The organism is Gilliamella sp. Choc4-2, assembly GCF_001690355.1.
GTDB classification, from domain to species: Bacteria; Pseudomonadota; Gammaproteobacteria; order Enterobacterales; family Orbaceae; genus Gilliamella; species Gilliamella apicola_A.
In genome coordinates this window covers 1-57,671 of record NZ_LZHG01000044.1, presented here as the reverse complement: position 1 = coordinate 57,671, position 57,671 = coordinate 1, and the positions used below count along the sequence as shown (strand labels likewise).

Annotated in this window: 41 protein-coding genes and 1 pseudogene; 27 read left to right on the top strand and 15 right to left on the bottom strand. The window is 31.9% G+C overall.

The annotated features are described in order from the left end of the window. The first annotated feature begins 90 nt into the window (after positions 1-90). The 11 genes from A9G34_RS06500 (at position 91) to tsaB (ending at position 14,846) form a co-directional block, all read left to right on the top strand. Positions 91-1,170 (top strand): glycosyltransferase family 2 protein, encoded by a 1,080-nt coding sequence (locus tag A9G34_RS06500; protein ID WP_051824999.1) that lies wholly within the window; start codon positions 91-93, stop codon positions 1,168-1,170. 162 nt (positions 1,171-1,332) lie between these two features. Further along, positions 1,333-2,364, top strand: a complete 1,032-nt coding sequence (locus A9G34_RS06495) for a hypothetical protein (RefSeq protein ID WP_065569243.1) — start codon at positions 1,333-1,335, stop codon at positions 2,362-2,364. A 338-nt stretch (positions 2,365-2,702) separates the two neighbouring features. Then, positions 2,703-4,439, top strand: a complete 1,737-nt coding sequence (gene msbA / locus A9G34_RS06490) for a lipid A export permease/ATP-binding protein MsbA (RefSeq protein WP_065569242.1) — start codon at positions 2,703-2,705, stop codon at positions 4,437-4,439. Positions 4,440-4,462: 23 nt separating this feature from the next. Continuing rightward, positions 4,463-6,232 carry a lipid A ABC transporter ATP-binding protein/permease MsbA gene (msbA, locus tag A9G34_RS06485; protein ID WP_065569241.1) on the top strand — a complete coding sequence of 590 codons (1,770 nt, stop codon included), beginning with the start codon at positions 4,463-4,465 and terminating at the stop codon, positions 6,230-6,232. Positions 6,233-6,383: 151 nt separating this feature from the next. Next, the gene (locus A9G34_RS06480) at positions 6,384-7,460 is read left to right on the top strand and encodes a glycosyltransferase family 10 domain-containing protein (RefSeq protein WP_065569240.1); all 1,077 of its coding nucleotides are present in this window, start codon (positions 6,384-6,386) and stop codon (positions 7,458-7,460) included. An 89-nt stretch (positions 7,461-7,549) separates the two neighbouring features. Further along, positions 7,550-8,524: a glycosyltransferase family 8 protein gene (locus A9G34_RS06475; protein ID WP_065569239.1), complete on the top strand. Its 975-nt coding sequence runs from the start codon at positions 7,550-7,552 to the stop codon at positions 8,522-8,524. Positions 8,525-8,665: 141 nt separating this feature from the next. Then, positions 8,666-9,655 carry a glycosyltransferase family 2 protein gene (locus A9G34_RS06470; protein ID WP_034943353.1) on the top strand — a complete coding sequence of 330 codons (990 nt, stop codon included), beginning with the start codon at positions 8,666-8,668 and terminating at the stop codon, positions 9,653-9,655. A 60-nt stretch (positions 9,656-9,715) separates the two neighbouring features. Next, on the top strand, positions 9,716-10,684 hold the full coding sequence (locus A9G34_RS06465; RefSeq protein ID WP_065569238.1) for a glycosyltransferase family 8 protein: 969 nt from the start codon (positions 9,716-9,718) through the stop codon (positions 10,682-10,684). A 12-nt stretch (positions 10,685-10,696) separates the two neighbouring features. After that, a complete protein-coding gene (locus A9G34_RS06460; protein WP_034943349.1) occupies positions 10,697-11,890 on the top strand; it encodes a glycosyltransferase family 9 protein in 1,194 nt (397 codons plus the stop codon). Between the two features lie 337 nt (positions 11,891-12,227). Beyond that, positions 12,228-14,132 (top strand): ATP-dependent DNA helicase, encoded by a 1,905-nt coding sequence (locus A9G34_RS06455; RefSeq protein ID WP_065569237.1) that lies wholly within the window; start codon positions 12,228-12,230, stop codon positions 14,130-14,132. Positions 14,133-14,162: 30 nt separating this feature from the next. Further along, a complete protein-coding gene (gene tsaB / locus A9G34_RS06450) occupies positions 14,163-14,846 on the top strand; it encodes a tRNA (adenosine(37)-N6)-threonylcarbamoyltransferase complex dimerization subunit type 1 TsaB (protein WP_065569236.1) in 684 nt (227 codons plus the stop codon). A 71-nt stretch (positions 14,847-14,917) separates the two neighbouring features. Here the strand turns inward: tsaB and A9G34_RS06445 are convergent, their stop codons facing one another. After that, a complete protein-coding gene (locus tag A9G34_RS06445; RefSeq protein ID WP_034943342.1) occupies positions 14,918-15,184 on the bottom strand; it encodes a GrxA family glutaredoxin in 267 nt (88 codons plus the stop codon). Positions 15,185-15,457: 273 nt separating this feature from the next. Between A9G34_RS06445 and A9G34_RS06440 the strand changes: the two genes are divergently transcribed. The 4 genes from A9G34_RS06440 (at position 15,458) to A9G34_RS06425 (ending at position 18,370) form a co-directional block, all read left to right on the top strand. Continuing rightward, on the top strand, positions 15,458-16,147 hold the full coding sequence (locus tag A9G34_RS06440) for a DUF2884 family protein (protein ID WP_065569235.1): 690 nt from the start codon (positions 15,458-15,460) through the stop codon (positions 16,145-16,147). Positions 16,148-16,209: 62 nt separating this feature from the next. Further along, positions 16,210-17,061, top strand: a complete 852-nt coding sequence (gene folD / locus A9G34_RS06435) for a bifunctional methylenetetrahydrofolate dehydrogenase/methenyltetrahydrofolate cyclohydrolase FolD (protein WP_065569234.1) — start codon at positions 16,210-16,212, stop codon at positions 17,059-17,061. Positions 17,062-17,133: 72 nt separating this feature from the next. After that, a complete protein-coding gene (gene ppiB / locus A9G34_RS06430; RefSeq protein WP_034943336.1) occupies positions 17,134-17,625 on the top strand; it encodes a peptidylprolyl isomerase B in 492 nt (163 codons plus the stop codon). Beyond that, on the top strand, positions 17,594-18,370 hold the full coding sequence (locus A9G34_RS06425; protein ID WP_065569233.1) for a UDP-2,3-diacylglucosamine diphosphatase: 777 nt from the start codon (positions 17,594-17,596) through the stop codon (positions 18,368-18,370). The genes ppiB and A9G34_RS06425 overlap by 32 nt, the downstream gene beginning before the upstream one ends. Here the strand turns inward: A9G34_RS06425 and A9G34_RS06420 are convergent. Genes A9G34_RS06420 through modA form a run of 3 tightly spaced genes read right to left on the bottom strand, consistent with a single transcriptional unit; the run spans position 18,349 to position 20,490 of the window. After that, on the bottom strand, positions 18,349-19,029 hold the full coding sequence (locus tag A9G34_RS06420; RefSeq protein ID WP_034943332.1) for an ATP-binding cassette domain-containing protein: 681 nt from the start codon (positions 19,027-19,029) through the stop codon (positions 18,349-18,351). The genes A9G34_RS06425 and A9G34_RS06420 overlap by 22 nt on opposite strands. A gap of 3 nt (positions 19,030-19,032) precedes the next feature. Beyond that, the gene (gene modB, locus A9G34_RS06415; RefSeq protein WP_034943329.1) at positions 19,033-19,725 is read right to left on the bottom strand and encodes a molybdate ABC transporter permease subunit; all 693 of its coding nucleotides are present in this window, start codon (positions 19,723-19,725) and stop codon (positions 19,033-19,035) included. A gap of 9 nt (positions 19,726-19,734) precedes the next feature. Further along, complete coding sequence (gene modA / locus A9G34_RS06410) at positions 19,735-20,490, bottom strand: molybdate ABC transporter substrate-binding protein (RefSeq protein WP_065569232.1); 756 nt, start codon at positions 20,488-20,490, stop codon at positions 19,735-19,737. A 548-nt stretch (positions 20,491-21,038) separates the two neighbouring features. Between modA and modF the strand changes: the two genes are divergently transcribed. The 7 genes from modF (at position 21,039) to amtB (ending at position 30,533) form a co-directional block, all read left to right on the top strand. Further along, positions 21,039-22,499, top strand: coding sequence for a molybdate ABC transporter ATP-binding protein ModF (gene modF, locus A9G34_RS06405; protein WP_065569231.1), 1,461 nt, complete (start codon positions 21,039-21,041; stop codon positions 22,497-22,499). 397 nt (positions 22,500-22,896) lie between these two features. Continuing rightward, a complete protein-coding gene (uvrB, locus tag A9G34_RS06400) occupies positions 22,897-24,900 on the top strand; it encodes an excinuclease ABC subunit UvrB (RefSeq protein ID WP_065569230.1) in 2,004 nt (667 codons plus the stop codon). Between the two features lie 609 nt (positions 24,901-25,509). Next, the gene (gene purE, locus A9G34_RS06395) at positions 25,510-26,010 is read left to right on the top strand and encodes a 5-(carboxyamino)imidazole ribonucleotide mutase (protein WP_081295285.1); all 501 of its coding nucleotides are present in this window, start codon (positions 25,510-25,512) and stop codon (positions 26,008-26,010) included. Between the two features lie 2 nt (positions 26,011-26,012). Beyond that, entirely contained in the window at positions 26,013-27,083 is a 1,071-nt protein-coding gene (purK, locus tag A9G34_RS06390; protein ID WP_034943318.1) for a 5-(carboxyamino)imidazole ribonucleotide synthase, read from the top strand. Positions 27,084-27,108: 25 nt separating this feature from the next. After that, positions 27,109-28,599 carry a dGTPase gene (gene dgt / locus A9G34_RS06385; protein WP_034943315.1) on the top strand — a complete coding sequence of 497 codons (1,491 nt, stop codon included), beginning with the start codon at positions 27,109-27,111 and terminating at the stop codon, positions 28,597-28,599. 291 nt (positions 28,600-28,890) lie between these two features. Beyond that, positions 28,891-29,229, top strand: a complete 339-nt coding sequence (gene glnK / locus A9G34_RS06380; protein WP_034943312.1) for a P-II family nitrogen regulator — start codon at positions 28,891-28,893, stop codon at positions 29,227-29,229. Between the two features lie 20 nt (positions 29,230-29,249). Next, positions 29,250-30,533: an ammonium transporter AmtB gene (amtB, locus tag A9G34_RS06375; RefSeq protein WP_065569228.1), complete on the top strand. Its 1,284-nt coding sequence runs from the start codon at positions 29,250-29,252 to the stop codon at positions 30,531-30,533. Positions 30,534-30,660: 127 nt separating this feature from the next. Here amtB and A9G34_RS06370 read toward each other — a convergent pair whose 3' ends face one another. The 3 genes from A9G34_RS06370 to dsdX form a co-directional block, all read right to left on the bottom strand. Then, positions 30,661-31,140 carry a hypothetical protein gene (locus A9G34_RS06370; RefSeq protein WP_034943308.1) on the bottom strand — a complete coding sequence of 160 codons (480 nt, stop codon included), beginning with the start codon at positions 31,138-31,140 and terminating at the stop codon, positions 30,661-30,663. A gap of 229 nt (positions 31,141-31,369) precedes the next feature. Next, the gene (locus A9G34_RS06365) at positions 31,370-32,701 is read right to left on the bottom strand and encodes a D-serine ammonia-lyase (RefSeq protein WP_065569227.1); all 1,332 of its coding nucleotides are present in this window, start codon (positions 32,699-32,701) and stop codon (positions 31,370-31,372) included. A 21-nt stretch (positions 32,702-32,722) separates the two neighbouring features. Beyond that, positions 32,723-34,060 carry a D-serine transporter DsdX gene (gene dsdX, locus A9G34_RS06360; RefSeq protein WP_065569226.1) on the bottom strand — a complete coding sequence of 446 codons (1,338 nt, stop codon included), beginning with the start codon at positions 34,058-34,060 and terminating at the stop codon, positions 32,723-32,725. A gap of 235 nt (positions 34,061-34,295) precedes the next feature. On the opposite strand from dsdX, the gene dsdC reads away from it, so the two are divergent. Then, positions 34,296-35,231, top strand: coding sequence for a DNA-binding transcriptional regulator DsdC (gene dsdC, locus A9G34_RS06355; RefSeq protein WP_065569225.1), 936 nt, complete (start codon positions 34,296-34,298; stop codon positions 35,229-35,231). 128 nt (positions 35,232-35,359) lie between these two features. Here dsdC and A9G34_RS06350 read toward each other — a convergent pair whose 3' ends face one another. Beyond that, positions 35,360-36,265, bottom strand: a complete 906-nt coding sequence (locus A9G34_RS06350) for an EamA family transporter (protein WP_034943300.1) — start codon at positions 36,263-36,265, stop codon at positions 35,360-35,362. A 767-nt stretch (positions 36,266-37,032) separates the two neighbouring features. Then, positions 37,033-37,839, bottom strand: a complete 807-nt coding sequence (gene fdhD, locus A9G34_RS06345; protein ID WP_034943298.1) for a formate dehydrogenase accessory sulfurtransferase FdhD — start codon at positions 37,837-37,839, stop codon at positions 37,033-37,035. Positions 37,840-38,031: 192 nt separating this feature from the next. On the opposite strand from fdhD, the gene A9G34_RS06340 reads away from it, so the two are divergent. Beyond that, complete coding sequence (locus A9G34_RS06340; RefSeq protein WP_034943296.1) at positions 38,032-38,562, top strand: DedA family protein; 531 nt, start codon at positions 38,032-38,034, stop codon at positions 38,560-38,562. On the opposite strand, the gene mscM is transcribed toward A9G34_RS06340, so the two are convergent. Next, positions 38,559-41,171 (bottom strand): miniconductance mechanosensitive channel MscM, encoded by a 2,613-nt coding sequence (mscM, locus tag A9G34_RS06335; protein WP_065569224.1) that lies wholly within the window; start codon positions 41,169-41,171, stop codon positions 38,559-38,561. The two genes, A9G34_RS06340 and mscM, sit on opposite strands and share 4 nt — an antisense overlap. Positions 41,172-41,187: 16 nt before the next feature. After that, positions 41,188-42,024 (bottom strand): annotated as a pseudogene (gene asd, locus A9G34_RS06330) (archaetidylserine decarboxylase); the annotation flags it as partial. A gap of 786 nt (positions 42,025-42,810) precedes the next feature. Here asd and A9G34_RS06325 point away from each other — a divergent pair. Beyond that, complete coding sequence (locus A9G34_RS06325) at positions 42,811-45,408, top strand: autotransporter family protein (RefSeq protein ID WP_065569222.1); 2,598 nt, start codon at positions 42,811-42,813, stop codon at positions 45,406-45,408. A gap of 1,439 nt (positions 45,409-46,847) precedes the next feature. On the opposite strand, the gene A9G34_RS06320 is transcribed toward A9G34_RS06325, so the two are convergent. Both A9G34_RS06320 and A9G34_RS06315 read right to left on the bottom strand, forming a co-directional pair. After that, entirely contained in the window at positions 46,848-50,321 is a 3,474-nt protein-coding gene (locus A9G34_RS06320) for an autotransporter outer membrane beta-barrel domain-containing protein (protein ID WP_065569221.1), read from the bottom strand. A 378-nt stretch (positions 50,322-50,699) separates the two neighbouring features. Continuing rightward, positions 50,700-52,115, bottom strand: a complete 1,416-nt coding sequence (locus A9G34_RS06315) for a sodium:proton antiporter (RefSeq protein ID WP_034943293.1) — start codon at positions 52,113-52,115, stop codon at positions 50,700-50,702. 369 nt (positions 52,116-52,484) lie between these two features. On the opposite strand from A9G34_RS06315, the gene dld reads away from it, so the two are divergent. After that, positions 52,485-54,176 carry a D-lactate dehydrogenase gene (gene dld / locus A9G34_RS06310; RefSeq protein WP_065569258.1) on the top strand — a complete coding sequence of 564 codons (1,692 nt, stop codon included), beginning with the start codon at positions 52,485-52,487 and terminating at the stop codon, positions 54,174-54,176. Between the two features lie 98 nt (positions 54,177-54,274). Here dld and mutS read toward each other — a convergent pair whose 3' ends face one another. After that, positions 54,275-56,833 (bottom strand): DNA mismatch repair protein MutS, encoded by a 2,559-nt coding sequence (gene mutS / locus A9G34_RS06305; protein ID WP_065569220.1) that lies wholly within the window; start codon positions 56,831-56,833, stop codon positions 54,275-54,277. 217 nt (positions 56,834-57,050) lie between these two features. On the opposite strand from mutS, the gene A9G34_RS10600 reads away from it, so the two are divergent. Beyond that, on the top strand, positions 57,051-57,194 hold the full coding sequence (locus A9G34_RS10600; RefSeq protein ID WP_141670363.1) for an integrase: 144 nt from the start codon (positions 57,051-57,053) through the stop codon (positions 57,192-57,194). 157 nt (positions 57,195-57,351) lie between these two features. Here A9G34_RS10600 and A9G34_RS06300 read toward each other — a convergent pair. Further along, the coding region (locus A9G34_RS06300) for an integrase core domain-containing protein (RefSeq protein WP_141670325.1) at positions 57,352-57,671 on the bottom strand (320 nt) is incomplete at its 5' end.

Here is a 57,671-nt window from a genome sequence, read left to right as displayed (position 1 = left end):
ATTAAAATAAGAAATTTCTTGGTTTTATCGTATAATAAAAAATTTACGTTAGAAAAAATTTTTCTCTATCAGTTATATTGTGAGGAATAGATGTTACCTGATATATCAATTATTATACCTGTATACAACTGTGATAAATTTATTAAAAAGTGCATTGATAGTTTATTAAATCAAACTTTTAAAAACATTGAAATTATATGCGTTAATGATGGTTCTAAAGATAATTCTTTAACTATATTGAATAGTTTTTCACAAAAAGATAAACGCATAATTGTTATTGATCAAGAAAATAGTGGGCCTGCAGAAGCAAGAAACAAAGGATTAAAAAAATCTTGTGGTGAATTCATTATGTTTTGTGATAGTGATGATTGGTACGAGCCAACAATGTGTGAAAAAATGTTGGAAACTATTCAATCTAAAAGTGTTGATTTAGCCATATGTAATTGTAATGTTGTCAAAGATGAACAAAAATATGATTTGCGTGATAATGATATTGATTATCATAAGCTAACTTATTATGGTCTTCATTCATTAACTTTTCCTTTTAAAACTAGAGTTAATAGTGTTCTTTGGAATAAAATTTTTAAAAGAAGTATTATTGAAAAATATAATATAGCCTTTCCTTCAGGTTATTATCATGATGATATGGCATTTGTATTGCAATATCTTTGTTGTGCAAAAACGATTTATGCTATTGATGTTCATCTTTATAATTATTTACTTCGAAGTGATTCTATAATGCATAAAACATATTTTTCAGCTAAAGATAGGAAAAAGATGTTTGATGCAATAGATGTAATGAAATATTTATTATTAAGGCTTTCAGATAATAATTTATTAAATGATAATAAGACTTATTTTATTGTAATATTATCAGGATTAATAAAATGGGTAATAGGGATGTGTAACAGTAAGGAAGAAATTATTTTCTTTTTAAATTATTGTAATGAAACCATATTATTTGATTTGGATCTTGATTGTTTTCCTGATATTGAAAATAAAGTTCCTCTACTGAATATAAAGGATAAATACTACCAGCCTTTTTATCAAGAAGATAATAAAAAGAAAAAAAAGAAACCCGTCAAAAAATTTATCAAAAAAGTATTAACTTTTAGTTTTTCTTATTTTCTTTTTCCTTATTATATTTATAAAACTTATAAAAAAATGTAATTATTTTCGAATAATAATTTCGGCTAGTTAATATTCTAAATATTATTCAAAAATAAGATGTATATAAAACACATAATTTACTAGTATGTTGTAATTATAAGTAAATTTCATTAGTATAATTTTAATGATTTATTTATATAATTTTAGGAAAATAAAAATTTTATGATTTATAAGAAAGTAAAAAATGGTGATACTCGTTATTATCAACTTTTTGGATTAAATTGTGTTAAAGTCGTAAATTCAAAAAGCTTAATGTGCGTTTATTTTTTTGGTTTTAAAATTTTGAAAAGAGTGAAATTAAACTATATTAAGTCTCTTACAGAAAAATTAGCAAATGAAGTTAGTATTATTCGAACTGAGAATGCAGCTAGGTATGAAAAGTTAGAAGGCTATATCAGTGAGCATATAAGTAAGATCACTTATAATATAGATAATAAATTCAATATATTTATGAATGAATTTGATGGACGCATTAATAATATTAATAGCCTATCTAAAAATATTGATAATCAATTTAATGGGTTATCTTTGAATATTAACAATATTAATGCTTATTCAAAAGCTCATATGGAAAGTTTTGCTGGTTTTAAAAATAAATTTACAGGTCAAGATATAGTCATTTTATGCACTGGTCCCACGCTTGCAAAATATCAGCCAATTGAAAATACAATCAATATTGGTGTAAATAGGGCTTTCAGACGTGGTGATATTAGCCTTGATTTTATTTTTATTCAAGATATCACTGGTCTTAAAAACGATATTGATGCAATAAATAATTATAATCCTGAAACATGTCAAAAATTTTATGGAAGCAGCATAACTTTTGGTGCTTCCATACCGGAAAAAGATTTAATTAAAGCCAATGCTAAGCGATATTATGTTGGCAGTTTCTTTACCGATTTTTTCCCTGATATTACATCTTCAGTTTTTCCAGAATATGGATCCGTTGTATTTTCTGCATTAGCATTTGCTCTTTATACTCATCCAAAGCGAATTTATTTAGTTGGGTGCGATGTATGCCAAAATGGCTACTTTGATAACGATGATCAAAATGCATTTTCTTCTAATATTGATTCTCTTTTAAATGGATGGCACGTATTTAAAAAGTTCAAAGATCAGTTTTATCCTGATATAGAAATAGTTTCTATTAATCCAATAGGATTGAAAGGAGTTTTTGAAGATGTTTATCAATAGAGTTTTAATTTTTAATGCTATAAAAAGTATTTAATAATTATTTCTATTAGAAATCATATAGTTATAAGATGTAAATAATTAACATAGAAATTAATTATATACTAGTATATATACTTTGAATGTTTTATTTTTTCTGCAATTATTTCAGCGCATTGTAAATGATTTCTAATTTTGGGATAGGTAAAAACTCAAATATAATTAATAGCTAGTATTAAATAATGTTCTGAAAATTGATTACATTATGTAATGTAAAAAAAAGGTAATAGTTCGATAATTTAATCAATACCGTTTTTTTTATAGTATAATCTTTCCAATTTACTTATATAAAATTTTAAATTATGTCCAAAAAATATAATTCCTTGACTGCACTTATAAAACTTTGGCCATTTGTAAAGCCATACAAAAAGGCTTTGTTTGTTGCAATTTTGGGTCTTTTATTAAATGCAATTACAGATTCAACTTTAATATCGTTGACCAAACCGTTGCTTGATAATGGTCTAATGGATAAAAACTATGGGCTTTTAATTACTATTGCTATTGCTATTATTGGGTTAATAGCATTAAGAGGCTTATCCAATTATGGATCAACCTATTGTTTATCTTGGTTGTCAGGTAAAGTTATCACTAAATTTAGACAAATGATTTTCAACCATTTAATGAAAAGTCCAGTTAGTTATCATGAAAAACAGTCTATTGGTGATTTAGTATCAATTATTACGTTTAACACTCAAATGTTATCGAAAGCTTCTTCTGATGCATTAATTATTCTTGTGCGCGAAATAACATACGCTGTTGGTTTATGTATAGTGATGTTTTATGGTAATTGGAAATTAGCATTAGTATTAATTATTCTTGTACCTTTAATTATTCTGGTTGCTCAATTTATTGCAAAAAGATTTAGAGAAACACTTACTTCGATGCAAAAAGGTATGGGGGAGATTACTGCCGCAGCTGATGAAATGCTAAAAGGGCATAAGGAAGTTTTAGTTTTTAATGCAAAAGAGTATGAACGATCTAATTTCAATGAAATTACTGACACTTTTCGACGTGGTTTACTTAAAATCGAATTTGTTTCCCGATTATCTACGCCGATTATACAGTTGATTGCAACATGTGGTTTAGGATTAATATTATATCTCGTTGCAAGCCAGAGTTTAGATATCACACCAGGTTCTTTTACTGTGGTTTTTTCTGCTATGGTTGCGGTGATGCGTCCACTACGGGAATTAACCAGTTTACATGTGGAATTACAAAAAGGTGCTGTGGCATGTGAATCATTATTTGAATTGCTTGACTCACCATTAGAAGAAGATAGTGGAACGATTGTTGCTAATCATATTCGAGGTGATATTGAGTTCAAAAATGTAACATATCAGTATCCAACGGCTCATTCACCAGCTCTTAATAATATTAATTTAAAAATTAAAGCAGGACAAACGTTAGCTTTAGTTGGGCGCTCAGGAGCAGGTAAATCAACTATTGCAAGCTTAATTCCTAGATTTTATGACTTAGAACAAGGTGAAATATGTTTAGATTCTATAAATGTCAAAGACTATACTTTAAAGTCATTAAGAAATCAAATTGGTTATGTGTCTCAGCAAGTACATTTATTTAATGGAACTATTGCAGATAATATTGTTTACGGTGAAAAAGGTCAGCATAGTCTAGAAGAGATTATTAATGCGGCTAAACTTGCTAATGCAATGGAATTTATTGATAAATTAGAGCATGGTATTGATACTGAAATTGGTGATAATGGTATTTTATTATCTGGAGGTCAGCGGCAACGTATTGCTATTGCAAGAGTATTATTACGAAATAACCCAATTTTAATTTTGGATGAAGCAACCTCAGCTCTCGACAACGAGTCAGAAAAGCTGGTCCAAGAAGCCATTGAAAGATTACAAAAAGGTAGAACTTCGATTATCATTGCTCATCGTTTATCGACGATTGAAAAAGCTGATCGTATTTTAGTTATTGATAGCGGTAGAATTGTAGAAGATGGCAATCACCAATCACTTATCGAACAAAATGGTATTTATGCATTAATGCATAAAATGCAATTTAACTCTTAAAATAGTTGATTTAGTAAAAAAATATGACTCAAAATAACCATAAAAATATTAATGATATAGATCGAGATTCATCAACATGGCAAACTTTTTTGAAGTTATGGCCATATATTGCACAACATAAATTTATTTTATTTATATCAGTAATTTTGTTAATTATTAGTGCATTTGCTGATACTTCATTGATTGGCATATTGCGCCCATTGCTTGATCGTGGGTTTTCAATGAATGATCAAGAGTTTTTATATATGGCACCCTTTTTCATCTTTGGTTTAGTACTGATGCGAGGTATTGCAAATTATGGTTATTCTGTATTTTTAGCCTTAGTTTCAGGTAAAATTGTTATGCGGATTCGACAAAGGTTATTTGCTCACTTTGTTGATGCTCCTGTTAGCTTCTACGATCAATCTTCAACAGGAAGGTTATTATCTAGAATTACTTATGATACAGAACAAGTCGCTGCTTCATCGTCAGATGCCTTAATTACAATAATACGTGAATCAGCTTTTGTATGTGGGCTTTTCTACACAATGTTTTATAACAGCTGGCAGTTATCGTTGTCTTTAATTATTGTTACTCCTATTGTTGTTAGCTTAATTACCTTTATTTCTGTAAAGTTTAGAAAATTAGCCAAAAATATGCAAAACTCCATGGGTAATGTTACCATGTCGGTCGAGCAAATGCTTAAAGGGCATCGAGAAATAATTGTATTTGGAGCCCAAGATGAAGAGTCAAAAAATTTTGAAAAAGTAAGTAATAAATTTCGTCGTGATGGTATGCGTTTAGTGTCTATATCAGCATTGTCTACACCAATTATACAATCAGTTATTTCCTTCGCAATAGCATTTGTCTTGCTTACTGCAAGTGATCCTGAACTAAATATAACACCAGGTGAATTTACTGTTGTTTTTTCATCATTAGTTGCATTAATGCAACCAATCAAAAGTTTAACGAGTGTTAATGCTAATTTTCAAAAAGGTATGGCTGCTTGTCAGACACTCTTTGCTATTTTAGAACAACCAGTAGAATCAGATAAAGGCACTGTAAATATCGAAAGAGTCAAGGGCGATATTAAGTTTAATCATGTATCTTTTGGTTATGAAACACGGCAAGATTTGGCTTTACAAGATATTAGTTTTTCAGTCCCAGCTGGAAAAACTGTAGCATTGGTTGGGCGATCAGGTTCAGGAAAAACGACAATAGCTAGTTTATTAGCGCGTTTTTATGATATTTCTGAAGGTGAAATATTCATTGACGGTTACAATATACAGGATTTAACGTTAAATTCTTTGCGTAATCAAATTGGATTAGTATCACAAAATGTTCATCTCTTTAATGATTCTATTGCTAACAATATTGCTTATGGTCGGATTGGTGAGTACACAATAGAGGAAATAGAAGAAGCTGCAAAAAAGGCTTATGCTTATGATTTCATTATACAATGTGAAAATGGATTTGATACCAAGGTTGGTGAAGGTGGTTCGCTATTATCTGGTGGGCAAAGACAACGAATTGCTATTGCTAGAGCACTTTTACGGAATAGCCCAATTTTAATTTTAGATGAGGCTACTTCTGCGCTAGATACTGAATCAGAAAGAGCCATTCAAAAAGCCTTAGATGAATTGCAAAAAGGCCGAACAGCTATTGTTATAGCACATAGATTATCTACTATTGAAAAAGCTGATGAAATATTAGTTATTGATAATGGGCATATAATTGAACGAGGTAATCATAAAACATTACTTCAAAAAGAAGGTATTTATGCTAAATTGTATTTATCAAATCAATTAGGATAATTTATTGTGGCATTGCAGATTTTACGGTTATATATTTAACAATAAATAAAATTCAAAAAAATTTGATTTGTATCGATATATTCATTGTTTATAGTGATTAATTTTAAAGCAGCAATGTAGTAAAGTTAGCTTAGAAATATAAGGTAATATGATGAGTTTAAAAAGGATTGTAGTCGATTTTATTTGTCTATTTATAAAAGATAACAAAAAAAAATATTTCTTTAAAAAGAAATATGGTAGTAAAACTCCTTATATATTATATAGAAAAAATGCAAAAATTTATGAAAATATCTATATTCCTATCTACAAGCCTAATGTAAGACTATGTTCCATTGAACCCGAAATTTACAATAAAAAAGGTGAAAAAATTCGGGTCATGTTTTTAAGAGATCGCTATCGCCCTGATGCTTCATCGCAAACAAGTAACCTTATCTATTGGGATAAATACAATTTCGAATTGCCTTTACATTTATATACCCATGGTCGTATGTTAGAAACAATGGGGTCACCACGTAATCGTTTTGGTGCTCTAGTTGAAACAAAAGGTATAAAACCAGATAGTTATGATATATTCAAAAACTATCTGGGGTTAGAAAAAGATTTTGATTTGATATTTACCTATGATGAAAAATTATTAAACGAAATACCAAATGCTCGATTTGTTCCTTTTTGTGCAGACATAAAACTTTTTACAAGAGATTTTATTATGTTACCTAACTTAGAGGGAATCTTTCAACAAAACTTATTTTATGAAAAGATAAAAAATATATCCATGATATCTTCCGGAAAAAGATTATGTGATTTACATCTTAAACGAATTGCGACTGCGATTAAATTAAAAAATAATCCCAATGTTGATACGTTTGGAACGTTTGACGGTGGTAACATTGTTGAACCTTATGATACTTTGAAAGATTATCGGTATTCTATTATCTTTGAAAATGAAATATCACCATATTGTTTTACCGAAAAATTGACAAATTGCTTTGCAACTCAGACAGTGCCTATCTACATTGGAGCGACTAAAATTTATGAATTTTTTGATGAAGATGGTATTATCCGAGTAGATGAAAGTGAAATTGATAATATTGAATATATAATTAATCAATGTAATGAGGCAGATTATTTATCTCGAAAAAAGGCGATTATGAAAAATTTCATTACCGTCCAAAAATTTGCAAATAATGAAGACTATATGTACAAAACTTATATAAAAGATAATTTTTGATATCGCGTTTTAATAATTTGTTCCAAAACTATTGGATTTAACTCAAAACGATAGCTTTTAATTAGTTGGTACAACAGTGGAAATAATAAATGATTAATATTAATGAATTCCTACAAAATAAAAAAGAAATAATTTTAAATAATAAAACATCGCCCGAACAATGGCATGTGCTTCTTTGTTTTGATGATGATTATGCCTTACCTGCAGGAGTAAATATCCACTCAATTATTAAAAATAATGCAGATAAAGCATTACATTTCCATTTATTTATGCAGAATGTATCAGATGCGAATAAAAGTAAAATAGCCCAACTTGCATCGGATTTAGTATCATTAACTGAATATGATATTAACGATAAACTCCAAATTCATACAAATAACACCAAATATTTTCCTGTTTCAGCTTGCCTACGCATAATTGCTCCATTAATTATATCTAAAGATATTAACAAATTACTTTATGTTGATAGCGATACATTATGTTTAGGATCATTAGAACAACTATTTAATACTAATTTAACTGATCAAGTTGTTGCTGCTGTCCCTGATGTTGAAAATACTCAAAAATCCCAATGCAAAAAATTTGAAATCGAATATGGTAATTATTTTAATTCCGGTGTAATTCTATATAACATCGAAAACTGGAATCAGTTAGATGTAACAAATAAAGCGCTAAATCTATTAAATGAAGGCGTAGCTTATAAATTCCCAGATCAAGATGTATTAAACCTTTTATTGAAAGATAAAGTATATTATCTTCCAAGAAAATATAATAATATTACAGTACTTACAGTTGAAGGAAATGAGGATTTGAAAGTATCTGATAACGCCATTTTTATTCATTATGTATCAGGTAGCAAACCATGGTTTAGACTTTATTTGACCCCTGTATATCAGCAATATATTAATGGATCGCCTTGGAGGGACACTTCATTATTATTAGCCAATAACAAATCACCTTCAACTACTCGCCGTTACGCTAAAATTTTATCGAATGAAGGTAAATATTGGAGAGCTGTTCTTTATTATACTCTATATTTAAAGCATAAAATTTGGAAAAAATGATTTAGCGAACTCAATAACATTTAGCTAAAATTGTATAAATCCAAGTAATCATTATTGGTGAAGAATAAAATCAGTTATATTATGAATGCAAAACAATGTATAACACATTAACGGTTTATAATTATTTTAATTAAGGTTTACATGAATATTAACCCTCTAATATCGGTAGTTATCCCTGCTTATAATACAAAAGATGTGATTGAAAAGACCCTTAAATCAGTGGAGGCGCAGACTTATCAAAATTACCAAATGATAATTATTGATGATGGATCAACCGATGGCACATCACAATTGCTAGATGAATATCAGCAAAATAATAATAAATGTATTGTTTATCATCAAACTAATAGTGGGGTATCAGCAGCAAGGAATAAAGGGATAGAATGTTCTACAGGTGAGTTTATTTGCTTTTTAGATAGTGATGACACTTATGCTCCTACCTTTTTTGAAACAATGTTATTACGACAACAGCAAACACATGGCAACATTGTTTATTGTGGATTTTATCGGATAAAAAAAAGTAGTATTGTTAAAGAGATATTTAATTTTAATGAGGGTAATATTGTCAAAAGTTTTCTTGAAAAATGCTTTCATATCTCAGGTATGCTGTTTAGACGTTCATTTTTAATCGACAATAACATCACATTCGATATCGATCTAAAAGTGTGTGAAGATATTTTCTTTACGATCAAAACAATAACTAAAAGTGATGTCTTTGTGGTAAAAGAGCACTTATTTAATTATTTTTATCGTGAAAAATCAGTAACAAATGCAACTGCAATAATTGATTTATATTTAGAAGATATTAACACATGGTCACGTATACAATTTTATTTAAATCAGAATTATCATTGTGAAGATCAACTTATTGTAAAGCAGTTGGTTCAATCAATTTTAGTCAAACTAAAAACAAAACTATTAATTGAATATTTAAAAAACTTCAACTACAAGCAAATTCGTAATTATCTTAATAAAGATTTAGGATTTATCAATGAGATAAAAATTGTTGATACACAATACTTACGTAAAACTGATCAAAAAAAAATAAAAATTATCAAATCTACTAACTTAATGGTTTGGATTTTTGGTAGCTTATATTATCGATATATTAGGCGTGGTTCAAAAAAGTAACTAAATGGATAAGTAGAAGTGTTTAATCTAATTAAACTGTAATAACAGGGCAGAAACAATATGAATAATCAAAAAATAAATATAGCCTTTTGTACAGATAGTAATTATCTTGAATATGTCGCAATTGCAATAAAATCAATTCAATTAAATAATTTACATAATTCTATACAATTCTATGTATTTTTATATGATGTTCCGAAAAGTGAACTTCAAATCTTTCAAAAACTTGATGCCCCTATTGAAATTCTGACAATTGACCAGCAAGAAATAGAAAAATATCAAAATGAGCATAAATTAAAACATATTAACCGTTCAATGTATATTCGGTTATTAGTCCCTCGACTACTATTAGGTAAAGTGGATAAATTTATCTATTTAGATGCTGATACGCTCTGTTTCAAAGACATATCTTCAATTAAACAGGTTGATATTGATACTGTAATATGTGCAGTAGTTTCAGACTCATTAAAACAGCAAAACGTAGCTAAAAATGTTAGTCGATTAAAATTAAATTCAGCGAATTATTTTAATTCTGGGTTCCTTTATATTAATACCAAAAATTGGTGTGAATTTGACGTTGAAAATAAAGTTAATGCCATTTTATTAAATCCTCAGTCAAAACTGATTTATCCAGATCAAGATGCATTAAATCTTGTTTTACAAAATCATATTAAATTTATTGATTGTAGATGGAATTATCTTTTTACTTGGATGACTGAATCTGAAAAAGAACAATTTTTTTACCATGAAGATACTCTTCCTTATATTATCCATTTTACTGGAGCAAGAAAGCCTTGGTATCTTGAGCATATTGGGTTAGCTCAAAACTTATATGTTTTTTATAAACATTTCACGCCATGGCATAAGCAACCTTTAAAAAGTTATCTTCCGAGAATGAGAATTAATGATTATCGTATTTATGGAAAGTCCTTTTTAAAAAAAGGTAAATTATTTAAAGGGACAAAATTTTTAATAACTTATTTATTATTGAAATTAAACAAGAAAGAAAAAAATAACAAACCAAGCTAGGATTTAAAGAGTATGAGTAATTTTGTGTGGCAAATAAAGTTTTTACGTAAAAAAATAAAATTATTTTTTCTAAATACAATAAACAAACTATTAATATGCTGTTTTCCTAAAAGAAAAGAGGAATTTGATCCTTCAAAAATAAAAACAATTTTAATTGCTCGTAATGACAAAATTGGCGATTTGGTAGTGACCACCCCGTTAATCAAAAATCTCGCGCAAGCAGGCTATGATGTATATGTATCATCGCAACAAGGAAGTCTGGCTATTATTGAGCATAACCCATATGTAAAAGGCACTTTTAGCTACAATGACTATTCAATAAAAGATTTATTTCATACCATAAAAAAAATTAGGAAAAAGCATTTTGACCTTGTTATTGACACTAGGCCTTTTTATTCTTTCGAGATGAGAAAAATTATATTTTGCGCTTTTACCAACTCAACTCATTTAATGGGATTTAATAAAAGCAATGTGAAAACTTATAATATATCTATCCCTTATTATGATAATAATGCTCATATAACAAATCAGCTAAATATGGTATATACCTATTTAAATGTGAGAACTCATGATTACAGTTATGACCTTCATACATCATCAGCAAACGAAAAATATATATTAGATTTTTTATCCCAAAATAATATAGACAAATTTGTTATCGTTAATCCTTTTGGTGGAGCAAGAAAGCGGGAATTATCTCAATGGCAAATGGAATGCCTTGTATCAAGTTTGAAAGAAACAAAGTTTGGTTATCAAATAGTATTTATTGGTGAACCTAATAAACTGAATAAAATTGATGCAAAATTAGGATTAAAATTTAAATCTAACTCAATTTTAGATATTGTTGCCTTAGTAAAAAAATCATCATATGTAGTAACCGTTGACACTTCTATTGTTCATATCGCAGCCGCCTTTAATTTGCCATGCTTAACGATCTATTCTGAATCTATCTTATATGAAGAAACTGATGATATTAATTTAAAAATGCGAAGAAAATGGAAAAACTATTTTAAGCAGTCTTGTAATTATCTTGTTGATAAGACTTATTTAAACCAACATAACTTAACAGTTGAATTACCTTATTGTTATGAACAATTATGGGCACCAAATAACCCAAATGCCAAACAAATTGTTTTTTATAAGTCTTTTTTAGGTAAAGTAGATAATAATGAATTTATCAATCGGATTTCGGATAGTATGCCATAATGAAATTTAACAAATTATTTTTATAGACTCAAATCAATATTAATCTGCCATTTGGTAATAAAACCTAATTTACCAAATGGATAATTTATTTAGTAAATATTTTTTTAGTTACTCTTATTTTTAGTATTATTTCATTAAATTAGGTTTGAATTCAAATATATCTTTTTTGAAAAGTTATTGTTATAGTATGACTAATTCATAGGTTATTAATTATCCCATTCCATTGTAATAAATACAGCTGTTTTACACTGTTTCTTATAGTATAACCTTGTATAATTTATTAAATAATTTTTAAAAGTTTATTTAAAGCTGTTTTTTTTAATTAGGTGTGATTTAAGTGATTGATGATTTTGCAGATAATGGTTTGCTAGCTAAAACTATTGAAGGCTTTGTGGCTCGAGAACCACAAAGGATCATGGCAAGTAAAATTACTGAGTCAATAAAAAAACAGCAATCGCTTGTTGTTGAAGCAGGAACTGGAACGGGTAAAACATTTGCTTATTTAGTACCTGCTTTGCGAAGTGATAAAAAAGTAATATTGTCAACTGGTTCTAAAAACCTACAAGAACAGTTATTTAGTAAAGACTTGCCAATTATCAAAAAGGCATTGAATTACACGGGCAAAGTATCGTTGCTTAAAGGACGCTCTAATTACCTTTGTTTAGAACGGTTGTATCACCAATATGCTGCTGCGGGTGATCTTAATAAAGAGCTAAGAGTGGATTTAGCACGTGTAAAGAACTGGTCAATTAAAACAAAAGATGGTGATATTAGCAAATGTGCTAACGTGACTGAAGAGAATGCAATTTGGACAATACTGACGAGCACTAATGAGTCTTGTCTTGGCAGTGATTGCGAGCATTATAACGATTGTTATGTTGTCAAAGCCCGTAAACGTGCATTAAATGCAGATATTGTTGTAGTTAATCATCATCTATTTTTGGCGGATATTGTTGTTAAAGATACTGGATTTGGCGAACTTATACCTAAAGCTGATGTCATGATTTTTGATGAAGCACATCAATTGCCAGATTTAGCTTGTCATTATTTTGGGCAACAATTGAGTAGCAGGCAATTATTTGATTTATCTAAACAAATTATGCTTTGTTATCGGACGGAAGTAAAAGATATGTCTCAATTACAGCAGTGTGCAGATAAATTGCAAAAAAGTGTTCAAGATCTACGTATCATTGTTAGCCAGCAAGCCCCAAAAGGAAACTTGCGATATCTTTTGAGTCAAGAATCAATAAAAAATGAGTTGTCTTATCTATTTGATGTATTGAACTTTTGTCATGAGATTCTATTATTGGGTTTAGGGCGGTCCACCACATTAGATAACTGTTTTGAACGAGTGAATCAATATATTTTACTTTTAAAAAGATTAAGCGAAACAAAAGTAATGGGGTTTAGTTACTGGTATGAAAGTACACCTAACTATTTTATATTTGCTTTAACACCCTTATCCGTTTCGGATAAATTTGCTGAACTGTTAGTTGAACGAAAAGGATGCTGGATATTTACTTCTGCAACATTATCGGTTGATAATCAATTAGGCTATTTTACTAAACGTTTAGGACTAATTAATGCCGATTCATTGATACTAGAAAGCCCTTTTGATTATCAACATCAAACGATATTATGTGTTCCTCGTTATATTCCTTCTCCTAATGAAAAAGGTAATGCTGAAAAACTTGTTGAAATTTTATTACCTGTAATCGAAGCAAATAACGGGCGTTGTTTTTTCTTATGTACTTCTTACGCCATGGTGAATGCTTTAGCTAAGCAATTTAGGGAACTAATACAATTACCAGTGCTAGTCCAAGGGGAAACCAGCAAAATTAAGTTACTTGAACAGTTTATTCAAAGCGGCAACGCATTATTAATTGCTACTAGTAGCTTTTGGGAAGGCATTGATGTTAGAGGCGATACTCTATCATGTGTTATTATAGATAAATTGCCTTTTATATCACCAGAAGATCCATTGATTAAAGCTCGGATGGAAGATTGCCAAATGCAAGGTGGTGACGCATTTGATGAAGTACAGTTACCCGAAGCGGTAATCACTTTAAAACAAGGTGTTGGGCGATTAATTCGCCACCATGATGATCGGGGGGCGATTATTATCTGTGATAATCGTCTAGTGATGCGACCTTATGGTGCAACTTTTATTAATAGCTTGCCACCTTCGCCAAGAACTCGAGATGTTAATAAGGTTATTAATTTCCTATTAACTAAACGCTGATTTGAAAAGATTAATTATTTTGAGGAAAAAATGAGTACTATTTTAGCCATTGATACTTCAACAGAAGCCTGTTCCGTAGCTTTGTCCTACCAGAACGAAATCACATATGATTTTATTATCTCTGCTCGCGATCATACCAAACAAATATTGCCAATGGTTGATAAATTACTCAAACAATCTGATTGTTCACTTTCAAAAATTGATGCAATCGCTTTTGGACAAGGTCCTGGTAGTTTTACTGGTGTTCGAATCGGCATTGGGGTTGCACAAGGTTTGGCTTTAGGCATTGATAAACCAATGATTGGTGTATCAACTCTTATGACTTTAGTGCAAGGTGTATACCGTACAGAACAGGCAACAGATATAATTGCAGCTATTGATGCGAGAATGAATGAAGTTTATTTAGGGCAGTATCGTTATATTAATAATCAATGGCAAACGATAATACCCGAATGCGTTATTGCTCCGGAACAAGTAATCGAAAAAGTGCAGAATATTAATGAAAATAGTTATAGTGCTGGTACCGGATGGCAAACTTACCCAAATATGCTTAACAATATAAAACGAAGTAATATTTTACTGCCTCATGCTCAAGATTTAATTGTGATTGCAGATCAAAAATGGAAAAGAAAAGACATAATTAACGTTGAAGAAGTTGAACCAACTTATTTGCGTAATGAAGTAACATGGAAAAAACTACCTGGACGTCAATAAAATAGAGTAAACATAAAAATTTAAGCCTCATTTTTGGGGCTTAAATTTTATATGAAAATTATTAATATTACTTATTCTTTATAAAGTCCTAAATGCTCTTTTGCATAAGCTTCGAAATCAGTACAACCGCCGATTGGTTTTTCATCAATAAAAATCTGTGGAACTGTTTCTACAGGTTTTCCAACGCTCTTAGATAAATCTTCTTTCGTGATACCTTCAGCATTAATATCTACATAACGATATGAAAAATCATCGCGTTCTTGTGAAAGCTTTTCGGCAAGCTCTTTTGCTCGCACACAGTAAGGACACCCTTGACGCCCGAAAATTACGGTATACATTTAACACCTCTGGTAAGTGAATTTAAGTTGCATTTACTATACTTAACTTTTAGAAAATTAAAAGTATCTAATTATAGTTAATCAAAAAGATTATATCCATTAATTTGACTGTTTGAAAGTGAGTTAGCTTTAAAAATAGTATCTAGCGAGTTTTTCCATTATTTTCAATTTTATGTTCTATTTATCAATACATAAGCAGTGAGCCATCTTTTGTTATCTTTGTGACCAAATAATAGATTATAATCTAACTTTGATAACTAATTGGGTGTAAATATGTTAAAAAAAATTTTATTTGTTTTAGTATTATTTCCCTTCATGGTTTTTGCATCTTATAAGGAATGCATGGTTAAACCAAGTTACAATATAACAATTAATGACCAAAATGTGCATATTTTTAATAAAAAAAGTGATATGTTAATATTACCTGATGGTGAGGTAATTTTTAATGGTAAATCGATAGCCTTAGGGTCACAATTACAAAATGTAACAACTCAATTTCAGCAAGAGTTACGGCAACATCTACCACAATTGGAACAACAGACTTTAAATTTGTTAAGAGAAGTATATGAAATATTTGAAAAGGCGATTCAAACAAGATTAAATAATGATAGCCAACTAAGTAGCGAATTAAAAACATTATATAAGCGTCTTGTAAACTTATTACAGCAATCAATAGTTACTATCAACAATGAAACCTATTTTAATTATAAGAATTATAATAATTTAAAAAAAGATGGTGAAGCTATTGGTCAAGAAATTTTTTTAAATGTTGTGGGAAACAGTATTTTACAACTAAATATATTTAAAAATTACAATGCAATTAAACAAATATCTAAAAAAGAATGGAAATTGCAAAAACCGAAATTAAAAGTATTTGATGAGTATGTTTGTTCTGTTATTACCCATATAGATGAGCAATATCAAAAAATATTAATTTATCTTAATCAATTGAATGACAAGTGAATAGACATTAATAAAAACTTTTGCGAGAATATTATTTTTATTTGGATAAAGAATTAAAGCCCATGACTGCACATATAATTGATGGTAAAGCATTAGCACAACAAGTGCGAAATGACATTGCGACTAAGGTAAAAATTCGGATTGAAAAAGGGTTATTTGTCCCTGGGCTTGCAGTAATACAAGTGGGTTCAGATCCTGCATCGAAAATTTATGTTAAAAATAAGCGAAAAGCTTGCGAAGATGTTGGTTTTATTTCATTTGATTATGACTTTCCTTATTCGACGACGGATGAACTGTTAGCACTAATTGATGAATTAAATTGTCGCATTGATGTGCATGGGATTTTAGTACAACTTCCATTACCCGATAACATCGATAAAACTAAAGTGCTTGAACGCATAGAGCCGAGTAAAGACGTAGATGGTTTTCATCCATATAATATTGGGCATTTATTACAACGTGACCCAATTTTACGCCCATGTACTCCTTATGGTATAGTTAAACTATTAAAATCTACAGGTATAAACCTATCTGGATTAAATGCTACTGTTGTTGGTGCATCAAGTATTGTTGGTCGCCCAATGGCCTTAGAATTGTTGCTATTAGGTTGTACAACAACCATTACTCATAGTCGAACAATAGATCTTGCAAAACATGTAAATAATGCTGATATTGTGATTGCTGGTGTAGGTATACCTAATTATGTAAAAGGTGAATGGATAAAACCAGGTGCAATTGTAATTGATGTTGGTATTAATCGTTTACCTGATGGTAAACTAGTTGGGGATGTCGAGTTTGATACAGCCATGAAGCGTGCTGGTTGGATCACACCTGTTCCTGGTGGTGTAGGTCCGATGACAGTAGCAATGTTAATGAGCAATACGCTTGAAGCATGCGAAAAATTTAATAAATAAATTATTTTATGTTAGACACATTTTTAATGTATTGAAATAAATCATTTAAAAATGGAAAATAAGGAACATGTTATGATCATACTTCATACTAATTTAGGTGACATTAAAGTTAAAACTTTTAATGATAAAGCACCAGAAACAGTTAAGAATTTTATTGAATATTGCCAAGAAGGTTTTTATAATAATACTATTTTTCATAGGGTTATTGATGGTTTTATGATTCAAGGCGGTGGCTTTGAACCCGGTATGAAACAGAAAAAAACAAAGGCGCCAATTAAAAATGAGGCGGATAATGGCATAAAAAATAATCGTGGGACATTGGCGATGGCTCGCACCCCAGATCCTCATTCGGCAACTGCACAGTTTTTCATTAACGTGGTTGATAATGATTATTTGAATTTTCGCTCGCCAGATATGAGTGGTTATGGCTATTGTGTTTTCGCTGAAGTTGTAGACGGGCTTGACGTTGTAGATAAAATTAAATCCGTAAAAACCGGGCGCGATGGTATGCATTCTGACGTCCCAGTTGAAGATGTCATCATTACGAGTGTTACGGTTGAATAATCCTGCCCGTTATTTTATTGCTGATATTCATCTAGCAGACAATGAGCCTGCCTCCGGTCATTTTGGCGTGTTGGGAGGCTTTCTATCTTTTTTAGATACCTTACCTGAGAAATGTGAATTATATATTTTAGGTGATCTGTTTGATTATTGGGTTGGTGATGATGTGAGAACCAATTTGAATAAGAAGATTGCTCAAGCATTAAATGCACTATCCCAAAAGCAGATTACTAAATATTTTGTACATGGTAATCGTGATTTTTTATTAGGGAATAAATACGCTCAATTATGTGATATGACGATTTTGTCTGATATTAGCAGCTTACCAAATCAGGACAAAAATATCATTTTATTACATGGAGATTTATTGTGTATAGATGATCTGCAATATCAAAAATTTCGTAATGTTATGCACAATAAATGGCTTCAAAAGCTATTTTTATTTTTACCATTTTTCATTCGACTGAAAATTGCAGATAAATTGCGAAAGAAAAGTAGCCAGCATAATCAAATAAAACCTCAAACTATTATGGATGTGAATCAGCAAGCTGTAGTTGAAATGATGATTAAACATAATGCAAATATTATGGTACACGGTCATACTCACAAACCAGCAAACCATCATTTTTTCATTGAAGGTAAATCTGTATCTAGAATTGTACTGGGTGCATGGCATGATGGTATTTCGTACATTAAACAGGAACAAAATAGTAACCAATTAAAACTCTATAGCCATTCTTTCAAATAGTTGGTCTTTAAAATATGTTCTGTTTTACCATAATTTATTAATTTACCTTGTTCTAAAATGGCGACATGGTTAGCTATTTTTTTTACTTCATTAATATTATGCGTGACATAAATAATGGGAATATCAAAATTATAATTTAATTTTTGAATATAGGTTAATAACTCTTTTTTTCTAGGCATATCAAGTGCAGAAAGTGGTTCATCCATTAGTAATAATGTTGGATCCGTTAATAATGCTCGGCCTATAGACACACGCTGTTTCTCACCACCTGATAACATTGCTGGATAACGGTTTAACAATGAACGAATATTAAGTACATCAACGATCTCATCAAACCTATTATAGGTTAATTCATTCATCCCATAAGTGAGATTTTTGATGATTTTATAATGAGGAAATAGTAAAGCATCTTGAAAAACAGTACCAATATGCCTGTTTTCTGGTACGACAAATAGATTATTATTAGTATCAACAAGTAGTTTATCATTAAGGATAATATAACCGTGATCCGGCTTAGTTAATCCATTAATCATGCTTATTAACGTTGACTTACCTGAACCGGAAACACCTAATATTGCAGTAATACCTTGGCAGGGAATGTCATGATGAAATTGAAATAAAAAAGAAGGGATCTGCTTATTAATATGTATCTTTAACATAGTTTATTGCCCAGATAATTTATTTTTATGCCTACGGTTCAATGCTTCTGATAAAACTAGTGCAATTAATGACAATAGAATAGAAATAGTACATAATCGTAACGCTGCTGATTCACCATTTGGGGTCTGTAATAATGTATACATTGCTAATGGTAATGTGCGCGTTTCACCTTGAATATTGGATACAAAGGTAATAGTTGCGCCAAACTCACCTAAACAACGTGCAAAGCTTAAAATCACCCCCATTAAAATCCCCGGAAAAGCTAAAGGTAAAGTGATAGTCATGAAGACACGAAATTTATGTGCACCGAGTGTTCGAGCTACATTTTCTAAACGCGTATCTATTGATTCAATAGCCAAACGAATTGAGCGCACCATAAGTGGAAAAGCAACCACTCCTGAAGCTAACGCAGCACCTTGCCAATTGAAACTAAAGCTAATGTTTAAATATTCATTTAACCACTGACCAATAACACCACGTCGCCCCATAGTTAATAGCAATAAATAACCTAAAACAACAGGCGGTAACACTAACGGAAGGTGTACAAAACTGTCAAACAAGGACTTACCAAAAAATTTGCATCGAGCTAAAACCCAAGCAGTTAAAATTCCTATCGGCAAACTAAAAAATATTGCCGCACTAGCTATTTTTAAGCTTAGTAATAATGTTTGCCATTCAATTTCGGTCAATATCATATGCGTAATTTACTGTTTAGTTATAAACCCGTATTTTTCAAAGATAACTTTGGCTTGTGGTGATTGTAAATATTGATAAAAATTTATCGCATTAGTATTTAGTAAGGTTATTGGATATTCAATTGACTTAAAAGTATTGGTAGGAAAAATACCGATAATTTTTACTTTATCACTTACTCTAGCGTCAGTATTATATACAATCCCGAGGGCAGCTTCATTACGCTCCACTAACATAAGAGCATCACGAACATTGGTGGCAGGAGCAAATCGTGATGATAATTTATCAAAAACGCCTAAATTAATGAGTGATTCTTTGGCATAAAGTCCTGCTGGAACATGTTCAGGATCACCAAGAGCTATTCTTTCTTCTTTAGGTAAGATTTTATCCCAATCTGTTTTAGCATTAATTTCAATAGAATTTAATTTAGATTGTATTGGTGCGATTAAAACGAGAGTATTTTTTAATAAATCTTCTTTATTAGTCGTTAAATGATGATCAATAAGATAGGTCATCCATTTTTGATCCGCTGACATAAATATGTCTGCTAACGCACCTTGTTCAATCTGTTTAGCTAATATTGAGGAAGATGCAAAAGAAAACACAATATCGGCATCATTATGTTCATCTTTATAAATTGTTGCAATATCTTGCATAGCGTTGGTTAGGGACGCAGCTGCAAAGACTGTTATTTTTTCAGTAGCATTCGATGAGAAAATCAGCACCACTGTAGCAGCAGTAAAAATCATTCCAAATATTTTTTGCATTTTATTCCTTACATAATTGAGATGCCAATCTTATTTTTTATAAGTATGCTGCCATAACTTATATTTATCACCTTTATTAATTAGTGTTATGTAAAATGAAATATAACGATATTACCAAACTTAATTTATAAAGTACAACTAAAGTTCAGTTTTAATACAATGTTCTATAAATATTAAGTTTATTTAATTTTTCGTATTATCAAAATTTTTATATAAGTAAATATGACCAATATTTGAGATGATTTTTCGTAAGTTTTGATGTCATATTGAAAAAGATTACAATGAGCTTTAGTGTGAGTAATAATTAAGCAAAAATGCTTTTTATGGTGTTAACGTTATGTTTTTCCAAGAAATACAATTAATATTAAATTAAAAACGATGGTCAAGAGAGTGATTGATTGTTAATTATCATCGGGTATAAAGTTATATATCACCAAGTTAACTCAATATATCGAGATTTTATGATTAATGGAATAGAGATAAATTATGCTATCCATTAATCCACAGCATATAATTATCGTGACTATTGTTTAGGTAAAGGAGGGATCATGTTAGAAATAGAAAAAGCATGCTTTAAGATAAATGACTTTAGAGTCTTTGATATTCAATCCCTGACTATTAAGCAAGGTAGTAATACGGCTTTTATTGGGCGTAATGGAAGTGGAAAATCCATATTAGTTAAAGCATTGGTTGGCGAGCAGCAACTCTTATTTGGTAAAGTGCTTAACGAATTTAAATCGATAACGCATATTTCGTTTGAGCAGCTACAAAAGTTGATTGATGATGAATGGAAACGAAATAATACCGACATGTTGAGTGAAGGTGAAAACGATACTGGATTAACAACAGCACAGATTATCCAAGAAAATAATTCGGACAATGTGCTTTGTCAAATGTTGGCTAAACAATTTGGAATAACTAACCTTTTATCTAGACGTTTTAAATATCTTTCAACAGGTGAGGCTCGTAAAACGCTTATTTGTAAGGCATTAATGCAACAACCAGAGTTACTGATATTAGATGAACCCTTTGATGGTTTAGATGTTGCATATCGAGAAAATTTGACCAATATACTTTCTGCCTTATCTGAGCAAGGTATTACTATTGTTTTAGTTTTAAATCGGTTTAATGAAATTCCCGCATTTATTAATAATATTGGTATATTAGCTGATTGCCAGCTGTTGAAATTTGGTTTAAAAGACACAATATTAGAGGATACAATGGTTAAGCAGCTAGTCTATTTAGAAAACATATCTAACTTACCATTGCCTGATGCTGATGGCCCAGCAATCCAACTAGCAGATGAATTAGATCGTATTAGTTTAAATAATGGTTATGTTAGATATGACAATAAAATCGTTATTAATGGATTAACTTGGCATGTTAAAGCACATCAAAATTGGCAAATTATCGGACCTAATGGTTCTGGCAAATCAACATTGTTAAGTTTAATCACCGGGGATCATCCTCAAGGTTATAATAATGACCTTACTTTATTTGGCCGCAAGCGAGGTTCTGGTGAGACAATATGGGAAATAAAACGACATATTGGTTACGTTAGTAGCAGTTTACATCTTGAGTACCGTATGAATATTAGCGTTAAAGCAGTATTAATATCGGGCTATTTTGATTCGATAGGTTTATACCAAGCTACAAGTGATAAACAAGTTAAATTGGCTGATGAATGGCTACAATTATTAGGTTTGCAATTGCAATCTGATAAACCATTTCATTCGCTTTCATGGGGGCAACAGCGATTAGTTTTAATAGCCAGAGCCTTGGTTAAACATCCCTCGCTGCTTATTTTAGATGAACCGTTACAAGGGCTCGATCATTTAAATAGAGAATTGGTTAAGAGATGGATAGATCGTTTAATTAAAGAGGGAAATACACAATTACTTTTTGTGTCTCATCATGTTGAAGATGCTCCAAAATGTATCACACATCGACTAACTTTTGTGCCTAATGTTGATTTTAGCTATCAATATAAGTTAGAGCAGATAAAATAAATTGTTAGTTTTCTACTATCAAATAATAGAATAAAAATAGAAAAAAACGATGTTTTTAGTATGTTATAAACCTCCTTTTTTTTCTCAAAAGTTGAAAAAAGTTTAAAAAGACTATACTTATAGAGTTATCCCCCAAGCCTGTGGATAACTCTGTTAGTAGTTTATTGAAAACAGTGATAAATTCAATTACTATCAGGATTTGTTTTAATTTGTTTAGATTGTAAGCTTTGATAATTATATTTAATTTTATCAATATGTTATTGTAAATCAAGCTTTCATTTTTCTGTCATGTTTTATTATTTTTATATTGTTTGAACAAAAAATATAATATTTTAAAAGGTCAAGTCCTTTTGGGGATAATTTTTTATTAATAGGTAAAATATTAGGTTGCGATAGAATGAAAAAATTCAAATTATGTTCTGATTTTAAACCTGCTGGTGATCAACCAGAAGCAATAAAGAAAATTAACCAAAATCTTGATGATGGGATTGCCCATCAAACATTATTAGGTGTAACAGGATCTGGAAAAACATTTACCATGGCAAATGTTATAGCCAAACATAACCGTCCAACAATTATTTTAGCTCCAAATAAAACCCTAGCAGCTCAATTATATGGTGAAATGAAGGCTTTTTTCCCCGAAAATGCAGTTGAATATTTTGTCTCTTATTATGACTACTATCAACCCGAATCTTATGTGCCTTCGACTGATACTTTTATTGAAAAAGATGCTTCAATAAATGAACATATTGAACAAATGCGTCTGTCTGCGACTAAATCGCTTCTAGAACGTCGTGATGTGGTGATTGTGGCATCTGTATCGGCAATTTATGGTTTAGGTGCACCTGAAACTTATATGTCAATGATTTTGCATTTAACGAAAGGGACAATCACCGATCAACGTTCAATTTTAACTAGATTGGCGGAATTACAATACACACGTAATGAAATTGGTTTCAGTCGTGGTACTTTTCGGGTACGTGGGGATGTAATCGATATATTCCCAGCAGATTCTGACGAGCTGGCTGTGCGTGTTGAACTATTTGATGATGAAGTCGAGCGTATTGTTATGTTCGACCCACTGACAGGTAATAGCGTTAATGAAGTATCACGAATTACTATTTATCCTAAAACACATTATGTTACACCAAGAAATATTATGGATGATGCTATTGCACAGATTAAACAAGAACTAAAGCAACGACAAAAAGTGCTATTAGACAATAACCGCCTTTTAGAAGAACAACGTTTAACTCAACGTACATTATTTGATATCGAAATGATGACAGAATTAGGTTATTGTTCAGGGATCGAAAACTATTCAAGATTTTTAGCACAACGTAACCCAGGCGATCCTCCAGCGACTTTATTTGATTATTTACCTGCTGATGGATTATTATTTATTGACGAATCCCATGTTGCTATTCCTCAATTAGGAGCTATGTACAACGGTGACCGTTCACGTAAACTTAATTTAGTTGAATATGGATTTCGATTACCCTCTGCTCTAGATAATCGACCATTAAAGTTTGCTGAATTTGAAAATATAATGCCGCAAACCATTTATGTTTCGGCAACACCTGCTAAATACGAAATTGAAAAATCAGGTGGTGAAATCATTGAGCAAGTGGTTAGACCGACCGGGTTGTTAGATCCTGTTATTGAAGTGAGGCCAGTTAATACCCAAGTTGATGATCTGCTTTCTGAAATTAAAATTCGTATTAATAATGATGAGCGAGTTTTAGTCACTACATTAACTAAACGTATGGCTGAAAACTTAACAGATTATTTATCTGAGCATAATGTTAATGTTAGATATCTGCATTCGGATATTAACACCGTTGAGCGTATGGAAATTATTCGTGATTTGCGTTTAGGTAAAGTAGATGTGTTGGTTGGGATTAACTTATTGAGAGAAGGATTAGATATTCCTGAAGTCTCTCTTATTGCCATTTTAGATGCAGACCGAGAAGGCTTTTTACGTTCAGAAAGTTCGTTAATTCAAACAGTTGGGCGCGCAGCCAGAAATGTAAATGGTAAAGCGATTTTATATGCGGATAGAATTACTCAAGCAATGCAAAAAACCATTGATGAAACTGCACGCCGTCGCAAAAAACAAGAGGATTTTAATACAGAACATAATATTACACCAAAATCGGTACGTAAAGAAATCAAAGATATTTTAGATGCAGGTTTAAGTACCAAAAAATCCATAACAAAAGTTGAAGCATTTGAACCGGGTAAACCGTATCACTATGTTTCGGTTAAAGAGGTTCAGGCTAAAGTCAAAGATCTTGAAGTAATGATGTACGAAGCGGCACAAAATCTAGAATTTGAAAAGGCAGGCGTATTGCGTGATGAAATAAAAAAATTACGTGCTGATTTTATTACTGTATCTTAATAAATTAAAAGAAGCATCATTAGAGATAATTCGAATTGAACCCGAAAATTGTTTGTAGGAGGTAGTGGTTCATAATGAAATTATTTACTATACCAGTATCCCTATCAATCTGGAAAATGATGCTTATGAGCAAATAAAAAGTGTGTTAGCAGAAATAAATCAAATTTTAGTGTTAACTAATGGTGATAAAAGATTATATTTTAGGCATAAATTCATTTGTGGTAAATAAAAGCGATTTTGTAGCAATAAAACAAGTATGCGATGAAAGGGGAATTAGGGAGTGTGAACTTGTTGATGACTGAGAACTTTAGGTAAATGCATGGCGATTACTTAGTTGAAGCCAAAATTATTGTGACTGTCAATGGATGAGCATAAAGCAATTATGCTCAAAAATAAATTTATTAAGTTTAATTACAAGTGAAAACTTAAAGTTACATTGCTTTTGCTTTATTAAGCCAAATTAAAACAATTTCTAATTTATAAAATAACCAAGCAACTTGTTAATTTTTTAAATTTATATTGAGTTAAAATTATTATTGTTATCCCCATGGGCAAAATATTAGTGTATACTTTGAGCACTTAATGGTTCAAATATTTAGATGGTTTTTTATGCGCACTCAACCTAAAGTTGCCATTGTAATGGGTTCTAAAAGTGATTGGAATACTATTCAACATGCTGCAAACGTGCTAGATGAATTAACTATTACTTACCATGTTGAAATCGTTTCTGCTCATCGTACTCCCGATAAGCTATTTCAATTTGCCGAAAATGCAAAACTAAAAGGATTTAATGTGATTATTGCAGGTGCTGGTGGTGCCGCGCATTTACCTGGTATGTTAGCTGCTAAAACCTTAGTGCCTGTATTAGGGGTACCAATTCAAAGTGAAGCACTAAATGGTGTAGATAGCTTATATTCAATTGTACAGATGCCCAAAGGTATTCCTGTTGGTACGTTAGCGATAGGTAAATCCGGAGCGGTTAACGCAGCATTACTTGCTGCACAAATACTTTCCTTGCATGATAAAGATATTTATCAACGCTTATCAACATGGCGATTAAGTCAAACTGATGATATTTTAAATCATCCCGATCCTAGAGTAGATGCATAATTATGAAACTTCAAACTGTTTGCGTGTTAGGTAATGGTCAATTAGGCCGAATGCTTAAGGAAGCCGGTGAACCTTTAGGAATAAAGGTTTTTCCTGTTGGATTAGATGTAGATCCTATCTCTATTCCCTACCAACAGTCTGTTATTACTGCAGAAATTGAAAGTTGGCCTGATACACCGTTCACGCAAATTTTAGCTAATCATCCCCATTTTATTAATCGAAATATATTTCCGCTAATAGCAGATCGTTTAACACAAAAACAACTGCTTAATGAATTAAGTTTACCTACTGCTAAATGGTTCGCTTTAGAACAACCTCAGGATTGGCCAAAATTGTTTACCGAACTTGGTGACCAAATCATTGTTAAATGCCGAACTGGTGGTTATGACGGGAGAGGGCAGTGGCGAATTAATATAGATAGTGACATATCGGTTCCGGATGATATTTATCACTATGCGATTGCTGAACAAGTGATTCCTTACGAAAAAGAGATGTCATTAGTTGGAGCACGTAACGCTAAAGGGGAGATGGCATTTTACCCTCTTACTAATAATTTACATCAAGAAGGTATTTTAAAAATATGTGTCGCTAAACCGAACGAATCACCTATATTACAAACCAAAGCAGAGCAGATGCTATCAGCCATTATGCATAAATTAAATTATGTGGGAGTTATGGCAATGGAATGTTTTGTTATCGGTAATGATTTACTAATCAATGAATTGGCTCCTAGAGTGCATAATAGTGGGCATTGGACACAAAATGGTGCATCGATAAGTCAATTTGAACTTCATCTTCGTGCAATATTGGGATTGCCACTCCCTATGCCTGATGTTTTTTCTACTTCTGTCATGATTAATTTAATTGGAATTAAATTAAATCCTAGCTGGTTATCCGTTGATTTAGTTCACCTGCATTGGTATCAAAAGGAAATTAGAACAGGTCGTAAAGTTGGGCATTTAAATTTAACTCATTATCAATCCGTTAAACTAAAACAATCTTTAACTCTTTTAACGTCATTTTTACCTACTGATTATCAATCATCGATTGAATGGGCAATACAAAAATTATAGTATTATAAATACAAAGGATTGAAATATGATAGATTTTAATAAAAAAATCAGCTATCAACGTTATACAAGTAAAGTATGTGAAGATTTAACCGATGCCTATTCAATTGTACGCCAGTTTGAAAGCGATCGTGGGAGAATCATTAATTCAGCCGCTATTCGACGTTTACAACAAAAAACGCAGGTTTTTCCGTTAGAGAGAAATTCAGTTGTCAGAACTCGCCTTACTCATTCTATGGAAGTACAGCAAGTCGGCCGTTATATTGTAAAAGAAATAATGTATCGACTTGGTAAATCGCGGAAGCTTAAAACATATGGGTTAGATAGTGCAATAATGTCAATAGAAAGTTTAGTTGAAATGGCTTGTTTAATGCATGATATAGGTAACCCCCCATTCGGGCATTTCGGTGAAAAAGCAATTAATCAGTGGTTTATTGAACGGTTGGGGATCGATACTCCATCTAAATACCCATTACTTGAGTTACAGGAATCGGATACTACCGAGCTTAAAAAATTAAAAACTAAAATTCGTCGAGATTTATCAAATTTTGAAGGTAATGCTCAAGCAATACGTTTGATACATAGTATTTTACGATTAAATCTTACTTATTCGCAAGTCGCTTCAATTCTTAAATACTCTAAGCCTGCTTATTGGGCAAAAAATGATGTGCCAGCTAAATTTTCTTATCTAATGAAAAAACCAGGATATTATTTATCTGAAGAACAATTCATTCAAAAATTATCTGAACAACTTGAAATTAAGCCATTCCATCGTTATCCGCTTACTTATATTATGGAAGCAGCTGACGATATTTCTTATTGTATTGCTGATCTTGAAGATGCTGTTGAGAAGAAACTGTTTACAGTGCAACAACTTTACCATTATTTAGAAAAAGCTTGGGGAACAATTAAAGATAATGATTTGTTTAGTAGAGTTGTAAAACGCCCATATGATAATTTAAAAAAAAATGGATTTAATGCTATTGCTATTGGGCAATTTTTTATGTACGTACGCGTTAATGCAATAGGAAAGCTTGTCCCTCATGCCGCTGAGCGCTTTATTGAAAATATTGAAGATATTTATCATGGTTCGTTTAACCATGCATTACTTGAAGATAATGGTGCAGAATATCAATTATTAAAAATATTTAAAAGGGTTGGGGTTGAACATGTTTTTAATCATGAATCGGTTGAAAACATTGAATTACAAGGTTACCGTATTATTAGTGGATTATTAGATATTTATAGTCCTTTATTAAATATGTCGACGGCTGAGTTTTTGAAGCTAGCCGAAGATAATGTTCATCAAGGTTATCCAATCGAAACCAGACTTTATCATAAACTGTCGGCTAAACATTGTGATGCTTACCAACAAGCGATTAAAAATATTGAAAAAATTGAACCAAGTTTTGCTTGTTGGGAGTTTTATTATCGATGCCGACTGATACAGGATTATATCAGTGGTATGACAGATCATTTTGCTTATGACGAATATCGTAAACTTATGGTAACTTTCTGATTTATTTTTTTCTTAAAAGTCAAATGGCAACCAAAAAGCATCATCACAATATTCGTGCATAATAGGCAGTGTTTTCTAGCTATTTGTTTAATAATTTTTTTAATAAGTAATTATTATTTAAATAAATACTGCCTATTTTGATTTATTGTTTTGTAATTATAATTCCATATGTTAACTCAATATTTAAAATGATTATCATCAATTTCTTCAAATAAATTCTCTTTTAATAACTTTATGGCACGATGTTTGCATTAACTTACCCACCTATCATATTAATGAGAGAAATAATAAATGAAATTACTGACTGTGATAATTAAACCATTTAAGCTAGAAGAAGTAAGAGAATCGCTTTCAAAAATAGGTATAACGGGATTAACTGTTACCGAGGTTAAAGGTTTTGGTCGACAAAAAGGTCATTCAGAACTTTATCGAGGGGCCGAATATAATGTCAATTTTCTACCTAAAGTAAAAATTGACTTAGCTATTAGTGATGAACAACTTGATGAAGCTATTAATATCATTACTACAACCGCTTATACTGGCAAAATTGGCGATGGTAAAATTTTTGTTGCTTCACTTGATCATGTTGTTCGTATTCGTACCGGTGAAACCGATGATTCAGCTTTATAACTGTTGTTAAGGATATAATTATGTTAATAAAATTACTTAGCTTAATAACCCTTGTTTTACTAACAGTTCCTGCTTTTGCTGAAGAAGTGACAATATCTGATAAAGCGGATAATGGCTTTATGATGATTTCTACTGTACTAGTCTTATTCATGTCATTCCCTGGAATTGCATTATTTTATGGAGGGCTGTTGCGTTCAAAAAATGTGTTATCGATATTATCACAAGTATTAGTGACATTTTCTTTGATTGCAGTGTTATGGATTATTTATGGTTATTCGCTTACCTTTGGTGAAGGAAACTGGTTTTTTGGTAACTTTCAGCATATCTTATTGATGGGTATTGGTATTTCAGATCTGTCAGGTTCAATTTATGAATTTATTTGGATTGCATTTCAAGGATCATTTGCATGTATTACTTGTTGTTTAATTTTAGGAGCATGTGCCGAGCGAATTCGATTTTCAGCCGTAATCATTTTTATGGTGCTATGGTTCACTTTTTCTTATATTCCAATAGCTCATATGATTTGGGGTGGTGGTATTCTTTGTGATGAGGGAGCGTTAGATTTTGCTGGTGGTACTGTAGTGCATATTAATGCGGCAATTGCTGGGTTAGTAGGAGCTTATCTATTGAAAAATAGAATTGGTTTTAACCGCGAACCATTAAGACCATTCAATTTACCATATGTGTATCTTGGTGCTGCTATTCTTTATATTGGTTGGTTTGGTTTCAATGCAGGCTCATCAACGCATGCGGATGAAATTGCAGGATTAGCGTTTATTAATACGATAGCTGCTACAGCTGCTGCAGTTCTAGCTTGGTTATTAGCTGAATGGATATTACGAGGCAAGCCATCATGTCTTGGAGCAGTATCTGGTGTGATAGCCGGGTTAGTTGGAATAACACCTGCTGCTGGTTTTGTTGGAGTAGGGGGGGCACTATTAATAGGTATTATTTCTGGTTTTTCAGGGGTTTGGGGGGTATCTTCATTAAAAAGAGCTTTGAAAGTTGATGATACCTGTGATGTATTTGGTGTACATGGGGTCTGTGGTATTGTCGGTTGCCTATTAACAGGTGTTTTTACTTCAGATATTTTTGGGGGAATAGGATACGCTGAAGGTGTCACAATAATAAGCCAAGTTGGTATTCAATTAATAAGTGTGATTACGTGTGTTGTTTGGACCACTGTTGTATCATTCTTTGCTTATAAAATCGCTGATTTATGTGTTGGATTGAGAGTTTCTGAAGAATATGAAAGTGAAGGTTTAGATATCAACTGTCATGGTGAAAGAGCATTTAATAGTTAGTTGGGATTTAATAGCCAGTTGGGAATAAAGTTAATATTTCCTATTTTTAATAAACCTATTAATTTCAAAAAATTATCTACAGAGAGCCATCCCTGTAGATAATTATTTATTATTAAGGGACCATTACTTAATCATCCCAAAGCATTATCGCATTATCTTCAGTTAAGATTAAAGGTGGCGCAAAAAGGTGCTCCTTTATTTTTGTTGGCATAACATTAACATCATTTAAATCAAGCTTGACATCAGGATAAATCTTAGCCATTTCTTTTAAACGTGTACCAAGTAATTTCTTTACTTTATTTGATTCTTTAGCCAAAGCTATATCATCTTTTAACATTCCAATTTGTTTTTCATGATGTTCCGATTCAAATACTTCACCAAATATGAAAGAAAATTCCTTATTATTACGAAAAGTATTTTTTTCGTTATACTCTTTTTCTTTATATTCAGTATGATGCAATTTAAGCTCCTTAATACGTAATGCAATAATATCATCAATACGATCAGGATAATCTAATTTTGTTTCTAAATAGCTTAAGGTTTTTTGTTTAGCTACTGATTCACTCCTTTGTACTAAGGTAAATAATGGTTTTTTATGTGTCTTCATTTTATAATTTCCTTTTTATTTCAGGACAATAATATAACGATGTATCGGACAATTAAAAAAAAAACGATTGTTGCTTGTTTTCTAACAACGCTTTAAGTTATCAGTATAAAAATGAATAAAATTCTTCAATTTTATTATTATTTTTTAAAATTTAATTAAATAATATCTTGTTTGTCGATTACCAAAATACTATTTAAATTATATTTAAAAACACTTAATACTTTAGATACTAAATATTTCCAAAATTAAGGTATTTGCACATTTCCTCTTTGGGAACCATTCCCCCTCCTGTTGCCCATACTAGGTGTGTTGCATTTTTTAACGCTTTTAATGAAATTTGAAAACGATCTAAATAAGACTGGTTTTCTTCTACTAGGAACGGTCCTAACATTCCAGCAAGAGCAGAAGGTTCTAATTGAATATGCTCTTGTTTATTCAACAAGCTGAGTAAATCATACATATGTTGATCGGAAATGGTATAGTAACCATCAAGTAACCTTTCCATAGCGCGACCAACAAAGCCTGAGGGTCTGCCTACTGCTAAGCCGTCAGCAGCGGTGATATTATCAATACCAATATCTTGTACCGAAATATTATCGTGTAAGCCCGTGTAAACGCCTAAAAACATGCAAGGTGAATGGGTTGGTTCGGCGAAGATACAGTGTACATTATCGCCAAAAGCGAGTTTTAATCCAAATGCAACGCCTCCTGGACCACCACCAACACCACAAGGTAGATAAACAAATAATGGATGCTCATTATCTACTTTGACATTTAATTTTTTAAATTGTTCCCTAACACGTTGACCTGCGACAGAATAGCCTAAAAAAAGTGTTTTAGAATTTTCGTCATCGATAAAAAAACAATTTGGATCAGATTGTGCAGCTTTACGGCCTTGCTCAACAGCAAAACCATAATCTTGCTGATACTCAATAACCGTTACATGATGAGAGCGCAAATTCTGTTTTTTCCATTCACATGCATTGGCAGACATATGAACGGTCACTTTAAAGCCTAATTTGGCACTTATAATTCCGATAGATAGGCCTAAGTTTCCAGTCGAACCCACAGCAATACTGTATTGACTAAAAAAATATCTAAATTTATCTGAAAATAATTGGCTATAGTCATCGTTTTTTGTTAATAAGCCATGCTCAAAAGCTAGTTTTTCAGCATGAGTGAGTACTTCATAAATTCCACCTCGTGCCTTGATCGAACCAGAAATGGGCAAATGGCTGTCTTTTTTAAGTAATAAATTACCCATAAGTTTTGTTTGATGACGTTTTTCAAGTGCAATTTTCATTTTTGGAATCATCACAATTTCAGACTCAATGATCCCTTTCATTTCGGCAGTTTCTGGAAATGCTTTACTTAAGTATGGAGCAAATCGTTGTAATCTTTGGCTTGCATCTTCAACATCATCTTTTGTAAGCGTAACATAGGGTAATGCCTCTTTTAATGTGGTCACCTTTGGGTTAAACCAAATAGTTTCCTCCAATTTCATCAATTGATCTATTAAAGGATATTGCTGTTTTAAGTTTTTAATGTCTAAAGCTTTCATAATTTCCTTCTTAAAATTATTTTATATAACGTAAGATAATAAAAAAGTACTTGCTAAGGAGATCAATGAGGCAATGAAAGTAGCTGAAGTGTAATATTTAAATATTTCATTCAATGATGCACCACAATATTGCTTAACTAACCAAAATAGTGAATCGGTAACAATAGTACAACCTATAGCGCCAGAGCCTATAGCCAATGTTATAATTTCAGGACTAATATCAGGATAAAGTGGAAGCATAGGTGAAACAATCGCAGTCGCTCCCATCATAGCTACAGTGGCTGAGCCAACAGCTGCATGTAAGATAATTGCGACCAACCAAGCTAATAAAATAGGATGTATATCTAAGTGGGATAAAATATTAGCTAGACCATCACTTAATCCACTTTCTTTTAGAATTGCATTAAATGCACCTCCAGCACCAATGATTAATAAGATGTTAGCGATAGATGAAAAACAATCTTCTGTCTTGGTTAATAGTACTGACATTCCCATATTGCGGCGATGCCCTAAAGTATAATAGGCAAAAAAAGCACCGATAAACATGGCAGTTATAGGATTGCCAATAAATTCTAAAATACCGTATATAGAACTCGATTTATCAATATTAAGTTCAGCAGTTGTTTTTATTAGCATTAAAATAATCGGTAGCAAAACCGTTAAAAGAGTTGTGCCTAACGATGGGAGTTCCTCTTCAGCCTTTACACGCATGCGAGCAAATTCTGTAGGTACAGGTTTAAAAGGTATTTTGTTTTTAATGATTTTTAAAAAAATAGGCCCACCAATTAGTGAAGCAGTAAGACCGATCGCTAAACCCAAAATAATAACTGTACCCATATCAGCACCTAATGCATTAGTTACGTACAGTGCAGCAGGATGTGGCGGCACTATACAATGAACAGCCATTAGAGCCGTACAAAGTGGGATTGCTAATGTTAATAAAGATGTTTTTGTTTTTTTTGCAATAGAAAAAGCTAAAGGAATCAGTAAAACAACTCCGACTTCGACAAAAAGAGTGATTCCGCACACTAAACCAACTAATACCATAATAACTTCAGGCGATAACCAACGAAATTTTTGTAAGGCTATTCCTATTCTTTCTGCTGCACCTGAAATTTCCATCATTTTGCCAAGAATTGTCCCTAGCCCAATGACAGCTGCTAAGAAACTTAATGTATTACCAATGCCATCTTCGATAGCAGAGATTATTTTTAAAGGAGGCATATTCATTAACGCTCCAACATAAAAGCTAGCAAGTAACAGGGCTAAAAAAGGGTGTAACTTACATTTCACGATTGAAATAACAATTAATATAATACTTGAGACTAATACACAAATAATCCAAAATTGGAAATTCATTTTTATCTACTCCTCTGTTATGTTTTATAATTATCAATATTATTAAATGTTTTTAGTTATTATTTGACAAATGATAAATAAACAACTTAACATGAATTAAATTTGTACAAAAAAATGATTTAAATCAAATAATGCGTTATTTCAAATAGTTGTATTCGTTTTTAATGTTTAGAAATGTAAATTGCCGTTAGTAGTACTGTTGAAGTCGTAAAACGAAACGCAGGAGGAATTACTGATGTATGATGAAGAAAGTTATTTGGCTAAAAATCGTGTAATTAACCGTTATCAATTAGCTAAACTATATACTTTTGAGTCTGCTGCTCGCCATTTGTCTTTTGCATTAACTGCTGAAGAACTTTGTATTAGTCCAAGTGCAGTTAGTCATCAGATTATTAAGTTAGAAGAAGAACTTGGTTTCAAATTATTTAAACGGTTTCATCGAAGGATAGAGCTTACTTTTGATGGCAAAAATTTATTTGATGTTGTAAAAAAATTGCTTAAACAATTAAATCAGGAAATCCTAGAAATAACCAATCAAGAAATCTCTGGTACACTAACAATTTACGCGCGGCCTTCCTTAACTCAGAGTTGGTTAGTGCCTAAATTATCGCAGTTCAATCGACAATATCCTTATATAACACTCAATATTTTGTCAGGCAATGAAATTATAAATTTTAATCGATATCGCATTGATTTAGCTATTTACTATGACGATCATAAGCATGATGAACTAATTTACGATTACCTAATGAATGAAACAATTACTCCTGTTTGTAGCCCATATTATGCTGAAAAACATAATTTATATCGCAATCCTAATAATTTAAAAAACTGTACTTTATTGCATGATAGCCAGGCTTGGGGATATGATTCAAGTTTTGATGAGTGGATAACTTGGGCAAATAATTTTTCATTATCTTTTGATTTTAATAATATTGCTAAAATGACATTTGATAGAAGTGATTTAGCTAGTGAAGCTGCGATATATAATGTTGGGGTAGCTATGGGACGAAAACAATTAATTGATAAATATCTTGAAAATGGCGATCTTATAACTCCTTTTCCTGAAATGAAAAAACAATGTAAACAGCATTATTATGTATTAAGGCCACAAGCAAAATATAATCCAAAAGCAGATATTTTTGTTAAATGGCTAAAAAAATATGTCTAATTTATCGTATAACTAAATAAGTATATTTTTTCCTGGAAATGGATAGAGAGCTTTTGTTGTATGACTATTAGGTTAAGATATTTTTTTAATAGTGCGGCAATAGCCGCACCAGAAATCGCTAAAGTTAATCATGTGGATTTTTTTAAATGTTTTAGGTTTGATAGGGTAATTGCTAACATGATTATTATAACACCTACCCATTCATTAAATAGCACTGGCTCTTTTAAATAAAAATAAGAACATGTTACTGCTATAGGCAATTCTGCTGTGGATAATATGGCGCTTAACGAAATCCCGATTTTCGGCATCCCTACTGAAAATAAAAATGGAGGTAAAACGGTACCAAGCAATGAGAGTAAAAATCCGAGTTGATAGAGTTGGTCATCAATAGGCAATTTAAAGAAAAATAATGGTGGAAAAATTAAAAAGGTTATGATACATGCACCGGTTATCATTAAGGCACTTTTTTCTAGTTTTGGTAAATCGTTTCCGATATTGCTACTCGTTATAATAAATAACGAGTACATTAGTGCAGCTAAAAAACCGAAGAAACAGCCTGTTAAGTTTAAATGAATATCTTGATTAAAAATTCCTGTAGATAAGCAACTACCTATGATAATCATAGAGATAGTGAAAAGTTGAATTATTGTTGGTTTATTTTTAAAAACAACGAAATCGATAATGACGCTAAGCCATAAATATTGCATCAATAAAACAATTGCAATCGACGCAGGTACTAACTGCACGCATTGATAATAGCATATTCCTACCAATCCAGGAAATATCCCAACACTACAAACTTTCCATTTTTTAGTGAGCGGTTTTTTTGTCGATTGATCTATTTTTGTTTTACTAATTTTTTTAACAAATAAGTGAATACTCCATAAAATAATCATACCTAAAAAACATTGGATGCCTGTGACCTCACCAAGGGAATAGCCTGCCTTATAAGCAGTTTTTACAATCGAAGATAGTACGCCAAAACTACAAGCACCTAAAAATACTAAAAAGCTACCTAAAAATTTTTCTTTCATATTTAAATCTCAAAATTTAAAAAATTACTTTATTGATAATAATCAATATACAAGATAGTAAGAAATCACAGGTATAATTCTGTGAGTATTTTTGTGGAAAATTATAAATTAATCAGAACAAAATGAAAGGAATTATCTTATAATGCATTATATTGTATATAATAAATTATTCCATTATAAAATATAATTTATTACGGATATAGTTAAATGATTAATAAGAATTAATAATTAATACTAGTGTGTAATTTAAAGAATTAACCATGTGGGTTGACAATTCCTGTCTTCTCTTTGTGTGTATATTAACCTATAGAGCATTTATAATTGAAATTAAATAAGCACTAAAACATTGATCATAGACATAAATAGGTCTTGTGTATTTGTTTGAATAGTTGCTCTTTTTTTTACAAAAATCAATCCAAAGATATTATGGAAATCTATCTCTCTAAATCTAAACGAGAAAGCTAAGATTATTTTTGATTTTTATTAAAATTAATATGAATTAGCGTTAAATTGTAAACGTCTAATATAAGAAGTGTCGTACAAATGACATAAAGTAGTTCTAGCTTAATTAGCTTTTTATCCACATTACCACAATAACAATTGTTGTGCCAAATACTCTATCCTTTGATAAAACTGTTATAGTATTGAATTTGTGTTTATCCAAACAGTGATAGTGTATAGAATTGGATAAAGCGATAATTTGTATGAATGCTAAAGATTGCGTCATATTCTTCAAAATACAAAATAAAATAACAATAAGCAATCAATTAATTAATACGATCAGTTCCTGTATAAATAACGCCTTTATCTCCTCTAAAAAATCCAATTAACGTTATATTTGTTTGTTTAGCCATATCAACAGCCATTGATGTTGCCGCCGAAACAGCCAGTATAATTTCGATACCACAACTGGCTGTCTTCTGCACCATTTCATAGCTAGCTCTACTAGAAACAAGCACAACTCCATGTTGATATTCCAAATTCTTTTGTAATTTAATGGCTCTAAACCCCAATAACTTATCTAATGCAACGTGCCTACCTACATCTTCAAATCCTGCAAGGAAGTTACCTTTTAAATCAAGCCATACTGCGGCGTGTGTGCAGCCAGTTTTATTTCCTACTAGCTGTACTTTCCTAAGATGAGATAAACTATGATTAAAATCAGAAAGAACAATGTGGTCATTTATTGGAATACTGGGCAAAATTTGGCAAACCTGATCAATTTGTTCCGAACCACATATTCCGCAGCCTGTTCTTCCCGTAAGATTTCTACGTTTTTGTTTAAGTTCGCTAAATCGCCTTGATGATAGTTCAATATGGACCTCAATCCCTTTTGAAGTATCCATAATATCAATACTATAAATTTCATTCACGTTTTGGATAATTTTTTCCGTTAGTGAAAAACCTATAGCAAAATAGTTGAGATCTTTCGGTGTCGCCATCATAACTACATGTGATATGCCGTTATAAATTAATGCTACTGGTTTTTCGATAGCGATAATATCTTCCTGCGAATTGAAAAAATCCCTATCTTTAAATTTTTTGACTGAAATCTTTTTAATACCAATGGTCATGGTTTTCTCTTATGATTTATTTTGTTGATTTAATAGGTTAGTTCAGAGCTACGAATGTTAATAAACTATGATTAGTATTCGTTATTTATATTTTGTAAGGTTCTGACGATAGTTTGTTCGTGTTGACCAATATGTCGATTATTATGTTAAAATAATCAGTAATAATCAATTATATTATTATCAATATATATTATGTCATTACATGAAATTACCAATGCAATTATACAATTTATTGAAAATCATCAGGTATGGGCTTTGCCAATTATTTTTTTGTTAGCATTTGGTGAGTCGCTTGCCATTATTTCATTATTACTTCCTGCTACCGCCATTTTACTTGGTTCAGGCGCTTTGATTGGTTCTGGAGCTATTTCATTTGTACCTGTTTTAATAGCAGCTTCGTTGGGTGCTGCTATTGGTGATTTTGTTTCTTATTGGTTAGGAAAATACTATCACCAACAGGTTATTTCTTCTTGGCCTTTGAATAAACACCCAAAATTGATTTATCGTGCAGAGCAGTTTTTTATGCGTTACGGAATATTTGGCGTATTTATTGGCCGTTTTTTTGGACCTTTGCGTGCAATTGTTCCTTTGGTTGCTGGCACAATGCATATGCCAGCAATCAAGTTTAATGTAGCTAATGTTGTTTCAGCTCCTATTTGGGCATTTGTATTATTAGCTCCAGGCGCATTTGGGGTTCCTTTCTTAGAAACTCTTTTCGGTTAAATTGTTCCTACAGTATAACTACGACGCCCACTTTTACGCCCAAGCGCTTCTAAATTAGTTTGTAAAGGAGGGAATGGTAAAGTTAAATTGTTCTTGCGATATGCTTCAAGTATTAACTTATGAATTGCACTACGTAAAAGCATTCTATGATTCATTTCAGCGGCAAAGACGCGTAATTCAAATAACTGGATGCCTTCTTGAATATCGACTAAAAACACTTGAGGTTCCGGATCACTAAGCACATATTCACATTCATTAGAAGCTTGTTGTAATAATTTAATAACCAGATCACTATCTGCATCAATTGTTGCTGGAATGGTTAGTACAATACGTGTAATAGAATCAGATAAAGACCAATTAACTAATTGCTCAGTAATAAAGGCTTTATTCGGCATTACAATTTCTTTACGATCCCAATCAACAATAGTGATTGCTCGTGTATTGATTTTCGCAATACTTCCCGTAAGCTCACGAATCGTCACAGTATCGCCAATACGGACAGGTTTTTCAAATAAAATAATCAATCCAGAAATAAAATTTGCAAAAATTTCTTGCAAACCAAATCCTAGACCAACACCTAATGCAGCAATTAACCATTGAATTTTTGACCAATCTATACCTATAAATGAAAATGCAATCATTGATCCGATCATTAAAATAATATATTTGGATATTGTAGAAATTGCATAGCCAGTACCTGGTGCTAAATCTAAGTGTTGTAAAATGCCTAGCTCTAATAAAGCAGGTAAATTTTTAACTAACTGAATAGTAATAGTCATTACTAAAATCGCAATGCACACCGCACCAAGAGTAATATACTGTTCTATTTCGGCACCGTTGACGATAGTATTGGTTCCCCAAAGTTTAATATTATTCATAAAAGCAAAGGCTGAATGTAATTCTGACCAGAGTAAAATCATACTAATTAATGCAATTAACATAATTATGGATCGCATTAAATGTAGAGATTGGGCACTAATAGCATCTAAATCTATGACTGGTTCATCGAGATTTTCATTGGTTGAATTATCGTCTTCTTGAATTTTTGCTCGTTGCATACGTTCCAGACGGCGTTGCTTTGTTCGTTCAAATTCAATACGACGTTTTTGGATCCACATCCAGCGACGAACCATAAAATAGATAACTAATAAGCCGAACCAAATGATCACAGATGCTTCAAGACGTCCTAATAATACTTGAGCTGTGGATAAATAGCCTAAGCATGCAGCAATAATGGCCAACCACGGTGCACTTAGTAAAATAAACCATAAAATATGGCTTAAAAGATTATCCCCGGTTCCTTTTTTGTCAATAAATAAAGGTACTCCAGCACGGTGAATAGAATTGGTCATAAATACTAATGCAAAGCAAAGCAGAATAAAAGCAGAACGCCCAATTGTTGCGGCAAATTGCCGATTACTAAACTGATCAAAACTCATTACGATCATAACAAGTGGGATCACTAGCCATACTGAAAGTTGATAGTATTTCATTGCAGCACGAACATTTTTTGCCAACCAACCAAAATGAGTGATAAATAAGCCATTTGGGGCCGCAAAATGCGAAGTTATAATAAAAACCCATAAAATCGGTGCGGCTGCATTAACCCCATAGCCTAATGCGACAGCAACTGGGTAATCCCAATTAATTTGTAAAGTATAACCAAAAACTGCCCATAATATAGGTATAGGCAATGCCATTATTAATGAGAAAATAACGACTTTTAAGGTTAATGAATAGCTATCTTGTGTTACTTTACCTACTCGTATTGCTGATTTATTTAAAAATGTGTTGTACTTGATACGCATTTTTAAATGGGCAAAAACGAAAAACATCGATAATATAAGTAGAAACAATGGTTTTGGTGAACTAAGTGCTTCTAAGCTTGCATTATATAGTTGTGATAATGTGTCGATTGAAAAGATAACATAAACCACATCTTTAGCTAGATTTAGAGGAAAGTTTAATGAAATAGGATTGACATTGGCAACCCAGAAGAAGTAGCGATGAGTGGCGTCATTAATTTCGTCAATTACATTAGTTAATTGTTTATTCGCTATTTTTAATTTTGCAAGTTCAAGAATTGTTGTATCTGTTCCTGAAATTAACGTTTTAAGCAGCTCTGTTTGTTCACGTAGTAAACGTCGGTATTGAGCTGCTTCTTTTGTATTATTAAAAGGAGACTTATTTAAGGAAGGATAGTTGTCTAATGCCGCTAAATTATTTGTGTAGTTAAGCTGTTGTGCTTTTTCTTCAGCAATTTCGGCATCAAGTTCATGCGATTTTGGTTTTTCTGGTAGATGTAAAAGTTGTTGGCGTAATGTTTCGCCAAGAGCAGTTGAAAAACTCAACCATTCTCCTTGTTCATCTAGTGTTGCCAGTGTATTTTGAGCGTGTGAAATTTGCGTGGTAATATTATTTTGTTCATTAATAATGCTAGTCAAATGTGATTTTTGAGAGTCCATGTATTGCCGAAGCTCATCATTTTTATTACTTAACTGGCTAATAAGTAGAGATAATTCCTGTTCATTATTAATGGTTATTGACTCTGCAAAAATTACTGAAGAACAAATCATCAGTACAAAACTTAAAATACCACGCATCCACATAAGGTTAAATCCTTTCGGCTAATATCTGTCCAACTCGAGTAATATCACCGATTTTAATATTTTTAGAAAATTCAATTGAGTTTGAAGCAAATAATGTTATCACCGTTGAGCCCAATTTAAAACTACCCATATCTTGCCCTTTGACGAGTTTTACTTCATCCTTATAATTCCAAGATTTCATAATACCTTCTCGAGGCGGTGTAATTATGCCTTCCCATTGTACTTCAATGCTACCAACTATTGTTGCACCCACTAAAATTTGCGCCATAGGGCCAAGCTCAGTTTCAAACAAGCAAATTACACGTTCGTTACGAGCAAAAATATTGGGAATATTTTCTGTTGTTGCTTTATTAACCGAAAAAAGTGAACCTGGAATATAAATCATTTCACGTAAAATTCCATCGCATGGCATATGAAAACGATGATAATCTTTAGGTGATAAATAGGTTGTTACATAGGTCCCATTTTTGAAAAATTTAATCATTTCAGGATGACAAGCAAGTAGTGATTCTAATGAGTAGGAATGCCCTTTTGCCTGTAATAACTGATTATCTTGAATTAAGCCAAATTGGCTAATCACCCCGTCTGCAGGCATAACTATTATATTATTTGCTGTATTAACTGGTCTTGCTTCTTCTTTTAATTCTCGGGAGAAAAAATCATTAAAAGTCTTGTAATCTGTTGCATTAGTAAGTTTTGCTTCGCTTAAATCTACTTTATACAGTTTACAAAACCCTATGATCATCCATGTTGTAACCTTTCCTAGCTGTTTTTTAGCTAACCAACCGAATATGACAGTTAATAGCTGTTTAGGGAGAAGATACTGAATAATTGTTTTTAGCTGATTTAACATAGATTGCTCTCTAATTATGATAAAAATTGCATCATTATAGCAATATTTACAATGATTGCATTAAAGTTAATCTTAACATGATGAGTAAGTTATTGGTGTTGATTGAGGAACATGAACAATAATTATAGAAGGTTAATAATCTGTTAATAGAACATTTTTTAATATTATGACAAGGAAAAAATATTATATTGAATAATTTATTATTGAAATAGATAAAATCTAATTTGTTAAAAATGCTTATTAAATTGTATTTTTTGAACTATAATATTCAGAAATTATTGATGAAAATTTGATCTACGGTGGGGTTTTAATTTTACTTGCTAAATCAACTCTTAGCTGGGTTTCACGAACATTCTAGATGAGCTTAAACTGAAATCTTCGTTTTTTATGCTGGTATATTTAAGTGTATAAAATTAGTTTTTATTATTTTTAATTAAAGCATCCACAAAAATTACAACTGTTTACAATTTTTAAAGTTTGTTATTAAATGCAAACCAATAAAACTATAAAAAGTATAACAGTAAGGAGAACAATAAAACTAACAATTATTAATACTTAATAAATTGCCTGAACAGCAAATAAAGGAGTTATGTAAAGTAGGCAAATTAAATGATTTAGAATGAAAGGAAATAAACAAAAATTAACTGTTAATGGGTTATAAAGCACCGATACAGAAAAAATGTTTAATAAATTAGAGTCCTAAATCTACAAAAGCGGGATAAAAATAATTAAGGATATTATGTTTTACCTAATAATTTTTTAAGTTATAAGAGATTTATAAATAAAATGGAAAAAAAATATAAAGTTATATCTAGTTTAACATCGCAGCGATGTAGCATTACTTCTGAAATATCACATCATAAAAAATTAAAAGTTAAAAAAATATTGGCACTAGCCACGTTAATGGGTACTTCCTATTTTTCTTATGCTGATTGTTCATCCGATAATAATATTAGGGGAGTTTTTGCAAATAATGGATCTAATTGTACGTTTTCTAATGATGTATATAAAGGTAGCAATATTGTTCGTATAGAAGGTGAAGGTACCGTAGCAACATTTATAGCTAATAAAGTTGAGATGTATAATACTGCAGTAAATGGTACGCATTCTTTGGCAATAGGGGGGGGGAATGGTGGTAATAACATTCCTGGTGGTTCAGCTATATTTGAAGGCAGCTTACAAATTGAGGCTGGAGTCAAAACTTCTCGTGGTATTTATATGGGGGATAGCGGCAATTTACTTATTAAAGGAGATTTATCAATAACTAAAAATTCTGCTAGTGGTGTAACTATTGAAATCGTAGAAAACACCAATAACGCTGTTATTAATGGCACAACCAAACTAACTACAGCAGGAGCAGATGCTATACGTAATGGTGGGAACCTTACATTTAATGGTGATCTTATCATAGAAAATGATCAAACCTCTGGTATTGGGATCCATAATGGTAGAACAAGTGATGGTATTTTGACATTAAACAAAAATACGCAGATTATAACAAAAGGGATGGCTATTAAATTAGATCGAGGGACATTAACAAATAATGGTGTTTTAACTATTGATTCTTTAACTAACGATTCTATGATTGTGTCTGCAGTTTCTCAAGGGGATAGCACAATATTTAACAATAATGGCACAATAAAATCAGATTCAGCTAATGTTGAAAGTATGTTTAGTCATCAATCAGCAGGTACATTAATTGTTAATAATGGTAAATCTGGTGATCTTTCTTTCGAAAAAGGTTTGCTATTTAGCAATACATCAAATGGTACTATCCAAGTTAATAACAAAGGAAAACTTTTAGGGAAAATGGATGCAAATAGTGGTATTATCGATCTTGATAATACTGGTGTATGGCATAGTAATGGTCAATCCAACTTAAATAATGTCATTAATGCTGGTACTATTGAATTCTTGCATAATTCACCAAATGAATTTTATACAATTAATGTTAAAGGCGATTATGTAGGTAAAAGTGGTGTTGTGAAAATGCATACAGTATGGAATGCGCCAGGTAATGAAAATGGAGATAATTCTTTATCAGATACACTAAAAATTGCTGGCTCAGCAACAGGAAACACCAAAATTATTCCAGTATCAGAAAATGGTAAAGAAAATATAATAGATGGTGATGTTAAATATGTCGGAAAAGTGATTAATACTATCCCTGTTGTCTATGTAGCTAATAGTAGTAATGACGCAGTATTTGAAGGTACAGCAAAAACTACTGGTGCTATTGAAGTTCAGTTAGCAAAGCGTATAACAACTACTGGAGATGAATATTTCTGGGTTATGGCTGTTGAAGATCCAAGTGCAAATGGGGGGATAAGCTCAGGTATGACTCCTCAATTTGATTATAATTGGCTTCATTTAGGTTCCAATCCATACTTAAATTCTAAATCTGGAACACTTATTTATGCAGAACCCGTTTCTGGCTATACTTTAATGCCTCGTATTAATTTAGAACAAGGATATTCAAGTATTGCGACTTTAAGGGAACGCCGTGGAAGTTTTTCTTGTTATGATTGTAGCTCAGATGATGATAGCCATACATGGGGACGTTTCTTTGGTAAACACCATAAACAAGATGGAAAAGAACGGTTGAATCTCGACACAAATATTTATGGTTTACAAATTGGGCATGATTTTTTAGCAAATAAAACCAGTAATAATGACCTTTTTTTACTTGGTGCTTATCTATCATATAGTAAAGCAAATACAGACTTCTCAGATAAATATCATGCTAAAAATGGCATTATCATTCGAGATAAAAAAACAGGTGATGGTAAATCTGAAAGCTTTGGCTTAGGTATAACTGGCACTTTTTATACAAATAGTGGTAGCTATATTGATTTAGTTGGTCAGCTCTCTTATTTGAACAACAAATATCATGCACGAAATGGTAATAATTCTGATAGTCAACGTGGTTGGGGAACCGCAATTTCTGCGGAAGTTGGACAATCTTTTGATTTGTACGGTGCTAATTGGTCAATTGAACCTCAAGCACAGTTGATTTACCAATATCTTAAATTAAATAGAGTTAATGATGGTGTTCGCCATATAGATCAAAATGGTCAAGATGGTTTGCGTGGCCGCCTTGGTGTAATGTTGTCCTATAATGATGCTAGTGTAGTGGCTCAACATAAATCTTTTTATGTAATTGGGAATCTATGGCATGACTTTATGAGTTCTGGCGAGACTAATATTGGTCATGACAAAATAAGCGAAAAATTTAATAAAACTTGGGGGGAATTTGGTATTGGAACGCAATTACCTATAGCTCAAAACACAAGTCTATATGGTGATATCCGCTATGAACATAGCTTTAGTAGTGCTAAGCGTCAAAGTTTCTCAGGTAACTTTGGTGTGATGATAAATTGGTAATTATTTAAATTGGCATATTTACCACAAGATTTGCACTCATTTATAAATAAAATGTGTACAAATCTTGTGGTTTTATTTTGAATGAACGATAAATCAGTCAAAAAGTCATTAAGTTAATCTTGAAATTTTTCATATAAAATCCGAATATGCTTAACCAATAAGTACATAAACTTATGGTAAATAACTGTAAGATTGTTTTTATTAGAGTAAATTATTTAAAATAGTATAAAAATACTTAATTATTAATAATAAACATGGCATTAATATAGTTATAAACATTGCATCTAACAAAACAAACTTAGCATGTTAATGTTGTTTTGTGGGACAATGCCTTTGATCCTAAAGTTAGGTGCATTACTGATATAACCAATAAGTTTTTTCAAATTTGTAAATTAAAGATTTTATTTTGTTTTACGATAAATTAGAAAATATAAGATAAGTTGGCGCATTATCCAAAAACTTGAAAAATGATTCAGCAAATTAATGCCAATAATTGGTTTATTGTGCCTATTGTCTTTTAATGGTATGACATTATCATCGCTGTCTACTGATAAAATAGCAAGTATAACCACGCTGATAATAAATAGATTTATAAATATTACAGTAACTGTGATAATCGGTATCCAAGCGCATTCTCTATTCTAATTGATTTTGGATAATTAACACAAAAGTAATAATATTATAGTACTTTGTTTCATATAAGATTAGATAAACTAATATGCAGAATTAAACTGACTATTCTTAATAATTACTAAATCTCTGAGATTAAAATTTCAGGATAATCATAACTAATTTTTAAATAATAGTAGTTAAATTTATTTGGCTATGCCAATAAATTTAGAAAATATTAGAGCATATAAATTAGTTAAAACACTAATAGATTCTTTAATTAGGATATTTTAAGATCATTTCAAATCAACAGCCATCTACACCAACAAATTAAGACTAATTAATTTAAATAACATTAAAAAATAGATAACACTACTTTTGAGGAGTTCTTTACATTGATTGATAGTTGATCTTAGATATAGCTTAATATTCATTTAAAAAAGATTAAAATTTATATCGATTAAATAATTATTTAATATTGCTAACAGTATATTATTAGTAAAATTTTAGTGAGCTAGAGTATTGTATAGCTTTTTATAAATTTAATGATAGATAAAAAATATTCAATTTACATTTTTTATTTTATTCATTAGTAAGTAATATTTTATCAATATGCTCTATAATTTTAGTAAACTTTCTAAGTTGTACTCATGTTTCTATTTTGAATAGGACGCAGGGAATAATATTTATTAGATTAAAGAACTTGCTAATCAGCAAGTTCTTTATTAAGAATATTAATTTATTTCAATTGGTTATAAAGTAATTGAAGGTCGTATTTTCTGCCAAATAGATACTAGTTAATAGTATATGGCAGAATTTATTCATTTTAATTACCAGTTTATTTTCAGACCAATGTTACCTCGGAAGCTTTGGCGTTTACTGCCACTAAAATTATGTTCGTAGCGAATATCACTATAAAGCTCACTTTGATTGGTAACAGGTATATTTAAACCTAAACCAATTTCCCCCCAAGTTTTGTTAAATTTCTCGCTTATTTTGTCACGACCAATTTTTACTTCATCTGGGTTGAGAAAATCATGCCAAATATTACCAATTGCATACACTGATGTATTTTGACCTTCTTTATCTAGTTCATTATAAGAGAGCATTAAACTAACACGACCACGTAAAGTATCTTGATTATTCTGATCAACGTGACGAACCCTGTCGGTAAATTTATTAAGTTTTACCATTTGGTAAATAAGTTGTGCTTGTGGTTCAATAGACCAATTGGTGTCATTCAATGGAATTGAATGACCTGTTTCAGCCGAAAGCGCTACTCCCCAACCATCTTGAGTAGAAGGGTTTTTTCCTGTTTGAGCATTATATTTGTTACGTAGGTAAGATAATTGCCCCACTAGGTCAATATAAGTGCCAGTGCCAGAGTAATAAGTATTTGTTATACCTAAGCTAAAACTATCAGACTCACCTTTACCAGTTTTTTTGTTGCCGATAACGATACCATTTCTAGCATGGTATCTATCTGAAAAATCAGTGTTGGCTCTTGTATAAGATATGTAGCCACCTAGCAAGCTAAGGCCATTATTACCAGTCGGTGTAACTAAGAAATCATGTCCTATTTGTAAACCATAAATATTTGTATTCAGATTTAAACGTGTTTTTCCATCTTGTTTCTGATGCTTACCGAAAATACGCGCCCAAGTGTTTTGATTATTATCTGTAGCACAATTTAAGCAATAGATATCACCACGGCGTTCTCTTAGATTTGCCAAACTTGAAAATCCTTGTTCAAAGTTAACGCTAGGCATAAGCGTATAACCAGCAACTGCATCTGCATAAATGGCTATATTCGATTTTGCATTCATGGCGGCTACATTTCCAGTATCCGATTTTATTTGTGTTGTCCAGAAATATTCATCATGGTTATCTACAGTACGTTTAGCTAACTGAACTTCTGTTGCACCTGTAGTTTGAGCTGTACCAATAAAAGCAACTTCTGCTCCACTATTAGCAACATTGACTACTGGAATAGTATTTATTAGTTTTTCAACTTCTTGTACATCACCATCGATGATTTTTTCTGTACCATCATTAGATACTGGAATAATAGTAGTAATACCTTTGGCTGTACCGGCAATGTTTAAAACATCTGATTCGGAGTTGGCTTCGCTTTCGCCACTAGGCGCATTCCATACAGTATGCATTTTCACTACACCATTTTGACCGACATAATCGCCTGTAATATCAATAGTAAAAAATTCACTAGTATTACGGACTAGCGATGGTAAGTGTTTGAAATGAATAGTACCTGAATTAGTCACGTTTGTCAGCTTAGAATGTTCAGTCGTTTCCCAAACACCAGTATTATTTAGATTAATGATACCATCACTGGTTTCAATTTTACCAGACAAGATCCCTGCATTATTAGCTACAATGGTGCCTGTAGAGGTATTAGTGAAGATATTGCCGCTATCTGAGGCCAATATCCCATTTTTAGTATTGTTTATTTGCAATGTACCGGTTCCATCATGCTGGATAATAGCTTCGATATTATTCACCTTACTGATATCTAGGCTACCACTATTATTAAATGTAGCGATTTGACCTAATTGAACTGTACTATGTAAAGCTGCTTTATCATCGGCTTTTTCGAAGGTAAGTTTACCTAGATTAGATAGAGTACCACCCGCCAATTCAATTGCTGTTCCAGCATTATTTTTAGTAATATTAGTGTCTTTTAACATCAGAGTTCCATCAGATAGGTATATGGCTTTAGCTTCTGATGCGATAATGTCTAATTGTGAATCTTCAGCAGCGATGATGTTTCCGCCTTCAACATGAATACCATTACCATCGTTTGCATGAATAGTAGTTTGTTTATTCAAGTTTAAGGTGCCGTTTGATATTTTAATACCATGACCAGTATCATTAGTGGTAAGGGTGGTATTAGCAGCTAAGTTAACTATGCCATCTCTCATGTTAATTGCGTTACCTTTACCATTAGTTGTGATAGCTAATAGGTTAGCTTTATCACTGCTTATGGTGCCACCGTCAATGTTAATACCATCGCCTTCTTTAGTGTTGATAATTGTTTCTTGGTTAAGGTTCAATTTAGATTTTTGACTCATATTTATACCATTACCAGAACCTTCGGCATTAAACAACGTTTTAGTAGCTAAGCTAACTTCTCCTTCATTTTGTATTTTTATAACGTCACCAATGCCAGCATTTTTATGCTCTGGTTTACCTTCACCATGTGTAGTTGCATTAAGTTCTGAGCCAAAAGTAACCTTACTATTACCCGAAACATATAATGATGTACCAGAAGCATACCATTGATCTCCAGAACCATGTGAATCAATGTTGGTTGTTCCATCAATTTTAATCTCGCCACCATAAATATCCATGGAGTTATAGTTTCCTTCTAATATTGATGATTTTAAGTTAAGATCACCTTTAGCATGGATCAAGCCAGAAGTTTGGACTATTGCTTTCCCTCTTTCTATAGAGATGTTGAGGTTTTCATCAAAAATTATATTACCTGCACTATTTTTTAAGCCTATATAATTTGCTTCAATCTCTACATCTTTTTTAAAATTAAGATCTCCACCAAATTGGGTATTATTTTGCTCTGAACCATTTCGAATGCCATCACCATCTGATTTTATATTTGTTTCATCTTTTACTATAATTTTTGCTGAGTGTGCATTAGCCAAAGATACATCAATAGGTGCTCCAGTTCCATATTCTGCTTGGTTTTGATCATTTTTATCAGCCCAATGATTTGAATGGTTGATATTCAATTTTCCATTAACAATTAATTCACTATTATCGCCTATTAAGATACTGCTTGGTCGGTATTGTTTTTTTGTCTCATCTGGCGGCATAGTTTTAGCGCTAACATTAATGCTTAAATCGCCATCCACGGTAATTACCCCACCAGAACTTGGTCGATTGTTCACAGGAGATTGTCCAGGGTAAGGCTCTGCTGTACCAATCACTAATGCATGATTTTGGTTTTGGCTAGTAATTGTTACCTTACCACTAGTTGGTTTAAAGGTAACTTTTCCTCCGTTATCAACGGAAATTACTTTATTGTCTTTACCTTTAGTTTCTGTTCCTGTGTAACTATCTTCGTTAAGCTCGCAGCTACTACCGCTAATATTGATCTTAGTTGGATCGCTTGCAGTACATGGGCTAGCCATTGTATTAGCAGAAAGAGTAGCTAGTGCAGTTACTGCTAACAGTTTGATGCTTTTAGTTTTTCCCTTTTTTGCTAGCTCTGAAACAACAACCCATTGTCGCTTAGATGTATGCCAGACTATTTTGTAAACTTTGTTCATATCCTCACCTATAGATAAAAATTACTTCTGTATCTAACTTTATTTGAACTTATTTAAAAAAAGTTCTCAGTTATTTTTGATTATTATTAATTAACGATAGTAATTGTTTTAATTAAAATAAAGGATATTAATTAGATTTTTACCATTAAATGATAATAAAACGTAATATATGTATATAAATTGATTAAATTGTTATTTATCTGTTAAAGGTGGACTATCTTATTGTTATTTATTTCATATGTATATAAAAATATTATTTTTATGTTTGAGTGTGTGATTTTTAGGCATAGGTGAGTTGTTTATAAAATAAAAGTTTTATTAGGTTGCATAAGCAAGTAATACCAAAAGTGGTGTCACTGATACTCATACCACTGTTGGTTATAAAAAAAATAACAAGTTGTTGATTGCGAATACTGGAGTTAATATTCCAATGGACCATTTCATGTAGCCAAAAAAACTAGGCATGTTAATTTTATTTTGGATAGCAATACTTTTAACCATAAGGTTTGGGGCATTGCCAATATAGCTAAGTGCTCCCATAAAAACTGACCCTATTGATATGGCTAATAAGGTTTTTTCAAGTGTAGTCATCAAGGTTACCGCATTGCCCGATGCCAAGTTAAAAAATACCAGGTAAGTTGGTGCATTGTCTAAGAAACTAGATAGTAATCCTGAAAACCAAAAATACATACTATTAATTGGTTGACCTTGTTGGTTATTGACTAATGATACAAGTGAGGATAATGCACCATTGTTTCCTGCTCTTAAAATCGCAAGCACTGGTACAATAGTGATAAATATACCGAGAAATAGTTTAGCTACTTCAACAATTGGTTCCCAATTAAAATCATTACTAGCTCGAATTGATTTTGAAGTAATGAATGTAGAAGTGATGGTGATAATTATAAAAAAAATATCTCTTATAAGACTAGATAAACTAAGATGAGTATCCAAAATAGTTATCCCTAATGAGGTTTGCCAAAGTCCTGATAATAAAACCATGGTTATAATCATAGCTAATAAAAAGATATTTTTTATACCATATAGCTTAATGGATTTATTTGTTTTTATAATTGTAATCAATTTAATACTGTTGTATTGTAATTGGAAATAGTAGCGATCAATAAAATAAAAAATAGTCAGCAATAACAATGAACTCAACAAAACGGGTAACAACATATTTTTAACAGTCCAGAAAAAATCGATACCTTTTAAAAATCCGATAAACAATGGCGGATCACCAAGTGGTGTTAATCCTCCGCCTATATTAGCAACTAAAAAGATAAAGAAGATAATAATATGAACAGCTTGTTTTCGATTACGATTTGCTCTAATTAGTGGGCGTATCATTACCATGGCTGCTCCTGTTGTCCCCATGATTGATGCTAATAAAGTACCGATTGCTAACAAGCTAACATTTAATTCTGGTGTACTGATGATTTCACTTTTAATGAAAATACCACCTGAAACCGTAAACAAAGCCATTAGTAATAAAATAAAAGGAATATATTCTGCTAATATTGCATGAGTAATCATCTCTATCGTGGTTTGATATCCAAAACAATAAAAAGCCGATATCATAAATAGTAATACCCAGAAAATAATGATTTTTCCATAATGATGATGCCAAATACGCGGAGTGATTAATGGTAATAAAGCAATGGAAATTAAAGTTCCAGCAAATGGAATGCACCAAATTAATGAAAAATGATGTTGGCTAAAATCATCAGCATAAAGATCAAATGGTGTGAATATCAATATTGGTATTAGCGATAAAGTAATAAAATGCTTCATTAGATTAATTATTTTTCCTTAATTTAACAATATCATAGCAAATAATCACAACTTTGTACTGATTTTTATCTCTTAAATTACCCTAATAATGAATTAATGAATATTATTATGCAGTTATTTATAACAATAAAAGGCTTTTTATATTTATCTACCCTTTATTATATATTCAACATGTTATGAGTTCACACAGTAACTATTTGTTATCAAATAATTGTCGACTATTAAAAAGTTTTAATTGCTATATGGAAGCGATTAGTTCTTTCTTAAAAATTAAAGATAACGGAATTACTTTCTAATAAGTTAAAATGGTTATAGTATAGGCAATATTGAGTCAATATCCATTTGCGATTTAAGGAAATATCTATGAGTATGTATACAACAAAAAAGCTTGTTGAAAAGTTGCAAAGTATTGTAGGTAAAAAACATACTTTAACAGATTCTTCTCGTACATTACCTTATCGTCAAGGTATTCGCTTTGGTGAAGGTGATGCATTGGCCGTTGTTTTGCCGGGAACGTTAGTTGAACAGTGGCAGGTGTTAAAGGCGTGTGTTGAAGCGGATGTGATTGTTATCACACAATCCGCAAATACTGGATTAACTGGTGGTTCAACGCCTGATGGTAATGGCTATGATCGTCCTGTTGTTATTGTTAGTACTCGTCGCTTAGATAGTATTAAAGTGATAGAAAATGGTGAACAAGTTGTCTGCTTGCCAGGTAGCACACTTTTTCGTCTAGAAAAGGAATTAAAAAAATATCATCGAGGTCCGCATTCGGTTATAGGTTCATCTTGCATTGGCGCTTCTGTGATGGGGGGTGTATGTAATAATTCGGGTGGAGCACTGATTCAGCGTGGACCTGCGTATACTCAAATGGCGGTGTTTGCTCAATTAGATGCGCAAGGGCAATTGCGTTTAGTTAATCATTTAGGTATAGAATTGGGTGATGAACCAGAAACAATTTTACAGAATCTTCAAAATCATACTTATACTGATAAGGATATTAAACATGATGCTGGTTTAGGCCATGATCACCATTATTGTGAGCATGTTCGTGAAGTAGATGCCGATACTCCTGCTAGATTTAATGCTGATCCTGCTCGTCATTATGAAGCATCAGGTAGTGCTGGTAGATTAATGGTATTTGCTGTGCGCCTTGATACATTTCCGTTAGAGAAAAAATCAGCCGTATTTTATATTGGTACAAATGATATTAATGAATTAAATGGTATTCGTCGCCACATTTTAAGCCAATTTAAAACCTTGCCTGTGTCGGGCGAATATATACATCGCGTGGCTTTTGATATTGCCGCAGTTTATGGGAAACCGACCTTTTTAGCCATTAAAAAGTTAGGTACAGATATGATGCCACGCATGTTTGTGTTTAAGAACTTTGTTGATCGTGTTACCGCTAAAATTCCATTTTTTCCAAAGAATTTTTCGGATCGGTTTTCTATCTTTGCTTGCAAATTTTTGCCAAATCATTTACCAAAATCAATGCGTGATTATCGTGATCGTTATGAACATCACCTTATTTTAAAAATGGCAGATGATGGGATTGCAGAAGCCGAGGCTTTTTTAAAAGATTATTTTCAAAATAAAAATGGTAATTACTTTTTATGTGATGAAAAAGAAGCCGAAGCCGCAATGTTACACCGTTTTGCAGCAGCAGGTGCTGCAACGGCATATCGCAATGTACATAGTAAAACAGTGGAAAACATTGTTGCATTAGATATTGCATTACGACGCAATGATACCGATTGGTTTGAGACGCTACCAGATAATATTGATCAGAAATTTATTTATAAAATGTATTATGGGCATTTTTTCTGTTATGTATTTCATCAAGATTATATAGCTAAAAAAGGGGTGGATTGCGATAAAGTTAAAGAAGAGATTTTAGCATTGCTTGATCAGCGTGGTGCGCAATATCCAGCCGAGCACAATGTGGGGCATTTGTATCATGCCAATGAGGATTTGAAAAAATTCTATCAAGAGCTTGATCCTACAAACAGCCTTAATCCGGGCATCGGTAAAACATCTAAGAAGAAAAATTGGGCTTAATTTTTTTAAATTCTAGATACTTAAAACCAACCGCTCGAAATCACATCTAGCGGTTTTTTCAGAATAACATCACAATAGAACAATTAGCAGTTATTTGATCACACCAACTTTTTTAATTGATATAAAATTTCTAATGCTTGTTTTGGTGTTAAAGCATCAGGATCAATCTGTTTTAACGCTTCTTCAACTTCCGAAGGTTCAGGTTCGTTGATAAAAGAAAGTTGAGATTGAGCAACGCCACTGTTAGCCGTTTGTTTTGAAATAATCTCGAGCTCTTTCAATTTTTGTTTAGCTCGCTTTAATACTGTCTTAGGCACACCGGCAAGTCCAGCAACAGCAATACCAAAACTTTTACTCGCTGCGCCTTCAGATACTTCGTGGATAAAAGCAACGGTATTATCGTGTTCAATGGCATCAAAGTGGATATTATAAACACCTTGCATATGTTCGGGTAATTGGGTTAATTCAAAGTAATGAGTGGCAAAAAGCGTCATTGATTTGATTTCATTTGCTAAATTTTCAGCACAAGCCCAAGCTAATGAAAGCCCATCATATGTTGAAGTTCCTCGACCAATTTCATCCATTAATACTAAACTTTGTTGAGTTGCATTGTGCATAATGTTAGCCGTTTCGGTCATTTCGACCATAAAAGTGGAGCGTCCAGATGCCAAATCATCAGAAGCGCCAATACGTGTAAAAATGCGATCAATAGGTCCAATGACTGCTTTTGAAGCAGGGACAAAGCTACCAATATAAGACAGTAATACAATTAAAGCAGTTTGACGCATATAAGTACTTTTACCGCCCATGTTTGGACCCGTAATAATTAACATACGTCTGCTTGGTAATAATGAGAGCGAGTTTGCAATAAATGGTGTTTGTAAAACTTGCTCAATCACCACATGTCGGCCATCTTTAATTTCTATTCCTGAGTCGGTTGATAGTGTTGGTTTTTGATAGTTAAGTGTTAATGATCGTTCCGCTAGGTTGGTAAGCACATCAAGTTCGGCAATGGCTTCAGCACTGATTTGCATAGTGGCTAGATCTGGCATTAATAGATCAAATAGCTGTTCGTAAAGTTGCTTTTCGAGTGCTAATGCTCGTCCTTTGGAAGTTAGTACTTTATCTTCGTACTCTTTAAGTTCGGGGATGATATATCGCTCAACATTTTTCAGTGTTTGACGACGAGTATAATGAATTGGTGCCAAATGGCTTTGCCCACGGCTGATTTGGATGTAGTAACCATGTACGGCGTTAAAGCCTACTTTTAGGGTGTCAATGCCTAAGGTTTCACGTTCTCGGATTTCTAACTGTTCTAAATAATTGGTTGCACCATCCGCTAAACTTCGTAGTTCGTCTAGTTCTGCATTATAACCAGTAGCAATAACCCCACCATCACGAATAATTGCCGGCGGTGTTTCAACAATAGCCTGATTTAATATTTCGGCTATACGGTCAAATTGATTTATTTTTTTACGCAAGTTAATTAACGCAGGTGAAGTAAGACCACTTAGTAGTGTTTGTAGTTGTGGTAATAAATTATAAGCATCACGTAAACGAGCAAAATCACGAGGTCGAGCCGTATGTAATGCAAGTCTTGCTAAAATACGTTCCAAATCACCAATTTGTTTTAATAATGGATTAACTTCATTAATATAATTTTGCAATTCGCCAATAGCTTGTTGTCGATTTTGTAATATAGTCAGATTACGAATTGGTGAATGCAACCAACGTTTAAGCATACGGCTACCCATTGGTGTTTGAGTTTTATCAAGTATTTCAACTACAGTATTTTGAGTTTCACCAGATAGGTTTTCGGTGATTTCTAGATTACGACGTGTTGCGGCATCTAACACGACAAAATCATAAGCCGACTGTTTGACAATTGAACGTATATGAGGTAGAGCAGTGCGTTGGGTATCTTTAACATATTGTAACAAACAGCCAGCTGCACAAAGTGCATAATTACAGTCTTCCACACCAAATCCAATTAAATCATTAGTGCCAAATTGTAGATTAAGCTGTTGTTTTGCTGTTTCAAGATCAAAGTCCCATTGTGGACGACGGCGCAATCCAGAGTTATTTTCAATTAATGGCATGGATTGAAATTCTTCTGGATATAGTAATTCGACAGGACTTGTACGTTGTAATTCGGCTTGCATTTCCTCGAAATTGTCACATTCAAAAATATAAAATCGTCCTGAACTGATATCGAGTGTGGCATAGCCGTAATAATTTTTATATTGCCAAATTGATGCCAGTAAATTGTCTTTGCGATCTTCTAATAATAGCTCATCACTTACTGTACCGGGAGTTACAATACGGACAATTTTTCGTTCTACTGGTCCTTTACTAGTAGCTGGATCGCCAATCTGTTCACAAATAGCAACTGATTCACCTAGTGCAATTAACTTTGCTAAATAACTTTCAACCGCATGATAAGGCACTCCCGCCATAGGAATTGGTTCACCATTTGACGAACCACGCTTTGTGAGCGAAATATCTAAAAGTTGCGAGGCACGCTTGGCATCATCATAAAACATCTCATAAAAATCACCCATGCGATAAAAAAGCAAAATATCGGGATTTTCTGCTTTTAATTTGAGATATTGTTGCATCATTGGTGTGTGGTCGGAGAAGTTTTTATTTTCATTCATAGTGTTATTTGTGTTTTTTATTTATATTTCAATATGTTGATAAATTAAATTGGTCTCATTAAGTATCATTTTAACTCATAAAATCTCACTGATTCTTAATCATTAGTGTAACTAAAAGTATAACTAATATGAGTGGTATGTTATAATTTAGTTATAACATAATAGTTATCATCTTTTTATTATAACTGATTATTAGTTCATAGCAGAGGGCTATTTTATGGCAAATGGTGATCAAAAGGTATTATCACATCAAGCTATAGTAAAACTAAAGCCGAATGGTAAAGTATTATCCGATTGTAATGAAAATCGTGGTTTAAGAGTTGAGTGTTCAAAAACTGGTAAAAAACGGTTTATATTATAGATACCGAAGAACTGATGGTAAATTAGTTGAAATGACTATTGGTTATTTTCCACAAATGCAATTAGCTGAGGCTCGTATACAATTACAAGAGTTGAAAAAAATTCGAGAAAGTGGATGTGTAAATGCCCCAAACTTAGTACACAACTCACGTAGAAAATTAAGCTGCTTGTTTTAGTGTTTTATACTCAATCGGTGTCATGTTATTTAATGCCTCATGCGGTCTTTCGGTATTATAAATGGTTAGCCATTCTTCGGTTATTCTCCTTGCTTGCGCTAGGTTGTTAAAAAGATATAAATCTAACACTTCAGTTCGATAAGTCCGGTTAAATCGTTCAATGTAACCATTTTGATAAGGGCTACCGGGCTTTATATAATCAATGGCTATATCATGTGATTTAGCCCAGTTTATAAAGGTTTTTCCGGTGAATTCTGGTCCATTATCTACTCGTATTTTTAATGGATACCCATGATATTCAG

Excerpts from the sequence above, each read along its gene's own strand:
- A9G34_RS06500 (WP_051824999.1), top strand. The coding sequence starts at position 91 with ATGTTACCTGATATATCAATTATTATACCTGTATACAACTGTGATAAA.
- A9G34_RS06495 (WP_065569243.1), top strand. The coding sequence starts at position 1,333 with ATGATTTATAAGAAAGTAAAAAATGGTGATACTCGTTATTATCAACTT.
- msbA (WP_065569242.1), top strand. The coding sequence starts at position 2,703 with ATGTCCAAAAAATATAATTCCTTGACTGCACTTATAAAACTTTGGCCA.
- msbA (WP_065569241.1), top strand. The coding sequence starts at position 4,463 with ATGACTCAAAATAACCATAAAAATATTAATGATATAGATCGAGATTCA.
- A9G34_RS06480 (WP_065569240.1), top strand. The coding sequence starts at position 6,384 with ATGAGTTTAAAAAGGATTGTAGTCGATTTTATTTGTCTATTTATAAAA.
- A9G34_RS06475 (WP_065569239.1), top strand. The coding sequence starts at position 7,550 with ATGATTAATATTAATGAATTCCTACAAAATAAAAAAGAAATAATTTTA.
- A9G34_RS06470 (WP_034943353.1), top strand. The coding sequence starts at position 8,666 with ATGAATATTAACCCTCTAATATCGGTAGTTATCCCTGCTTATAATACA.
- A9G34_RS06465 (WP_065569238.1), top strand. The coding sequence starts at position 9,716 with ATGAATAATCAAAAAATAAATATAGCCTTTTGTACAGATAGTAATTAT.
- A9G34_RS06460 (WP_034943349.1), top strand. The coding sequence starts at position 10,697 with ATGAGTAATTTTGTGTGGCAAATAAAGTTTTTACGTAAAAAAATAAAA.
- tsaB (WP_065569236.1), top strand. The coding sequence starts at position 14,163 with ATGAGTACTATTTTAGCCATTGATACTTCAACAGAAGCCTGTTCCGTA.
- A9G34_RS06445 (WP_034943342.1), bottom strand. The coding sequence starts at position 15,184 with ATGTATACCGTAATTTTCGGGCGTCAAGGGTGTCCTTACTGTGTGCGA.
- A9G34_RS06440 (WP_065569235.1), top strand. The coding sequence starts at position 15,458 with ATGTTAAAAAAAATTTTATTTGTTTTAGTATTATTTCCCTTCATGGTT.
- folD (WP_065569234.1), top strand. The coding sequence starts at position 16,210 with ATGACTGCACATATAATTGATGGTAAAGCATTAGCACAACAAGTGCGA.
- ppiB (WP_034943336.1), top strand. The coding sequence starts at position 17,134 with ATGATCATACTTCATACTAATTTAGGTGACATTAAAGTTAAAACTTTT.
- A9G34_RS06425 (WP_065569233.1), top strand. The coding sequence starts at position 17,594 with ATGTCATCATTACGAGTGTTACGGTTGAATAATCCTGCCCGTTATTTT.
- A9G34_RS06420 (WP_034943332.1), bottom strand. The coding sequence starts at position 19,029 with ATGTTAAAGATACATATTAATAAGCAGATCCCTTCTTTTTTATTTCAA.
- modB (WP_034943329.1), bottom strand. The coding sequence starts at position 19,725 with ATGATATTGACCGAAATTGAATGGCAAACATTATTACTAAGCTTAAAA.
- modA (WP_065569232.1), bottom strand. The coding sequence starts at position 20,490 with ATGCAAAAAATATTTGGAATGATTTTTACTGCTGCTACAGTGGTGCTG.
- modF (WP_065569231.1), top strand. The coding sequence starts at position 21,039 with ATGTTAGAAATAGAAAAAGCATGCTTTAAGATAAATGACTTTAGAGTC.
- uvrB (WP_065569230.1), top strand. The coding sequence starts at position 22,897 with ATGAAAAAATTCAAATTATGTTCTGATTTTAAACCTGCTGGTGATCAA.
- purE (WP_081295285.1), top strand. The coding sequence starts at position 25,510 with ATGCGCACTCAACCTAAAGTTGCCATTGTAATGGGTTCTAAAAGTGAT.
- purK (WP_034943318.1), top strand. The coding sequence starts at position 26,013 with ATGAAACTTCAAACTGTTTGCGTGTTAGGTAATGGTCAATTAGGCCGA.
- dgt (WP_034943315.1), top strand. The coding sequence starts at position 27,109 with ATGATAGATTTTAATAAAAAAATCAGCTATCAACGTTATACAAGTAAA.
- glnK (WP_034943312.1), top strand. The coding sequence starts at position 28,891 with ATGAAATTACTGACTGTGATAATTAAACCATTTAAGCTAGAAGAAGTA.
- amtB (WP_065569228.1), top strand. The coding sequence starts at position 29,250 with ATGTTAATAAAATTACTTAGCTTAATAACCCTTGTTTTACTAACAGTT.
- A9G34_RS06370 (WP_034943308.1), bottom strand. The coding sequence starts at position 31,140 with ATGAAGACACATAAAAAACCATTATTTACCTTAGTACAAAGGAGTGAA.
- A9G34_RS06365 (WP_065569227.1), bottom strand. The coding sequence starts at position 32,701 with ATGAAAGCTTTAGACATTAAAAACTTAAAACAGCAATATCCTTTAATA.
- dsdX (WP_065569226.1), bottom strand. The coding sequence starts at position 34,060 with ATGAATTTCCAATTTTGGATTATTTGTGTATTAGTCTCAAGTATTATA.
- dsdC (WP_065569225.1), top strand. The coding sequence starts at position 34,296 with ATGTATGATGAAGAAAGTTATTTGGCTAAAAATCGTGTAATTAACCGT.
- A9G34_RS06350 (WP_034943300.1), bottom strand. The coding sequence starts at position 36,265 with ATGAAAGAAAAATTTTTAGGTAGCTTTTTAGTATTTTTAGGTGCTTGT.
- fdhD (WP_034943298.1), bottom strand. The coding sequence starts at position 37,839 with ATGACCATTGGTATTAAAAAGATTTCAGTCAAAAAATTTAAAGATAGG.
- A9G34_RS06340 (WP_034943296.1), top strand. The coding sequence starts at position 38,032 with ATGTCATTACATGAAATTACCAATGCAATTATACAATTTATTGAAAAT.
- mscM (WP_065569224.1), bottom strand. The coding sequence starts at position 41,171 with ATGTGGATGCGTGGTATTTTAAGTTTTGTACTGATGATTTGTTCTTCA.
- A9G34_RS06325 (WP_065569222.1), top strand. The coding sequence starts at position 42,811 with ATGGAAAAAAAATATAAAGTTATATCTAGTTTAACATCGCAGCGATGT.
- A9G34_RS06320 (WP_065569221.1), bottom strand. The coding sequence starts at position 50,321 with ATGAACAAAGTTTACAAAATAGTCTGGCATACATCTAAGCGACAATGG.
- A9G34_RS06315 (WP_034943293.1), bottom strand. The coding sequence starts at position 52,115 with ATGAAGCATTTTATTACTTTATCGCTAATACCAATATTGATATTCACA.
- dld (WP_065569258.1), top strand. The coding sequence starts at position 52,485 with ATGTATACAACAAAAAAGCTTGTTGAAAAGTTGCAAAGTATTGTAGGT.
- mutS (WP_065569220.1), bottom strand. The coding sequence starts at position 56,833 with ATGAATGAAAATAAAAACTTCTCCGACCACACACCAATGATGCAACAA.
- A9G34_RS10600 (WP_141670363.1), top strand. The coding sequence starts at position 57,051 with ATGGCAAATGGTGATCAAAAGGTATTATCACATCAAGCTATAGTAAAA.